Source organism: Longimicrobium sp. (genome assembly GCF_035474595.1).
Taxonomy (GTDB): Bacteria; Gemmatimonadota; Gemmatimonadetes; order Longimicrobiales; family Longimicrobiaceae; genus Longimicrobium.
Map to the genome: position 1 here is coordinate 115,017 of NZ_DATIND010000083.1, position 43,507 is coordinate 158,523.

Sequence of the window (43,507 nt, forward strand, 5' to 3'; positions counted from 1 at the left end):
AAATCAGGGTTTGGAGACCCCGCGCGAGGAACCGCGGCCGCCGGGCGGCCATCGCGTCAGGGTGGGCTGAAATGGGTCAGGAACGCGGAAGTTAGTGCGCGAAACGGTGTTGGTCAATGCGCATGTATCAGATTTCTTCCGAATCCATAGGCCACGGTTGCGCGAACCGCACCGGGATGCGCTCGGAAAGGCGCTTGAAATCGTGGAGATTGTCCGTCAGCAGCGTCACGCCGGCTTCCGCGCACGAGGCGGCAATCAGCGCATCATTTACGAGCGAGCGAGAGATCTTCCCAAGCTCCATGCGGTGCTTGACCGCCAAGGCGCTCAGCGCCTGCGCAGACCGATCCCATGCTGAGTGCGTCGGCGTGATGATGCGGTTTTTCTTCTCCGCCGGATCGACGATCGTGTCGTGAATATCACGTATTCTCTCAGGGGAGTTCGCGCCGATGAGCAACTCGTGGACTACAACGGAGCACAGGTGCATGCGAGGCGAATGACGGGCATAGAAATCCCTAAGACGGACCCCGAACTCCGCCTCCCGAATTGAACGGATGTAGAGATTGGTGTCGAACGCGAACTTTACCAATCGGGATGATCGTCGAAGTAGTTCTCGACGCCTCCCGTGCCGATGATCCGCTCGATTCCCTCTACTAATTCGTCACGGTAGAGCACGATGTCGAGGGCCTTGTCGATGGCCTCGGTTTCGGACTTCGAGCCAAGAATCTTGACGACCCGGTCAAGCTTTTCCTGGTCGATGTTCAGGTTCTTGCGTCGAACCGGGGGCCGCCGGGCGCCACCTTTCGCGAGCGCGCTGCGTTTGTGTGTGCTGGCCATAGGCATCTCCTTTCTGTATCGATCAATTTAATATCTGTATTCACTCCCTCGCAACGGTTCTCGACCAGAACGCATGGCCGGCTTCCGGCTCACCGCATAGAATTACCCCGGGAAGACCGGTGCACCCATCGTAACGAGCCGAATGACTGACGAGACGACACCCCCCGGCAAGACGCCGCGCGAGTCGTACACCGTGCTCTCGGAAAGCATGATGCCCGACCAGCTGAACCATCACGGCAACGTGTTCGGCGGCGTGATCCTGGCGCTGGTGGACAAGTGCGGCGGCGTGGTGGCGCGGCGGCACGCGCGGCTCCCGGTGGTCACCGTCTCCATCGACCGCGTGGAGTTCAACCAGCCGGTGTACGCCAACGACTACGTGGAGGCGCACGGCCGCATCGTGCGCGTGGGCCGCACCTCGATGGACGTGCTGGTGACGGTGACGGCCGAGCAGGTGGAGACCGGGGTGCGGCGGCAGACCAACCGCTGCATGGTCACCTACGTGGCGCTCGACCGGCTGAACGGCCGCCCCGCGCCCGTTCCCCCGCTGGTGCTGGAAACCGACGAGGACCGGCGGCTGCACGCCATCGCCGAGCGGCGGACGGAGCGGCGCAGGGCCGAGGCCCGCGACGACGTGGACGACTGGTGATGCCGATGGACCGGAAGACGGACCTCCACGCGGCCGCGCAGGGTTCAACAAACGCGGGAGATGGAGACGCGCTCGAGCGGCGCATCCGCTTCGCGCTGGAGGCCGACCGGCTGAAGAGCGTGATCCGGCGCACGCGGCTGGTCGACGGCTCGCGGCGGGAGAACAGCGCCGAGCACTCGTGGCACCTGGCGCTCCTCGCCGTGCTCCTGGCCGACACCGCGGGGCCCGGCGTCGATGCCGCGCGCGTCGTCCGCATGCTGCTGGTCCACGACGTGGTGGAGGTGGAGGCGGGCGACACCTTCGCCTACGACGTGGACGCCAACCTGGGCCGCGACGAGCGCGAGCGGCTGGCCGCCGAGCGCACCTTCGGCCTCCTTCCCGCGGAGCAGGGCGGCGAGCTGCGCGCGCTCTGGGAAGAGTTCGAGGCGGGGGAATCGGCGGACGCGCGCTTCGCCGTGGCGCTGGACCGCTTCCAGCCGCTGCTGCTGAACTTCTACGGCGGCGGGGGATCGTGGCTGGAGCACGGCATCGCCCGGGCGCAGGTGCTGCGGCGGATGGCGCCCATCGAGCACGGCGCCCCCGCGCTCTGGCCGTTCGTGGTGCGGACGATCGACCGCGCCTGCGCCGAGGGGTGGATCGCCCCGGACCCATAGCTTTGCCTTCCCGCGCGCCCCGGTTATCATTCGCGGTGACGGGCCGCCCGGCCGCCGGTGGTATCCCGCGGACCGCCGATCCCCACCGCGCAGCACCCCGCAGTGTCCATGCATCACGGCTTCCCAAGCCTCGAAGCCATGTCCAGCCGCATCCACCTCGCCCTGGAGCCCGGCGTGCTCGACCGCCTGGCGCGGCTCGCGTGCACCGTCACCGGCGCGCCCGCCGCGCTGGTGCTGCGCTTCGACGCGGGGCGCACGGTGGCGGTGGGGCGGCACGGATGGAACGGCGCCACCCCCATCCCCGAGCTGGGGATCGACCCCGCGCCCGCCCGGCGCCGCGGCGCGCCGGAGCTGCGGGTGGCCGCCTCGTGTCCGCTGACGGCGGGGGAAGATGCCGAGCCGCTGGGCACCCTCGTGGTCCTCGACGCCGCGCCGCGCGACTACGCCCCGGCGGACCTGCAGGCGCTGGACGACGTGGCCGCCGCGGCAGCGGCCGAGCTCGCGCGGATGCGCGCCGAGGCGGAGACGCCGCCCACGCCGTCCGTCGAGTTCGAGCGCGCCGCCCGCATGCAGGCCGAGGCGGGGGAGAAGCGCTACGCCTTCCTGGCCGAGGTCAGCTCGCTGCTCGACGCGTCGCTGGACTATCAGACCACCTTCCAGAAGCTGGCCCGCCTGGTCGTTCCCGCGCTCGCCGACTACTGCCTGATCGACGAGGCCGAGCCGGGCGGCGGGCTGCGGCGCATCGCCCGCGCGCACGTGGACCCCGAGAAGGAGAAGATCCTCTACACCAACACCTACCATCCCCCGGTGTCAGAAGAGGAAGATCTCTCGCGCCACCCGGTGCTGCGCGTGATCCGCACCGGGCTGCCGCTGCTGGTGGCCGACTTCACCACCGAGATGGTGGAGGTGATCGCGCACGACGACGACCACCGCGGGCGCCTGGCGCAGCTGGACCTGCGCTCGTACATCATCGCGCCGCTGGCGGCGCGGGGGCGGGTGCTGGGCGCCATTACCCTGGCCGCATCGGCGGAGAGCGGCCGCCGCTACCGCGCCACCGACGTCGCGCTGGCGGAAGAAGTGGCGCGGCGCGCAGCGCTGGCGATCGACAACGCGCGGATGTACACGCTGGCGCAGGAGGCCATCCGCGCCCGCGAGGCGGTGCTGGCGGTGGTGTCGCACGACCTGCGCAACCCGCTCGCCTCCATCCTGCTGAACGCCACCATGCTGCTGGACATGACGCCCGACGGCACGCTGGACCCCTGGATGGACGACAACCTGCGGCAGATCGTGGGCTCGGTGGAGCAGACCAACCGGCTGATCACCGACCTGCTGGACGTGGCGCGGATGGAGGAGAGCGGCGGCATTCCGCTGGACCGCAGCCCGGTGGACGCGCGCCCGCTGGTGGCCGCCGCGGTGCGGATGCTTAGGCCGGTGGCCGCCGCGCGCGGGGTGGAGCTGGCCGACGACACGCGCGGGCCGCTGCCGGTGATGGCCGACCCCGACCGCGTGGTGCAGGTGCTCTCCAACCTGCTGGGGAACGCGGTGAAGTTCACCGAGCCGGGCGGCCACGTGCGGGTGACGGCGGAGACGTACGGCGGCGAGCAGTGGTTCGCGGTGACCGACACGGGCGTCGGGATCCCGCCCGAGCACCAGCCCTACGTGTTCGACCGCTTCCGCCAGGTGGGGCGCGACCGCCGCGGCGTGGGGCTGGGCCTGCCGATCGCGCGCGGGATCGTGGAAGGCCACGGGGGCCGCATCTGGGTGGACAGCCGCCCCGGCACGGGCACCACCATCCACTTCACGCTGCCGGCGGCGACGGGGAGTGAGAGCGCGGCGTAGCGATCGTTCCGGCTCATCCTCGTATCCACCTCCCAATCCTCAGTCCCCGCCGCATCCGTCTGACCGCACGGCGGATCTATCGCGCGCGAACGGCACCCTGCCCGCCACGCTGACCCCCTCCCCCGGCCCCGCCCCCGGCCCCTCCGCCCGCTCCGCGAGGGAGGGGAGAACTCATCGCGGAGGAAGCTTCATCGCGGCGCCGCGAGGCTGGAGAGGGCCCCGCATCACACGTCAGCCGAGGAGTGCGCCGCCGTCCGCGCGCCGCGTTCCAAGTTACCCCCTCCCGTTATCGGGCCCCGTTATCGGGAGGGGGTACGCGGCCCCAGCCGCGGGGGGAGGGCCCCGCAGGAGGACTCCCACGCGCAGCATTGCTGGAGTCCCATATCAGGCGGCCCGGATTGGCGGCACCCGCTCCCCCATGCCGGGGTACGACACAGCGTCCGCGCGGGAGACATTCTGGTTTGACGGCAGGATTGTTGCGCACTAGCTTCCGCGGATACACGGAAGGGGAGTAGCTAACCGGGTGAGACAACCCGGCGGCCGGATCGTCAAGACTGCGGGCCCAAACCCGCACGGTCCGGCCGGGGCGGAGGCGCGAGCCTCGGTTCAGGGCGAGACCTTCGTTCAGGCAGGCGGATGCCCGGCTTTTCCGGGCGCCCGCGCGCCGGACGAGGGTTTCGCCCCTTTTCATGGCCGGACGCAACGGAAGGTACCGGTTTGACGGCACACATGCTGGCCTGGGCGGGCTTCGTGGGGGTGGTGCTGGTGCTCCTCGCGGTCGACCTGGGGATCTTCAACCGCAAGGCGCACGTCATCACCATGAAGGAGGCGGGGCGCTGGAGCGCCATCACCCTCGTTCTGGCGCTGGCGTTCGCGGGCCTCATCTACACGCACAACCTGCCCACCGACATCGTGGGCGGGCGCAAGCACGCGCTGGAGTTCCTCACCGGCTACCTGATCGAGCTGGCGCTCTCGGTCGACAACATCTTCGTCTTCGTCCTGATCTTCGGCTACTTCTGCGTTCCCCCGCAGCACCAGCACCGGGTGCTGTTCTGGGGCGTGCTGGGCGCGCTGGTCTTCCGCGGGGGGATGATCGGCGCCGGGGCGCTGCTCATCCGCCGCTTCGAGTGGATCGTCTACGTCTTCGGCGCGTTCCTGGTCTTCACCGGCGTCCGCATGGCCATGCAGGACGACGTGGAGATCGAGCCCGAAGCCAACCCGGTGCTGAAGCTGATCCGCCGCTTCCTGCCGGTGAGCGCCGACTACGACGGGCAGAAGTTCTTCACCCGCGAGCGGTGGGACGGGAAGATGCGGCTGGCCGCCACGCCGCTCTTCGTCGTCCTCGCGCTGGTGGAGACCACGGACCTGATCTTCGCGGTCGACTCCATCCCCGCCATCTTCGCGGTCACGCGCAACCCGTTCCTGGTGTTCACCTCGAACGTGTTCGCCATCCTCTGCCTGCGCTCGCTGTACTTCCTGCTGGCCGAGGTCATCGACAAGTTCCACTACCTGAAGGCCGGCCTCTCCATCGTGCTGATCTTCATCGGCGCCAAGATGCTGGCCACCATGTTCGGGCTGCACATCGACACCGCCATCTCGCTCTGCGTGGTCGCGCTGGTGCTGATCGGCTCGGTCGTCCTCTCGCTGCTGCGCCCGAAGCCGGCGGAGGCCGCGCCTGACGTCCCGCGCGAGCCGGATCCGGACGAGGCAGCGGCGGACGTGGCGCGGACGGGAACGGAGAAGAGGTGAGGGAGATGGCGGAACGGCGATTTCCCCTGCTGCCGGTGCTGGCGGTGCTGATCGTGGCGGCCGGCGCGTTCGCGGGGTGGATGGCGGTGCCGCGGCGGATCGCGTTCCACGGCACCACGTACGATCCGGTCGCGCCGGTGGACGACTTCCGGCTTACGGACCAGGACGGGCGCGCGGTGTCGCTGGCCAGCTTTCGCGGGCGGCCGCTGCTGGTGTTCTTCGGCTACACCCGGTGCGCGGACTTCTGCCCGCAGACGCTCGGCCGCCTCTCGCGCGCCGTCCACTCGCTCGGCGAGGATGCGGGCGACGCGCGCATCGTGCTGGTGACGGTCGACCCCGCGCACGACACGCCGGCGGTGCTGAAGCGCTACGTCGCCCGCTTCGGCCCGCAGGTCTCCGCGCTGACGGGCGATTCGGCGTCGCTGGCGGCGGTGTGGCACGCGTATGGCGCCTACGTCGCGCCCAAGCCGGCGGAGCCCGCGATGGCGATGCCGCACGAGCACCATCCCGCCCCGGCGCCGCCCGCCGTCCCCGCGCAGCTCATCCACAGCGGCGTGGTGTACGGCATCGACCGCCGCGGCAACCTGCAGGTCGTCATCTCCGACGGCGCCACCGAGGACGAAACGCGCGACGACATCCGCACGCTCGCCGGGCTGTAGCACCAGAGAAGTCTCACACGGAGAACGCAGAGGCCACGGAGAACTCATCGCGGTTCTCCGTGGCCTCTGTGTAAAGCTTCCGTTCAGGCGAACAGGTCCGGCGCGCCGGTGCGCTAGCCGACGACGCAGGGCTTGCAGGGGTTCCCCGTGTTGCACGAGTACTGCGGGTAGCAGGTGTCGGCGGTGCAGTTGCAGGTCCGAAGCGTGAGCAGGAACTCGTTCGCGACCACCGTTCCCTTCGCCGTGACCTCCGGCTCCACCTCGAAACGATCGACGCGCAGCGCGCTAAGGTCCAGGTCAAGCTTCTTCATGAGGCATCTCCTGTGAGAGGGATCCTTGGTGCGGCTCGCCTCGAGCAGCAGCCTCTTCGGTCCCGTCCTGAAGAGATTTCTATGCAGGACGGCCCGTCCGGAGCCGCATGCAGAACCTAGGCGGACCAACCGGGTGGCGCAACGATGCGGGCCGGGGAGCGTGGTCGTGCGAGGACTGCACGGCGCGCGAGCATGGCGCTTTGCGCTCGACGCCGGGAGGTGAGATGTTGAGCGGATGAACGACGATCTGATCGAGCAGCAGAAGGACTACTACCGCGCCCGGGCCGGCGAGTACGACGAGTGGTTCCTGCGCGAGGGGCGATACGACCGTGGCCCCGGGCACCGCGCGCGCTGGCTGGCCGAGGTGGACGAGCTCCGCGCGGCGCTGGAGCGCTTCCGCCCCGCCGGGCGGGTGCTGGAGCTGGCGTGCGGCACCGGCTGGTGGACCGAGCAGCTCGTCCGCTTCGCCGACCGGGTGACGGCGGTGGACGCGTCCGACGAGGTGCTGGAGCTGAACCGCCGGCGCGTGGGCGACGCGAAGGTGCGCCGCGAGCGTGCCGACATCTTCGCGTGGCGGCCGGACGCGGCGTACGACGCGGTGTTCTTCAGCTTCTGGCTCTCGCACGTGCCGCCGGAGCGCTTCGAAAGCTTCTGGGCAATGGTGCGGGGTGCGCTGGCGCCGGGCGGGCGCGTGTTCTTCATCGACTCGCTGCGCACCGAGCTCTCCACCGCCACCGACCACCAGCTGAGCGGCGAGGACGACGTGGTGCTGGAGCGCAAGCTGAACGACGGCCGCCGCTTCCACATCTATAAGGTCTTCTACGACCCCGCCGATCTGCAGGCGAAGCTCGAGGCCACCCGATAACACACGGAATATGAGCGCTATCCCGCCACCCCGCGTATCTATCCGCGTCACGCTCCCCAGCACACGACACATCGGATTGCATTCGTGTGATTTACCGGCGCTTGACCTTGGATGGCAGAGCATTATCTGGTTTGGAGCGGATTCGGTTATGCACGAGGCGGGATTGACCGGCCGTGGCATTCTCTCGCAACAGGAACAGCGCCAGCAGCCTTGCACGTTAGCCGGAATTCCGTCCACTGAACAACAAGTTAGGCCGCTGGACAAGCATCGCGGCAGCCGAACGTGGTCCTTCCAGCGCTGCTGGGTTTGCCGCGCACGCCTTCTCCCACAACCTATTCCTCCTTGACAGCATACCGGTCTTGCTGAGGGTTGGTGAGTCGAGGTGTAAGCAAGTCAAAAACTCGAATAAGGACTATTTGGCCATGGCTATCATTGTGTCGACAGGCAACCCTGGGGATCTCCTGAAGTCTATCTACAAGGGGATCGATGACGGCGATATCGAGACGTGGTCCTACGACAGTGACGGCGATTTCACGCACACGCCTGATCAGTGGCGTAACAAGGCATGGCTGGTTCCCAAGGTTGGCGTTGGTGAGCTTCGATTCGGCATTCTGAAGCAGAAGGATGTGAACCTCTCCAAGCTTATTTATGGGGTTTACCACGGACGATTTATCGAAATGCTCCTAAACCACTTCGACAACGCCTTTTCCGGGGCGCTTGCGACTGCACATAAGACCACGCCGGACATCTTTTGACATCCAGTTTGCGAGGGACCGGCGTTCGCGAACTACACCAAAGCGGTCCGGCGCGGCCTAACAATCGGCTGCAGGGGATGCGGGGCCGTCCATGCTTTCGCCGGATGAAAGTCTTGCGCGCCGGCCCCGCACCCCTGACCCTTGGGCGTTAGGCGCCTGATGATCCAACCATGGGAAAGGAAAGCCCCTTGAAGAAAACCCCTCTCCTCCTCAGCATCGTTTCGCTCTTGGGGGTGCTTGCTGCCTTGCCCGCAGCCGCTCAAGAGCTCTACACCCAGAAGCTTGAGCCAAATGTTCAGATCACCCTGCCGAAGGCACAACAGCTCCGCGCATTTCCGATGCCGATTCCTGGGGCGTCCAACTACAGGATCGAAACGGGAACCATGCGAATCGGACTTACCGGCATTCCGCGCAACCTGGGCGGCGGGGAGCCGCCTCCTGTGCCCCCTGATGAGGAGCTGAAGGAACTGGCGCTGGAAATCGCCGCACAGGCTCGCCTGGAAGCCGCCAACCCGGACGCACAGCCTGTTCAATACAAGGGGCCCGGCTGGACCGCAACTTACGTTACCTACTCGGCGAAGCCTGGCAGCGCTGGGTTCGTTGCCATGGGCAGAGCGTTCCAGTGTGTATCCAGTGGCCAGATCACGACCGTGCGCACCGTCTTTGTTGTCACCATTGGGTCATCCGATTGCTCGGGCGCCGAGCATCAAGGCTTTCTCAAGGCGCTCGAGACTCTCTCGGTTGATGGCTAACAATTCTTCCAAGCCGACGCCGCTTCGCGGCGCGGCTTAACTCCGGTGTTAGGCGCCTGATGATCCAACAATGGGAAAGGAAAGCCCCTTGAAAAGGAATCGCATGGCCGGTTGACCTCGGGGTCGGGGGTAATAGACTCGGCGGGCGAGGCGGGGAAGCTCTTCTCCCTCCCTCGCCCGCCGGTTTTCTTTGCTACAGTGTGCGCGCGACGCGCGAAAGTGGGATGGATTGTGGGATAGGTGTGGCGGTAAACTCGGGCATTTCGGCCCGCAAAGTCCGGTAGGCTCTTCCGAAGCATCAAGGATTTTCAAGGGTTCCGGCATCTGTGCCGTTTCTTTCGCTGACTCCGTGTGATCCATCTTTTGCGATCTCCGCCGCCCGGTGAGATGTTGAGGGGACGAAAGGAGGTGGGGATGGACCTGATCGAGCAGCAGAAGGACTACTACCGCGCCCGCGCCGGCGAGTACGACGAGTGGTTCCTGCGCGAGGGGCGATACGACCGCGGCCCCGGGCACCGCGCGCGCTGGCTGGCCGAGGTGGACGAGCTCCGCGCCGCGCTGGAGCGCTTCCGCCCCGCCGGCCGCGTGCTGGAGTTGGCGTGCGGCACCGGCTGGTGGACCGAGCAGCTCGTCCGCTTCGCCGACCGGGTCACGGCGGTGGACGCGTCGGACGAGGTGCTGGAGCTGAACCGCCGGCGCGTGGGCGACGCGAAGGTGCGCCGCGAGCGTGCCGACATCTTCGCCTGGCGGCCGGACGCGGCGTACGACGCGGTGTTCTTCAGCTTCTGGCTCTCGCACGTGCCGCCGGAGCGCTTCGAAAGCTTCTGGGCGATGGTGCGGGGTGCGCTGGCGCCGGGCGGCCGCGTGTTCTTCATCGACTCACTGCGCACCGAGCTCTCCACCGCCACCGACCACCAGCTGAGCGGCGAGGACGACGTGGTGCTGGAGCGCAAGCTGAACGACGGCCGCCGCTTCCACATCTACAAGGTCTTCTATGACCCCGCCGATCTGCAGGCGAAGCTGGAGGCCATCGGCTGGCGCGCCGGCGTCCGCGCGACGGAAAGCTTCTTCCTGTACGGCGAGGCATCCCCCGCCGGCACTTCCTGATTGGAGATGGAGATGCCCGAGCCGCTGACGCTGGACGCCGCGACCACCGCGCTCGTGCTGATCGACCTGCAGCAGGGGATCGTCGCGCGCGACACGATGCCGCACGCGGCGGCAAACGTGGTCGCGAACGCGGTGCGGCTGGCGGACGCCTTCCGCGCGGCGGGGGCGCTGGTGGTGCTGGTGCGCGTCAGCTACTCCGATGACGGCCGCGACATGCTGCGGCCGCCGGTCGACAACCCGCCCCCACCCATGCCGCGCCCGCCGGGGTGGGACCGGGTCGTCCCCGAGGTGGGGCCGCGCGACGGCGACATCGTCGTCACCAAGCGCAACTGGGGCGCCTTCCACGGCACCGACCTGGAGCTGCAGCTGCGCCGCCGCGGCATCCGGACCATCGTGCTGGGCGGCATCGCCACCAACTTCGGCGTGGAATCCACTGCCCGCGGCGCCTTCGAGCGTGCTTACGCGCAGGTGATCGTCGAGGACGCCACCTCGGCCCTGAGCGCCGGCGCGCACGAGTTCGCGCTCACCACCATCTTCCCCCGCTTCGCCCGCATCCGCTCGACGGACGAGGTCCTCGCCGCGCTGCGATGAGGGGGATCGGGTGACGCATCCGCCTCCGATTTCGTCTCAGCACCACAACGCCTCAACCGCCGCGCCGGTTCTTCGCCGCGGCCCCGAACGTGCGGCGGTGGGAGGCGAACCCCGAGCCGAGGAGGAGCGATGAAGCTGAAGCTGGACGACATCCGCGTGGATTCGTTCGCCCCGCTGGAGGCGGCGCCGGAGGAGCGCGGGACGGTGCACGGCCAGGCCGCGAGCCAGCTGATCGTGATCACCTGCCGCGCCACGTGCCCCGGCAACGAAACGTGTCCGGAATGCCCGGTGATCTGAGATCCAACCCCAACCCGGAGGCGACCGTGAAGGTGAAGCTCGAGGAGATCCGCGTAGACTCGTTCGTCACGAGCGCGGAGCCGGTGGACGGGCGCGGCACGGTGCGGGCGTTCGAGGCCAGCCTGCTGCTGACGTGCCATCTGTCGTGCCCGCCGAAGTACACCTGCCCGGAGTGCGCCCCGCCGGTCATGCCGGAGCGCGAGCGGGAAGACTGATCCACCGCCGCCCACCCCGGCGCTCCACCCCACCCAACCCCCCGGAGGCAACGATGAAGGTGAAGCTCGAGGAGATCCGCGTGGATTCGTTCGCGACGGCCGCGGAGCCGTCTGCGCAGCGGGGCACGGTGAACGCCCACATGCAGACGTCGTACACGTGCAAGTGGTCGTGCTATCCGAAGTACACCTGCCCGGAATGCGCGATGCCCTGACGCCGGCGCGACGCGGAAGGCCGACATCGGATACGTCGCACGCAGAGACGCGGAGAACTTTGGTGAGTTCTCCGCGTCTCTGCGTCTCTGCGTCTCTGCGTGAGATCTGCCGTCAGGCGAACAGGTCCAGCTCGCCATCCGCCGGCGGCTCCGGCTCCTCGGCCGCGGCGGGTGGTGAAGCGCCATCGGAGGAGGGCGGAGGCGATGGGGCGTCCTCGATCTCCATCCCCTCGTCTTCCACGGCCGGGGCGAGGGCGATGGGCTCGTCGTCCTCGGGAGATTCGGGGAGCTCGCGCTCGGCCACGTGCGTGACGGCGGCGATGCGCTCGCTGCCGGTGATGCCGACCGACTTCTCGGCGGCGCCCGCGCGGCCGGACTGCGGCGCGGCCTCGGGCTTCACGCGCACCGCGCGGCCGCCGCTGGTGGTGGCCATCAGGTCCTCGCCCGGGTGCACCTCGCGCGCGGCGGCCACCTCGCCCGTCTCCCTGCTCGTTGCCAGCAGCGGCGTCCCCAGTCCCCCTCGCCCCTGCGGCACCAGCTCGTCCAGCGGCACGCGCTTGGCCCACCCGCGCTCCGTCACCAGGCACAGCTCGCCGCCCTCGCGCCGCGCAACCACGAAGCCGACGACGCTCTCGCCCTCCTTCAGCTTCATCCCCCTCACGCCCTGCGCGGCGCGCCCCATCATCGGCACCTCGCTCTCGGCGAAGCGGATGGCCCGTCCGCCGCGGCCCACGAGGATCACCTCGCCCTCGCCGTCGGTCACCCGCACATCGGCGAGCTGGTCCTTCCCGGTCAGCTTGATGGCCTCGATGCCGCCGACGCGCGCGTTGGCGTACTGGTCCAGCGCGGTCCGCTTCACCGTGCCGTCCGCCGTGGCGAAGAGGACCGAGCGGTCGGCGCGGAACTCCGAGACCACGTGCACCGCGGCCACGCCCGCCTTCTTCCCCAGCTCGAAGATCTGCCCCAGCGCCTTGCCGCGCGCGGTGATCCCCGCCTCGGGGATGTCGCGCACGGTGATGCCGAACGCCCGGCCGTCGGTCGAGAAGACGAGGAGCGTATCGTCGGTGCTGGCCACGAAGGCGCGCTCCACGTAGTCGTCCTCGTAGCGGTCCAGCGCGATCCGCTTTCCCGCGGTCATGCTGCGCTGGTACACGGCCATGGGGATCTGGCGGACGTACCCCTCGCGGCTCACCGTGACCACCACGTGCTCGGCGGCCAGCATGTCCTCCAGCTTCACTGACTTCTCGTTCTCGTAGATCTTCGTCCGCCGCGGGTCGGCGTACTTCTCGGCCAGGTCGCGCAGCTCGCCGCGGATCAGGTCGGTCTGCCGCTCGGAGCTGGCGAGGATGGCCTCCAGCTCCACGATCCGCCGCTCCAGCTCGTCCAGACGGTCGCGCAGCTCGCGGCTCTCCAGCTGGGTCAGGCGCGAGAGGCGCATCTCCAGGATGGCCTTGCTCTGGCGCTCGTCCAGCTTCAGCTCCTTCTCCAGCTTGGCCGCGGCGGTCTCGCGGGTGCGGCTGGAGCGGATGATCCGCACCACGTCGTCGATGCGCGACAGCGCCACCATCAGCCCGCGCAGCACATGCGCCTCGTCGCGCGAGCGCTCCAGCTCCCAGCGGCTGCGGCGGACCACCACCTGCACGCGGTGGTCGCGCCAGCGCTCCAGGATGGGCTTCAGCCCCAGCTCGCGCGGCACGCCGTGGTCCAGCGCCAGCGCGATCACCCCGAAGGTGCTCTGCAGCGCCGTCCACTTGTAGATCTGGTTCAGCACCTTCACCGCGTCGGCACCGCGCTTCAGCTCCAGCACCATGCGAATGCCGTCGCGGTCGCTCTCGTCGCGCAGGTCGCTGACGTCGCTCATCCGCCCGGCGCGCGTGAGCTCGGCGATCTGCTCGATGATGCGGCTCTTGTTGGTGCCGTACGGGATCTCGGTGACCACCAGCTGCTCGCGGCCGTTGCGGCGGCTTTCCTTGTACACGCGCGCCCGCATCACCACGCGGCCGCGCCCCTTCGTGTACGCGTCGCGGATCCCCGCCGTCCCCACGATGATGCCACCGGTGGGGAAGTCCGGCCCCGGCAGGTGCGCCATCAGGTCGTCCACCTCGCAGTCGGGGTGGTCCAGGAGATGGAGCGCCGCGGCCACCACCTCGCCCAGGTTGTGGGGAGGGATGTTGGTGCTCATCCCCACCGCGATCCCGCTCGATCCGTTTACCAGCAGGTTGGGGACGCGCGCCGGGAGGACGCGCGGCTCCTGCAGCCGGTCGTCGAAGTTGGGGGCGAAGTCGACGGTGTCGCGGTCGATGTCGGCCAGCAGCTCCATCGCCACCGCCGACAGCTTCGCCTCGGTGTAGCGGTAGGCGGCGGCGTTGTCGCCGTCGATGGAGCCGAAGTTCCCCTGCCCGTCCACCAGCGGGTAGCGCAGCGCGAACTCCTGCGCCATGCGCACCAGCGAGTCGTACACCGCCGTGTCGCCGTGCGGGTGGTACTTGCCCAGCACATCGCCGACGACCGTCGCGCTCTTCTTGTACGGCCGCGCGGGGGTGAGCCCCGCCTCGTACATGGCGAACAGGATGCGGCGGTGCACCGGCTTCAGCCCGTCGCGCACGTCCGGCAGCGCCCGCTGCACGATCACGCTCATCGAGTAGTCGATGAACGACTCGCGCATCTCGTCTTCGATCAGGCGGGGAAGTACGCGCTCGCGCTGCGTGGTGGCGATCATCGAGTGGGTCTGCGTGTGGGGCCCGCGTGTCGGCACTGCTCAGGACTGCCGGTGGATGCAACAGAATGCGCCCCGCGCGGGGCTGCGGAAAGGTGCGCCGGGGATACACCGGGCGCAAGGAGATGTTCGGGGAGTTTTCGGGAGGTGGGACGCTCAGGCTGCTTTCTGGCGGAGACTCTCGTAGAGGTTGGCATGGTTCAGGAGCACGTCCTGCAGACCGCGCCGGACCGATTCGGATTCCAGCGCCTGCGTGCTCATTGCGCCGTGGGCGTCCAGCGCGTCGATGATGGCCTTCAGCAGCTCGGACTTCAGGTCTGGAGAGTTGGCGAATTGCTCCTTGGTGTTGCTGGCGGCCTGCTGGATCAACGTCTCGGATTCGAGCAGCTTGCCCTTCAGCACCTGGCCGACGTACACCAGCTTGTCTTCCTCCGTAAGGTCACCCTGGAACAGTTCGTTCACCCGTGCGATCATCTCACGCAGGTACACGCGCTCCTGCTCGCGCAGCACGCGCGTCCCTGCCCCGGTCATCGGCTGGATCGGGACCGCTTCCGGCTGGAGCTGCATCGGCGCGCCGCCCCGGCGCTTCAGCGTGTGGTGGGTGAGCAGGACTTTCGAGAGATCCACCCCCTCGCGCTCACGGCCGAACTCCAGGAGCGGAAGGAGCCGGCGGAAGAAGATCGCGCGCTTTTCCACCCCGGTGCTGCCGTAGTCGAAGATCTGCGAGAGAAAGGTGTAGAGGCGGACGTATGTGCCGATGTCCGCCCGGAACTGCTCCAGCGCGTCGCGCTCGCCGCGCGCGGCCTCGGCGGCGGCGGAGTCGTGGCGGGCCTCTGCGTCGCGCTGGGCCTGCTGGGCGGCCGTGTAGCGCCTCAGCAGCCGGTCGGCCACGGGCGCAATCGCCGCCACCAGTTCGCGCTGCTGCGCGCCTGGGCGCAGTTCGGCCTCGACCACGCGGTCCACTTCACCTTCGTCGTAGTGGCCGGCGGCGTCCAGCTTGGCGCGCAGATCGAAGACCAGGTTGGGGTCGGTGACGCTGGTCAGGGTGGCGGTGGTATAGTACGCCTGGAAGGCGGAGAGGATGTCGTCGGCCTCGTTCACGAAGTCCAGGACGTAGGTGGTGTCCTTCCCCGGGTGCGCGCGGTTCAGCCTCGACAGCGTCTGCACGGCCTGGATTCCCGCCAAGCGCCGGTCCACGTACATCCCGCACAGCAGCGGCTCGTCGAAGCCCGTCTGGAACTTGTTCGCCACCAGCAGCAGCTGGAATTCGTCGGTGTGAAAGGCGTCGCGTATCTCGCGACCCAGGAGGTTGGGGTTCAGCCCCGTGCTGCGCTCGGTGAACGGATCGGGGCCGGAGTCCGGGTCCTTCACCTCGCCCGAGAAGGCGACCAGCGTACGCAGGGGATAGCCGCGGTCCGCGATGTAGCGCTGCATGGCAAGCTGCCAGCGGACGGCTTCCACCCGGCTTCCCACCACCACCATCGCCTTTGCCCGCCCGTCCAAGAGCGGGGCCACGGCTTCGCGGTAATGCTCCACCACTACCTGCACCTTCTGGGCGATGTTGTAGGGGTGAAGGCGCACCCACGCCATGATTCCCTTCATCGCCGTGCCGCGCTCCACCTCGCGGTCGTCCATCTCGCGCCCCTCGTGCGCCAAGCGGAAGGCGGTGCGGTAGGTGACGTAATTCCGCAGCACGTCCAGGATGAACCGCTCTTCGATTGCCTGCCGCATCGAATACACGTGGAACGGCTGCGGCACGTTGTCCGGGGCCGGCTTCCGCGACGGGTCGGGGCGGGTACCGAAGCGTTCGATGGTGGTGGACTTCGGCGTGGCGGTGAAGGCCACGTAGGTGATGCCGTCCGACTCGTCCGCTCGGGTTGCCATCGTCGCCAGGAGCAGGTCCTCGGTGCTCACCTCGCCCCCGTCGGCGAGGGCCTGGACCTCGGCGTCGGTGAGAACGGCGCGGAGTTGCTTGGAGGTCTCTCCCGTCTGCGAGCTGTGCGCCTCGTCGGCCAGGACGGCGAAGCGCTTCCCTTTCGTGGCGGCGAGATCGCGCACCGTTTTCAACGCGAAGGGAAAGGTCTGGATGGTGCTCACCACGATCTTCTTCCCGGCAGCCAGTGCCTCGGCCAATTCGGCGCTCTTACTCGCGCCCTCTCCGGTGATGGTGGCGACCACTCCGGGGGTGCGCTCGAATTCGTAGATCGCCGCTTGGAGCTGGGTGTCGATCACGTTCCGGTCCGACACCACCAGCACGGTATCGAACACCTTATGGTCGTGCTCGTCGTGCAGATCGGCCAGAAAATGCGCAGTCCAGGCGATGGAGTTGGTCTTTCCCGAGCCGGCGGAATGCTGGACCAGGTAGCTCCCGCCCGCGCCCGCCGCCCTCACCGCCGCGACCAGCTTGCGGGTGGCGTCGAGCTGGTGGTAACGCGGGAATAGAATGGCCTGCACCTGCTTGCGCGCGTCGCGCTGGGCCACCATGTAGCGGCCCAGGATCTCCAGCCAGCCGTCGCGCTCCCACACGTCTTCCCAGAGGTAGGCGGTGGGATGGCCGTTTGGATTGGGTGGGTTGCCGGCGCCGCCCCGGTTGCCCTGATTGAAGGGGAGAAAGCGCGTGGCGGCGCCCTCCAGCCGCGTGGCCATGTGCACCTCGAGGTTGCTCACCGCGAAGTGCACCAGCGCGCCGCCGGGAAAGCTCAGCAGCGGCTCGGGATCCCTTCCCTGGGGGCGTGGATTGCGATCGGCACGATACTGGGCGATCGCGTCTTCCACGTTCTGGGTGAAGTCAGTCTTCAGTTCGGCGGTGGCGATCGGGATGCCGTTCACGAAGAGGACGAGGTCGATGCTGTCGTTGGTCTCCGCCCGTGAGTAGCGCACCTGCCGGACGACACGCAGGCGGTTGGCCTGGTAGCGCGCCATGATTCCGGAATTGGCGCCCAGCGCGGGGCGGAATTGCGCCAGGTGCAGCCGAGTGCGCACGCCGAGCATCTCAATCCCCTGCCGCAGCACCTCCAGCGTGCCGCGCTGCTCCAACTGGTCGCGCACGCGGCGGAGGAGCGCCTGCGTGGCGCCGGCGCCATAGCTCTTTTCCAGCGCTTCCCACTCGTCAGGCTGCGTCTGCCGCACCCACGCGATCACGTCGTCCGGATAGAGGGCCAGCGTGCGGTCGTAGCGCGCGGCGTCGCCCTCGGCATACAGCCAGCCATGCGCGCCCAGGTGCTCGCAGATCTCGCGCTCGAAGCTGATCTCCTTATGGATGCTCATGCCGCCTCCGCCAGCCCGCGCACATCGATCTTTCCCGTCACCGCCGCGGAGATCAGGGCCGTGCGCCGCTCCTGCAGGAGTGCAATGGCGCGCTCGGCTTCCTTGATAAGAGAATCCATTTGACCAGTTCGATGAATCAAATGTTCAATGATGGATTCCTGCTCCTTCAAAGGTGGAACGGGGAATCGAAAATCCATCAGTGATGCTTTGGGAAGGTTGTTCGCTAACCCATCAGCGCCACTGATTGCGCGCTCAACCTGTGTACGCATAGCATGACCGTTAAAAGCGGCGACAAAATACCGAGGATCGACACTCTTCTCCACATGTATGCGGAAAATTTTGTCTGACAACATCAAGCGCGGCCGTACTACCGCAACGAAGGCGGTTGAGCCAACCAGTGCAGGTGATCCGCTCGCTCGCGACATCAGTACATCGCCCGGGCGTATTTCATAATCCACAATCGGCGAAAGGTTTTCCGGAAGCGCCTTGTTCTCGCTGTCGATAAACACTCCACGATTCACGCATCCCGCCTTGACGACTCCCCACTCATCCGGATCTGCTTGCCTATTGTCGCAATCTGGACTCCACCCCTGCTCGATGCGTTGGATTACGCGTCGCAGTGTCGGAAGCGTCCAATGCGCTGGCACATCGCCCAGCCATTCGATCCCGGATGTCTTCATCCGCACGTGTGGATCCAAACCCTTGGTTACAGCGTGGGATATGACAGCATGCCGCTTCTCCGTCAACCGGTCAATCAGGCGCCGCTGCACTTTCATCAACGTGTCGATCTTTGCCGTCTCGCGATCCAAGAAGCCCGCGATTAGTTCCTGCTCGGCAGAAGTTGCAATTGGAAGCTCCACGTTGACCAACGCATAATGTGATAACCCTACGCGTGTGAGGCCGTTCGCCAGCACGGCAAATTTCGACTTCACGTAATTCGAATCGAACAGCCACTTTAAATATCGGCCTGAGACGCCTGGCAGGGACCGAACGAGCGCGAGATGATACCCACAAACCACTCCCGGAAGATCGTCCGGCACATAGGCAGAGATTGCGATATCATCAGCTGTTTCGGAGTCCTTTGTGATGATTGTATCTCCACGGCGCAATTCAAACTTTGCGATTTGGGCGGTCGAGGCGGTTGCGGGCATGTAATCCAGATCTCTCGTAATCACATCATTATAATAAACGTCCGTGTAGTTGCAGAGCTTGACCGGCACTTCACCTTCGTATGTCTTTTTATCTACATTGCTCAGGAATATATTACTAACGTGCTTCAGCCGCCTGATCTCCCAACACGCCGGCACGTGACCAAGCGACTCGATGCCACTGTCCTTGTATTCAGGGTAACGGGGCAAGCTCATTGCGATAGCTCCCCGATCATTGCCACGATTCGCGCGCTGACCTCCGTCAGGTCGGCATCGATTTGTTCCAACGGGCGGGGCAGCTTGAACACGTAGAAGTAGCGGTTGAACGGAATCTCGTAGCCGACCTTGGTCTTTTCCTCGTCAATCCACGCGTCGGGCACGTGCGGGAGCACCTCGCGGTGGAAGTAGTCTTCCGGCCACTCGGTCAGCGGCACGTTCTCGGTGTCCCGCAGAGTCGTGTCGGGCACCGGCTTTCCCTTCGCCTTGCCCTTCGTCCCACGCACGATCTGACCGTTCTCGTCACGCAGCGGCCGCTCCACGGTGATGGTGCGGTAGCCGAACTCGTCATTGCGGAAGATGCGCGAGATGGGCACGCCGTCACGCTCCGCCTCCACGAAATCCCGGAAGAGTGTGGTAATCGCCTCGATGTGCTCGGGCGCCAACTCCTTCCGCTTGCTTCCCAGGCTCTTCCGCATTTTCCGCGACATCGCGCTGCCGTCGATGAGCTGCACGCGCCCGCGCCGGTGCTGGGGCTTGTTGTTGCTCACGATCCACACGTAGGTGCTGATCCCCGTGTTGTAGAACATGTCGGTGGGAAGTGCGATGATGGCCTCGAGCAGGTCGTTCTCCAGCACGTGGCGGCGGATCTCGCTCTCCCCCGAGCCCGCGCCACCGGTGAAGAGCGGCGAACCGTTCAGCACGATCCCGAAGCGGCTCCCGCCCTGCGCCGCGGGGCGCATCTTGGAGAGCAGGTGCAGGAGGAAGAGAAGCGAGCCGTCGCTCACCCGTGGCAGCCCCGGTCCGAAGCGCCCGTTGTAGCCGTCGCGCTTGTGCTCCTCACGCACCGTCTTTTCGATCTTCTTCCACTCGACCCCGAACGGAGGATTGGAGAGCATGTAGTCGAAGTGCATGCCCCGCGCGCCGTCGTCCGCCAGCGTATTGCCCAGCACGATGTTGCTGACGTCCTGACCCTTGATCAGCATGTCGGCCTTGCAGATGGCGTATGACTCGGCATTCAGCTCCTGCCCGTGCATCACCAGCCGCGCGGTGGGATTGTGCTCGACGAGGTACTCATCGGCCACGGAGAGCATCCCTCCCGTCCCCGCGGTCGGATCGTACAGCGTGCGCACCACACCGTGCTTGTTCAGCGCCTCGTCGTCCTCCGCGAACAGCAGGTTGACCATGAGCCGGATCACTTCACGGGGCGTAAAGTGCTCCCCCGCCGTCTCGTTCGAGAGCTCCGCGAACCGGCGGATCAGCTCCTCGAACACTGCGCCCATCTGTGCGTTCGTTACCGTGGTGGGGTGCAGGTCCACGTGGGCGAACTTCTCGGCCACCAGGTAGAGAAGCTTCGCCTTGTCCAGCCGCTCCACCTGCGCGTGGAAGTCGAAGCAGTCGAAGATGTCGCGCACGGCGGGCGAGAACGCGCGCACGTACTCCAGCAGGTTCTCGCGCACGTGGTCGGCGTCGCCCAGTATCCGCTTCAGATCCAGCGCCGAGGTGTTGACGAAGTGCTGCTCGGACTTCTGGAGCATGAACGGCTCGGGGTTCAGCCCGGCGCGCTCTCGCTTCGCCTTCTCGGCCAGCACGGCCGCCTTGGTGGGCTCCAGCACGCAGTCCAGCCGCCGGAGCACGGTGAACGGTAGAATGACGCGCCCGTATTCGGATTGCTTGTAGTCACCACGGAGGAGGTCCGCCACGGACCAGAGGAACGCGGAAAGCCTGGAGTCGCTCATCGGATGGGGTTGCCTGGACCGAGCGCCTGCTCTTCACCGGCTCCAATACGTAGGCGCGGTGGTGCGGCGGGATTGGTGTGAAGGACGACTGACGGGGAACATCTTATCATCCACGTGGCACGAAAGGAACTGAGCGCAGCAACTTCCATGGGCGAGGCGCGCATCTGCTTCGGCCTCGCCCGTCACCCCCGCCCGCGCCCTCGCGTGGAGGTGCGGCGCGGGGTGCCGCGGCCGCGGCGCACCGGGCGCTTCTTGCGCGCGTTGGCCCGGGCGCGGGCACGCGCGGCGGCGCGCTCGGCGGCGGCGCGGGCCTCGGCGGCGGCGGTGCCGGGGCGCGGGGTGATGGGGATGTCGGTGATCGCCCGCGCCGCCACGTCGGACACGGCCGAGCGGATCGCCAGGATCTGCCCCTCCGTCCCCCCGTCGTACACGCGGTTCGTAAGCAGGACCACGAACAGGTCGCGCTCGGGGTCGATCCAGATCGACGTGCCCGTGTAGCCGGTGTGGCCGAAGGCGCGCGCGGAGAAGAAATCGCCCGCCGAGCTCCGCTTGGCCGGCGTGTCCCACCCCAGCGCGCGCGTCTCCACCTTCAATTGCCGCGTGGTGAAGCGCTGCACCGTGCGCGGCGACCAGATCCGCCGGTCGCCGTACGCGCCCAGGTTCAGCAGCGTCTGCGCGTAGATGGCGAGATCCCCCGCCGTCGAGAAGAGCCCCGCGTGCCCGGCCACGCCGCCCAGCCGGAACGAGTTGCCGTCGTGCACCACGTCGCGCAGCACGTACGGGCGCTCGGAGCGGATCGCGCTGGGCACCGTGCGCCCCCACCACACCAGCGGCGGCCGGTACATGGTGTTCTCCATCCCCAGCGGCACGAACACGCGGCGCGCGGCGAAGCGGTCCACCGGCTCGCCCGCGCGGCGGCGCACGACCTCGGCCATCAGGATCATCCCGAAGTCGCTGTACACCATCTTCGTCCCCGGCTCGTACACCAGGTCGGTGCGGTAGACCATCTGCAGCGCGGCGTCGGCGTCCGCCGCGCCGTTGTACAGGTCGTCGCCCGCGGGCAGGCCGCCGGTGTGGGTCATCAGGTTCCACACCGTCACGTCGCCGCGCCCGCCGCCGCGGAACTGGGGGAGATAGCGGTAGACGGGCTCGTCCAGCCGGATCTTCCCGTCGTCCACCAGCGCCATCACCGCCGCCGTCGTCCCGATCACCTTGGTCAGCGACGCGAGGTCGAAGAGCGTGTTCGCGGGATCGACCGGCCCGCCCGCGACGGTGCCGTAGCCGCGCAGCTTCACCAGCTTTCCGTGCCGCCCGACGGCGACGGCGGCCGAGGTGAAGACGCCGGCATCCAGCGCGCGCTGCATCACCGCGTCGATCTTCGCCAGCGAGTCGGCGCTCATCCCCGCGTCCTTCGCGTCGCCGCGGGCCAGGCGCCGGGCGGGCGGCCACGCTCCGCGGGGATGGGGAAGCTGGTCCGCGGGGCGATGGATCTCGCCGAAGAGCGCGCGCACCGCCGCCCGCTGCGCCCGCGCCCCGGCGCCGAAGACGAGCACCGCCGTGCGCACCGCCGGCAGCGGCCGCGCGGGGTCCGCGTCCAGCGCCACGTAGACGATGCGCCGCGTCACCGTGTCGCGCGCGAAGGCCAGGCTGTCCGCGCGGAACTTCGCCGTGTCGCGCCGCGCGGCCTTCGAGGTGTCGCGCCTTGCCACGGCGCCGATGCGGTCCACGAAGCGCAGCCGCGCGGCACCGACTTCCGCGACGACCGCGCAGTCAGCGCCCGCCGACGCGAAGCTTGGGACGCGCGTCAGCAGGCCGTGACGGGCGACGACGCCGGTCCGCAGGTGCCGGAGATTGGGGACGCGCGCGGCCAGCTCGCCGGAAAGGGTGGAGACGTCCGCATCGGGCGCGGTGATGAGAATGGTCGCGCGGCACCCGGCGAGCGCGGGCACGGTCCCCAGCGCCACCGCCGTCCGCTCGAACGCGCCCCCCGCCATCTCCACCGCCTCGCGGCTGGGGAGGGGGAGACGGGTCGTGTCCGCGGGAGGAATGCCGAGCCCCGCGCGGCGCTTGGCAGCGAAGACGCGGCGCACCGCCTGGTCCACCATGTCGCGGGGGATGCGGCCCGCCTCGACCGCGGCGGCGAGCGAATCCGCCAGCGCGGCGGGATCGGAGACGCCGGCGAGCAGGTCCGCGCCCTCGCGGATCGCGGCGACAGCGCCGGGGACGATGCCGCCCATCCGCCGCGCCAGCGGGCCGTCCGCGGCCACGTCGGCGATCACCATCCCCCCGAACCCCATGTCGCGCCGCAGGATGCCGAAGGCGGTGATGCCGGAGAGCGGGAGCGGCGTGGTGTCGCCCGTGAGCGCGGGGACGGCCACGAAGCCGGGCTGCACCGCCGCCGCGCCCGCCTTCACCGCCGCGCCCAGCCAGTCCAGGTGCGACACCTCCAGCGCCGAGCGGTCCCACCGCACGGCGCGAACGCCCGCACCGGCCTCGGAAGACGAGGGGCGGAAGATGGAGATGGCGGGAAGGCGCCCGCCCTCGGCCAGCGCGCGGACGAAGGCGGCGTACGCGGCCGTCCCCGCGTCGTTCGCCGACGGCGGGGCGAGCGCGGACGAATCGCCGGGGAGCGCGGGGCCGGCCACGAAGGCCAGGTCGATCCCCATCGCCTTCGCCTCGGCCGCCGCCGCGGTGCCGGCCGCCGTGGCGAGCTCCGCATCCCCCAGCACCATCAGCCCCTCCGCGGAGGGGAGCTCCGTCGCGCCGGGGAAGACGCGTCCCGCGCCGCCGTCCAGCCGCGCGGCCACCAGCGGCGCCAGCGGCAGCTTCCGCAGCGTGTCCGCCAGCGCGGCCACGGTGCGCGCCGGGCCGCCCGTCATCTCCACCCCGCCCACCCCGTCCGTGGCCCAGCGCAGCAGCCGCGCCCGCGACGAGTCGCCCGGGGGAACGGAGGGCGTGAGCGGCGCCGCGCGCACCATCAGCAGCTGCGCCACCTTCTGCCGCGTGGTCATGCGCGCCAGCCGCGCCTCGCTCCACGGCGACGCCGGCTCCTGGCGCCCGCACGCGGCGGCGAGCGCGAACAGGCCGAGCGCCAGCGCGCGGAGGATGGCGGCGCGCGGGCGCGGCGGCGCGGGCGCGGCCGGTGCGCGGTCGGTTCGGTTCTGCGGACGGGTCAAATCATGCACCGGTTGCGGGACTTGCCCGTTGCCGGTGGCAGGAAACGGACCGGAGGGTGGGACAAGGCTGCGTCAGAACTGTGACAAGTTTGCCGCACCGGAAACAGATGTCTCATCCGTAAATCCTGTAATCGGGGGGTTCTGCAGAGGCACGGGGCTGGCTTGGGTTTTGCCACGGCGAAGGCCAAGTCGTGCGAGGTACCAGCCATACGAGCAGGCGCGTCCGCCCCCCGAGGCGAGCGCGCGCTACGCCCCACCTTGCGCTGCATCCCCCGACAATCCACGCGCGCCCGGTCCGCCGGGCCCCAGAATGAGAGCCGGACCGCGGCCCTTTACGGCCGAGGCTGCACAGGCGAACGAGATGAGCGAAGCCCCTGCCACCGTGTTCGTGGCCGATGACAACCCGTCGATCCTGCTGGGCCTGGACCGCGCCCTGAAGGCGCGCGGCTACGACGTGCGCACCGCCGCCACCGGCGGGGCCGTGCTGCGGCTGCTGAACGAGCACCCGAAGACGCCGGACCTGGTGCTGCTGGACGTGATGATGCCGGAGCTTTCCGGGATCGACGTGCTGCGCGCGCTGCGCCGCGACGACCGCTGGGCCGACGTTCCCGTGGTCCTCATCACCGCCACCAACGACGGCGCGCTGCCGGTTTCCGCGCTGCGCGACGGGGCGGTGGACTTCCTGACCAAGCCCTTCCGGCTGGACGAGCTGCTGGCCCGCGTGGACGCGCACGTCACCCGCAACCGCGAGCTGCGCCGCGCGCGGGAGCAGGCGCGGATGCGGCTGGAGGCCATCGACCTGATCCGCGAATTGAACCGCGTGGTCAGCGCCGACGAGATGTTCCACCTGGTCACCGCGCGCACCGCGCAGGTGCTGGGCGTGGCCCGCTGCTCGGTGCTGGTGGTGGAGCGCGGCCAGCAGACGGCGCGCGTGGCGGCGAGCAGCGAGGCGCAGCTGGCCGACGGGATGCTGCTGGAGCTGGACCACTACCCAGAGGTGCGCGAGGCGCTGGAAACGGGAAAGCCGGTGGCCATCGCCGACGTGTCGGCCAGCCCGCTCTTCGACGGCGTGCGGGACGGCGCCGCCACCCCGCTGCGCTCCGCCATCGTGGTCCCCTTCCCGCTCACCGAGACCGTCACCGGCCTGTTCGTGGAGCATGCCACGGTCGACGAGCCGGAGCTGGGCCCCGAGGCGGCCGAGCTGGCCGAGCGGGTGGTGGACGCCATCGTGCAGGCGTGCGGGCGGGTGCAGATCTTCGAGCGGCTGATGCAGCAGCGGCAGCACCTGCACGACCTGGCCAACACCGACCAGCTCACCGGCGTGGCCACGCGCCGCGCGCTGGAAGAGTACCTGCGCACCGAGCTGCAGGTTGCGCGCGAGCGGGGCGAGCCGCTGTCGGTGGTGCTGCTGGACCTGGACAACTTCAAGGAGATCAACGACACCTTCGGCCACCTGGCCGGCGACGCGGTGCTGCGGTCGCTGGGCAACTGGCTGCAGTCGGAAAGCAGCCTGCGCACGCACGACCGCCCCGCGCGCTACGGCGGCGACGAGTTCGTGGTGGTGCTCCCCGGCACCGGCGCGGCGGGCGCGCTGCGCTTCGCCGAGCGGGCGCGCAACGAGTTCGGGCAGATCCCCTTCGTGTTCGGCGGGCGCGCGGTGCGGGCGTCGCTCTCCGCGGGCGTGGCCTCGTGGCCCGACTTCCCCGCCGAAACGGTGGACGAGCTGATCGCCGAGGCCGACGCGGCGCTGTACCAGGCCAAGCAGCAGGGCCGGGACCGGGTCTGCATCGCCGCCGCGGTCGGATAAACGAAGTACGAAAGTACGAGGAGTACGGAAGTACGAAACAGAACGTGCGTGAGTGCGGAAGTGCGGGAGTGCGCTGGGCTCGAGCGAGTCCGGCGCACTTTTCGTTTCCGCACCTCACGCACTTCCGCACTCACGCACTCACGCACTCTTTCATCGTACTCCCGTACTTTCGTACTTTCGTACTTCCCCTGCGGCAAGGAACCTGCGGGTCGCGCGGAACATGGATGAGGAGAAACCGGTGCGTCCGCTGATCGTCGTCACCACCACGCTGGCGCCCTCGGGGTCGCACAACCTGCCGGCGGTGCGGCTGAACGTGCAGTACGTGACCGCGGTCGAGGAGCCGGGGGGCACGGCCGTGCTCCTGACCCCCGGCCACGACCGCGAGTCGGTGTGCCGGCTGGTGGAGCTGGCGCACGGGCTGGTGCTGACGGGCGGCGAGGACGTGGCCCCCGAGCTGTACGGCCAGGAGCCGCACCCCGAGCTGGGGAGCGTGAACCCGCTGCGCGACCAGATCGAGATGGCCGCGCTGGAGGTGGCGCTCCGCCGCGGCATCCCCATCCTGGCCATCTGCCGGGGGATGCAGATGCTGAACGTGGCGCTGGGCGGCACCCTCTACCAGGACATCCCCTCGCAGCTCGGCGGCGACGTGCTGCACGAGCAGGACGCCCCCGTCACCCAGCGCTGGCACCGCGCCGACGTGAAGCCCGGCTCGGGGCTCGAGGCCATCTTCGGCAACCGCGAGCTGTTCATCAACTCCTTCCACCACCAGGCGGTCCGCGACGTCGCGCCCTCGCTCGAGGCCACGGTGTGGGCGGAGGACGGGATCGTGGAGGGCGTGGAGGGGAAGGAGCACGGGTGGATGTACGGCGTGCAGTGGCACCCCGAGCGCGGCGAGGCCGAATCCCCCGCCGACGAGCGCGACCCCGACCGCCGCCTGTTCTGGGCCTTCATCCAGGCCGCCCGCGAGTTCGCGCAGACCACCAGCGACGCCCGGGCAGACGCGACGACGGACCTCGTCTCCGCCGCCGACTGAGGCGCGCACTCGCAACGCCCCCTCAGCGGCGGCTGAAGCCGCAGGAACAATGACGGGAAGCCTCGCAAACTGCGCGAGGCTGTTCGGCTCGCCGGCAACTACCGCTCGTCAGTTCCGCACTCTCGCACTTCCGCACTTCCGCACTTACCTGACGATGTCGAACCAGTCGATCTCGTCCAGCGGCACCTCCAGCGGGTCGCCGGTGCCCGGGTGGCGCGCGGCCAGGATCTCCTCGCCGAAGTCCGTGCGCAGGCGCTCGGGCAGGATCACCAGCTCGCTCCCGCGGCGGACCAGCTGGATGCGGCGCCGGTCCGTGATCGCCCGCTCCAGCCGGTCGTAGTCGCGCGGGGTCCAGTTCACGGACGGACCGTGTCGCGGCCCGTGGGCTCCGGCGGCGGCGCCTCGGTGATGGCGGGCGGCGGCGCGGGCGCGGCGGGCGCCGGGGCGGGCGCGGCCGGCGGCGGGGTCGTCACTGGCGGCGGAGCGACGACGGGCGCGGGGCCGCCGCCGCGCAGGATTCCCTCCGGGCGCACGGAAACGTAGTAGTCCTTCACGAACAGCGAGTCGATGCGCATGAAGCTGCTGTCCGGAAGGTCGCCGAACTTCACGCCCGGCTTGGCGCGCGGAACCACGAAGCGCAGCGTGTCCATCCACACGTTGAACTCGGCGCGGGAGATCTTCTGCAGGTAGCCGTTCACATTCACCCCGCAACCAACACACATCCCCCGCAGCTGCGCGGGCGTGGGCGCCGGCTCGAAGCGCAGCAGGATGCGGCGGCCACGCGGGGTGCGCACGTAGATGGCGTTGCGGCGCACCCCCGTCTCCGCCGTGCCCACCAGGTGCACCACGCGGCCCAGCTCGCGGTCGGTGAGCTTGTCCACGTTCTCGAAGGGCTCGATCACCACCGGCAGCACCGGCGCGCGGTCCGAGCCGAAGTTGGCCGCCGCGCCCACGCCGCCGTAGCGCCCGTGCGCCGTGGGGTCGCCGAAGATGGCGGCGGCCGTGATGGCGATGAGCCCCACGCCCACCAGGACGATGGTCCAGAACCAGACGCGCTGGTTGCGACCGCGTACGAGCCGGATATCCATTTGAACCGCTGGGAAACAGGGAACGGGTTACAGGGGACAGGGACGGCGGGACCGATTGCATCCGTCATGGGTACTTGGCCCCGGGCCGGCGGAGATGCCTGTGTGGGCGATCCGCCGTTCCCTGTAACCTGTTCCCTGTTCCCTGTCCCCTGCTGTTCGCAAGCGCCGTTCCCCGTTCGCTTTCCGGCGGGGAACGGCTTGCTCCGCCGGGACGGGGGCGGTTATCATGTTCCGCCGCGCCACACGGCGCAAATCACCCAACCCGTCCAGACCGGAGAACTTCCGTGCCCCGACCCGCGCCGAAGCCGCGGCGGTCGCTTACGCCTTTCTACGTGCTGCTGGGCCTGGTGCTCCTGGCCGGGATCGGCGTGGTCGCCACCCAGATGGGCTCCAAGGGCGGCAAGGCCGCCAACCAGGGCGTTCCGGTGACCATGACCCCGGACCAGCTCCAGCGCGTCCGCGGCATCACCCAGGGCCGCGAGGACGCCCCCATCACCATCTACGAGTTCGCGGACTTCCAGTGCCCGCACTGCGCCGAGTTCGCGTGGAAGGTGGAGCCGCTGATCCGCGACTCGCTGGTGAACACGGGGAAGGCGCGGTACGTGTTCTACGAGTTCCCGCTCGCCTTCAAGTGGAGCTGGCTCTCGGCGCGCTCCGGCCGCTGCGCCAACGAGCAGGGGAAGTTCTGGCCGTACCACGACCTGGTCTTCGCGCGCCAGACCGACTGGGGCTTCGAGAAGGACCCGGTGGACAAGCTGGCCGGCTACGCGCAGCAGGCGGGGCTGGACGCCGGCAAGTTCGAGGAGTGCGTGCGCTCCGACAAGTACGTGCGCGAGGTCTCGGAGAGCGCGCAGCTGGCGCAGTCGCTGGGCGTGCAGGGCACCCCCACGCTCTTCGTGAACGGGCGCAACATCGGCACGCCGGAGACCTACAAGGCGCTGGCCGACAAGGTGCGCGAGATCGCCCCGGCCGCGTTCGGCGGCGCCGCTCCGGCGGCGGCCACCGCCCCGGCGGCGGCGACGCCCGCCGACTCGGCGAAGACGCCCGCGGCGGGCGCCACCACCACCTCGTGAGCACCGCCGTGGCGACCGAAGGGCCCGTCTTCACGGACGACGCCGGCGACTACGCCGACCCGCCGATGACGCGGATGGCGATCGCGGTGCTGGCGCTGATCGGGATCCTGGTCGCCTCGTACCTGTCGCTGTACAAGCTCGGCTTCATCGGCGGGCTGACGTGCACCGTGGGCAGCTGCGAGCAGGTGCAGGCGTCGCCCTGGGCGGTGTTCCTCGGCCTTCCCGTCTCCATCTGGGGGCTGGGGGCGTACGTGACCATGCTGGCGGTGGCGATCATCGGCCTGCAGCCGCGCTTCGTGAACGCGCGCTGGGTGGCGGTGGCGCTCACCGCCCTGAGCGCGGTGGGGGTGGCGTTCTCGGCGTACCTCACGTACATCGAGGCGTTCGTGATCGAGATGTGGTGCCAGTACTGCGTGATCTCGGCGATCATCGTCACGGTGATCTTCTTCCTGTCGCTTCCCGGGCTCAGGCGGGCGCGGTGAGCGGCGGGGTTCCGGACGGAGGGACGATGCAGGAGCAGAGCGAGGCGGCGGCCACGGTGCCGGTGCGGCTGGTGTTCGCGGACCAGGGCACCTTCCACGACGAGACGGTGCACGTGCCCGCGGCCATGCTGGGCGAGTACGACCGCCTGATCGACCTTCTCCGCGAGGAGGAGTCGGTCACGCGCCAGGTGTACGTCGACCTGGGCCGCCTGGTCAGCGCCTACGTGGTGAACGACGGCGAGTAGCTCGCCCCCGATCGCCACCGGACAACGAAGCCCCTCTTCCGCGCGGATGCGGAGGCGGGGCTTCGGCTGTCTGAGGGTATCATACGAAATTCGGGAGAAGGATCGGTGCGTCCGGCCAACTCACGTGCTGCCGCACCCACAGATCCTTCGGCCTGCAAAGTGTCGTGCTGATGCGAGTTGTGGCGTGGGCGGCCTCAGGATGACGTCGGGTGGATGCGGTGCGGGATGCAGAAACTGCTCATCACGCAGTTCCCTCCGTTACCTCGGCTTCCTCGGTCATCCCGCTCCGCTATGACAGAAGCGAGCAGATTAGTCTCGTTGCATGGCGTGATGGGGACTGGTATCATCGTCGGGTGCCGGGCGAATTTCCTCGCGACCGGATGCACATCTCCCCGAATGGAGGCTCGATGAACAAGCTGAAGCTCGACGTCGACACGCTGCGGGTCGATCAGTTCAAGGTGGAGGGGGCCGCCGCCGTCGCGCAGGGGACGGTGCTCGCGAACTCCGACACTCTCACGTACACGACGTACCCGATCCGCTACTGCCCGAACATGCCGGCCAGCAGCCGCTGCTGATCCGCCGGGGGAGACAAGGAGAAAACGGGGCCGCCCCACGTTGGAGGGCGGCCCCGCTTTTTTTTCGCCTGCCGATGAGGCTACGGCTGTGGCGGGGTTCCCGCGGGCGGCGTTCCGCCGTTCTGCGCGGCGGCCAGGGCGGCATCCACCTCGCGCGCCAGGTCGGCGTAGGGGATGGCGCCGGGAAGCACCTTCTCGCGGTTGATGATGAAGGTGGGCGTGGAGTTCACCCCCGAGCTGGCCGCCTGCGTCAGGTCGTTGGTGATGAGCGGCGCCACGCGGTCGTTGTCGAAGCAGTCGCGGTACTCCGCGGCGTTCACGCCCAGCTCGCCGGCGTAGCGGGTGAAGCGCTGCGACGCGTCGGCCTGCCCGGCCCAGTCGCGCTGGCGGCTGAACAGGATGTCGTGCATCTGCCAGAACCTGCCCTGCGCCCCGGCGCACATGGCCGCCTTGGACGCCGCGAACGCCTGGCTGTGCATGGGGAGCGGATAGTTGACGAACACCAGACGCACCTTTCCCGTGCGCACGTAGGTGCTGTCGAAGCGCCGGTAGGTGCTGTCGAAGAACATCCGGCAGTACGGGCATTGGAAGTCGGAGATCTCGATCACCGTCACTTTGGCGCTGTCCGAGCCGTGCTGGCGGCCGCGGCCGGCGCGGGCCAGCACCGAATCCAGCGGTGGCACGCCGCGCGCGGCGCCCGCGGAGGTGCTGGAAGTATTGTTCCCGCCCCCGCCCTGCTGCGCGCAGGCGCTCACGGCCGACAGCATCGCCAGCGTGGCGATTCCCAGCAGTCCGGCAAGGCGCGCGCGGCGCGCAGCTCCGTGCTTCATCCCCATCATCCGCGGTCAGTGGCCGGAGACGCGCCGCGGGAGACCGCCTCCCGCGCCCGCTCCAGCGTCCATTCGTGCACCTCGGGCCCCGGCCAGCGCCCCGCCCGGGCCGCCTGGAGCAGCGCGGCGGCCTCGTCGCGCGCGCGGCTGGCGAGCTCCGGCGTCACCCAGCGCTCGGCCTCGGCCGCGCGCAGCTCGTCCTCGTCCAGCACCACCAGCGTGCCGTCGGCGCCGGACCAGAGGTCCAGGCACAGGTCGGTCGTCGTCCACCGGCCGCCGTCCATCTCCACCGGCGTGAGCACGTTGGCGTACACGCCGGTGAAGGTGCCGTCGGCCAGGTGGAAGCGGCCGACGTCGTGCCACCGGTTGCGGTAGGTGATCCAGACCACGGGCGCCCCCGGCTCCAGCACCGTGCGCCCGCCGGCCATCACCGGCTTGGGCAGACCGGCGGCCGGGAGCCAGGTGACAACGTAATCCCCCGCATCTTCCAGCACCACCTGACGGAACACCTGCTCCCGGTCCGGCAGCCGGCGGTAGTGGATGTGGACGAGCGGCAGCTCACCGCGAGGGGAGCCCCCGGCGCGCACCTCCGGGGCCCTCACCGCGTGGGCACCCTGCGCATCCCGCGCGCGGCAGTCTGCAGCTCCTGCGAATTCTTCCTCAACCGATTGGGATTCATCCGATCTCTCCGGTATGAAGTTGCAGTTCCCCCCTCTCCTGCTGTCGGGAGAGGGGGCCGGGGGGTGAGGGCTCCGTCGGACGCGCGCCGTCGTTTCTTCTGGCTGGGTGCTCGTAGTATCTGTGTGAGACTCCCCTACCGCGCCCGGTACCGCGGCCCGCCGTGCTCCTGCGCATCCACCACGGCGACCGCGGTGAGGTTGGCGATCTCGGCGGCTTCGCTGGCGCGCTGCAGGACGTGCACGGGGTGGCCCATCCCCAGCAGGATGGGGCCGAAGGCCTCGGCTCCGCCCAGGCGCATCATCAGCTTGTAGGCGATGTTGGCGGCGTTCAGGTCGGGGAAGATCAGCACGTTGGGGCGGTTGCGCAGCGTGCTGAACGGGTACAGCTCCCTGCGCATGTCGTCCATCATCGCGATGTCGGCCTGCATCTCGCCGTCGATCTCGAGCGTGGGGTCGGTGGAGCGGACCAGCTCGGTGGCGCGGCGCACCTTGTCGCTTTGCGGGTGGCGGGTGGAGCCGAAGTTGGAGAACGACAGCATGGCCACGCGCGGCACCAGCCCCAGCCGCCGCACGAAGCCGGCGGAGAGCGTCGCGATCTCGGCCAGCGTCTCGGCGTCGGGGTCGATGTTCACCGTGGTGTCGGCGAAGAACACGATCTCCTGCTCCAGCACCACCATGTACAGCCCCGCCACGTGCCGCACCCCCGGCGCGGTGCCGATGGCCTGCAGGGCGGGGCGGATCGTCTCCGGATAGTGCAGGTCCTCGCCGGCAACCAGCCCGTCGGCCTCGCCCTCGCGCACCATCATCATCCCGAAGGTGATGGCGCGGCGCACCTCGCCCTGCGCGTCGGCCAGCGTCATCCCCTTGCGCTGGCGGCGGGCGTACAGCGTCCGCGCGTACCGCTCCAGCCGCTCCTCGTCGGCCAGGCGGTCCACGATGCGGATCCCCTCCAGCGAGACCCCCAGCGCCGCCGCGGTGTCGCGGATGCGCTCGGGGCGGCCCACCAGAATGGGCTCGGCGATCCCCTCTCCGACGACGAGCGCGGCGGCGCGGATGATCCGCTCGTGCTCGCCCTCGGGGTACACGATGGCGCGCGGGTCGCTGCGCGCCTGGCGCATCATGTCGCGCATCACCTCGCGGCCGCGGCCCAGGCGCGCCTCCAGCTCGCCGCGGTAGGCGGTGAGCTCGATCTCGCGCCGCGCGACGCCCGTCTCCATGGCCGCCTGCGCGACCGCCGGGGCCACCCAGAGCATGATGCGCGAGTCGAACGGCTTGGGGATCAGGTAGTCGGGCCCGAAGCGCAGCCGCTCGGCGCCGTACGCGCGCTCGACGGACTCGGGGACGTCGAGCCGCGCCAGCTCGGCCAGCGCGCGCGTGGCCGCCATCTTCATCTCGTCGTTGATGGCGCGCGCGCGCACGTCCAGCGCCCCGCGGAAGATGAAGGGGAAGCCCAGGACGTTGTTCACCTGGTTGGGATAGTCGGTGCGCCCGGTGGCGATGATCGCGTCGGGGCGCGCCTCCATCACCTCCTCGGGCATGATCTCGGGGTCGGGGTTGGCCAGGGCGAAGACGATGGGCCGCTCCGCCATCGACGCCACCATCTCCCTGGTCACCGCCCCCGCGACGGAGAGGCCCACGAAGACGTCGGCGCCTGGCATCACCTCGGCCAGGGTGCGCGGCGGCACCGGCTGGGCGAAGCGGTGCTTGTACGGGTCGGTCTGGTCGGGGGCGCGATCCGTCGTCACCAGCCCCGCGCGGTCGCACATCCAGATGTTCTCGCGGCGCACGCCCAGCGACACGTAGTGCAGCGCCGTGGCGATCGCGGCCGCGCCGGCGCCGGAGAAGACCACGCGCACGGTGTCGATCGGCTTCCCGACGAGATCCAGCGCGTTCAGCAGCGCGGCGCCCGAGATCACCGCCGTGCCGTGCTGGTCGTCGTGGAAGACGGGGATGTCCATCCGCGCCTTCAGCGTTTCCTCGATGTAGAAGCACTCCGGCGCGGCGATGTCTTCCAGGTTGATGCCGCCCACCGTGGGCTCCAGCAGCTCGCAGAAGCGGATCACGTCTTCCGGGTCCTGCGAGCCGACCTCCAGGTCGAACACGTCGATGTCGGCGAAGCGCTTGAACAGCACGCCCTTGCCCTCCATCACCGGCTTGGCCGCCAGCGGGCCGATGTTCCCCAGCCCCAGCACCGCCGTGCCGTTGGAGACCACGGCCACCAGGTTGCCGCGCGCGGTGTACCTGAACACCTCCTCGGGGTCGCGGGCGATCTCGCGGCAGGGCTCGGCCACGCCGGGCGAGTACGCCAGCGACAGGTCCCGCTGCGTGCTGGCGGGCTTGGTGGGCACCACGGCGATCTTGCCGCGGCGCCCCTGGCTGTGGTAGTCGAGCGCGTCCTGCCGTCGGTCTGCCATCGCGTCCGGATCCGAAGAAAGTGCCGAGTGCCGGGTGCCGGGTGCCGAGTGCCAAGTCCCAAGTCCCAAGTCCCGAGTCCCAAGTGCGGATGCGGGATGGGACGAGCCGGGTAGCGTACCCCCGGCGCCGGGGGGTGTCAAGCGAGCATCGGCGCGGGGGATCAGCGTCTTCACTTGAGGGATTCGGCTTCCGGTGGGGTTCCTCCGCATCGCTGGATCTCACGCGGAGACGCGGAGGCGCGGAGGTGCATGCCGCGGCATCTGCGCGCGGGTCCAGAGGATGGCGATAAGGATCGATGATGGAGATGCGGTGGGAATGGCGATGGCCTTTTCGGTGCTCGCCCGCGGTGACATCCATCGTTCGATGAGGGAGCGGGTCGGGACGGGGATGTCTCAACGGGGCGTGCGTTCCTCGATCTGATACGCAATTCCCGCCGCGCGGTGCTCGCAATCGTTGCCCAGACGGCTGCGGCGCGCGCAGTTGGGGAGATGGCGGTGGATGGCCCGCGGCGTGCTGCCGGAGGGGCGGCTCTCTCCGCGCCGGCACCCGGCCGGCCGCTCTGCCTCACCCCACCGGAGGCGCTCGATGAAACGTTCCCTCTCCCTTACCCTTCTGCTCGCGCTTGCCGCCTGCTCGGCGGACGGGTCGCCGCTCGCCGCGCCCGCCGGATCGCCCGCCGCCGCGCGCACGGCCGACGCGGCCGCGTACATCGTGGTGCTGCGCGACGGCACGGATCCCCACGCGGTCGCCAGGGCGGCGGGCGTGGCGCCGCGGCGGACGTACATGGCGGCGCTGCGCGGCTTCGCGGCCACGCTGAACGCGGAGCAGGTGGCCGCGCTGCGCCACAATCCCCAAGTCGCCTACGTGGAGCCGGACGCGCCGGTGAGCCTGTTCACCACCCAGCTCTTTCCGGTGTGGGGGCTGGACCGCATCGACCAGCACGCGCTGCCGCTGAACAGCCGGTTCATCTACAGCTCCAGCGGCACCGGCGTCACCATCTACGTGCTGGACACGGGGGTGCGGAAGACGCACGCGCAGTTCGGCGGGCGCGCCGACTACATCGCCAACGGCGCCGGCGGAGACTTCGTGGGCGACGGCCACGGGAACGCCGAGGACTGCCACGGCCACGGCACCCACGTTTCCGCCATCGCCGCGGGCTCCGGCTACGGCGTGGCCAAGAACGCCACCCTCCGCGCCGGCCGCGTGGTGGACTGCACCGGACAGGGCACGGCGTCGATGGTGCTCTCGGGGATGGAGTGGATCATCTCCTACGGCAGGAAGCCCGGCGTGGTGAACATGAGCCTGGGGTATGGCGACGTGGCGTCCGTGCGCGACATGGCCACGCGGCTGTACTACGCCGGGTTCGTGGTGACGGCCGCCGCCGGCAACGGCGACTTCGCGGGCACGCCGCAGGACGCCTGCAAGCAGTCGCCCGCCGGCGCGCGCGACATCCTCACGGTGGGCTCCACGCGCAGTGACGACCACGAGTCCAGCTGGTCCAACTACGGGCTGTGCGTGGACCTGCTGGCCCCCGGCTCCAGCATCCGCTCCGCGTGGGTGGGAAGCGACACCGCCAGCTACGTGGACAGCGGCACGTCGATGGCGTCGCCGCACGTGGCCGGCGTGGCGGCGCAGTACCTGTCGCTGAACCCTACGGCCAACCCGCAGGTGGTGTCGATGACCATCAAGTCCATCGCGACTTCGAACGCCATCACCTTCAACGGCACCAGCCTGTACGGCGGCACGCCCAACAAGCTGCTCTACACCTCGTATTAACCGTCCTCACGTCTCACCGAGAGACGCGGAGCCGCGGAGGGGGCTCGCGATGCACCTCCGCGACTCCGCGTCTCCGCGTGAGATCCAGCGATGCCGAAGAAACGCGAAGAAGCCGGGCCCGCGCGAGTGGTCGCGCGGGCCCGGCTTTCCTTCATCTGTCGGTCCTGCGGGTGGAGCCTAGAGGGCGATCGCGCAGCTGCCCGAGCCCACGTTCAGCCAGTTGCGCTGGATCAGGAAGTTCTTGGTGCCCAGCGTCACGTTCGCCACGCCGCCGTTGGAGGTGGTGAAGGTGGTGCCCCACGTCCACGCGCACTTGTCGGCGTTCTCGTAGCCCTGCGCGTCGTACCAGGCGGTGCCCAGCGGGTCGGTGGTGGTCTCCTCGATCTCGTGGATCAGGGTGCTCACCTCGGCATCGGCGTGCGGGTCGCCATTCGGCGCGGCGAGGCCCGACGAGCAGGCGCTGGGCTTGGCGTAGTCGTCCGGCATCGCGGCGTACAGCACGGTCTTCGACACGCCGTTGATGGTCACGGTGCCGTGGTAGTGGTACGCGCAGTACTGCGTGCCGAAGCCGCCGCCCAGGTTCACCGTGCCCTGCGTGAAGATGGCGTACAGCGTGTTCGGGTCGTACGTCAGCTTGCCGTTGTTGAACGCGTACTGCAGCATGGCCACCATGTTCGCGTCGGTCACGCGCGTCTTGGTGCCCGGCACGTTGTACACGTTGTTGGCCCAGTACTGCGTGTAGTTCACCTGGTTCACGATCGGTGTGCCGGCCGCGTTGGTGTAGCTGGTGTTGATGTTGAAGTACGGCGAGCCGCCCACGTGGCTCAGGAAGTAGCCCACGTTGGAGCCGTCGGCGCTGCCGGAGCCGTTGCTGCCCGGGGTGGGGCCGCCGTTGTAGATGGTGGTGGCCGACCAGTACACCGCCGCCACGTTGGTGTTGGTCTGCAGCACGGGGCCGCCGTGGTAGTTGATGCCGGCCTGGGTCAGCGCGGTGCCGGTGCCGGCGTTGCCGTGGTTCAGCTCGTTGCCGTTGTTGAAGCGGGGCGTGCCGGGCACGCCGCGGACCGGGACCACGCCCAGGTGCTGCACGGTGGCGTCGGCCTCGGGCGTGGCGACGGACTTCTGCTGGACGGGGTTGTTGTCCGAGCACGCGGCCAGGGCGACGATGCCGGCGGTGGCCAGGGCGAAGGACGAGAAGCGGGCCATGCGACCTCCCCAAAGAGGGATGGAGATGTGGGGGCCGCGCATCACAGGCGCGGCACCAGGACGACCGGCTCCCGTTCAGCGGGGCCGGCAGCAGCGAGTCGCGTCCTGGTTGGGAGGTCGCTATCGAAGGTGGGTTCGTACTCGCGTACGCCGCCTTTCAAGTCAAGTTGCGGACCGTCCCGGTACATCGGGCGGCGCGGCGCAACTGGACAGCACCCCGGCCACGGGGAAAGCCGCACGCGCGCCTCGTCTCCCGTCCTTTCATCCGAATGAATAAAATTACAGAAAGATGGATTCGCCCTCCGCATTGTGCCGCACCAGTTTACGGCGCGCCGCACCGATCTGGTGCGCCTGTTCGGGCGGATGAAGATGAATAGATCTGCGGGTGAACGGCAGCGGATGGGTGGTGGGCGAGAGCGTGAAATGGATGTGAGGCGATGTGACTCCCGATCCACTCCTCTTCCGCGATGTTTGCGCCCTGGCGCGCCGCGCTGCAACTTGAGGCCGCGCATTCTCGTACATCCCCCCGAAGGTCATTTCCGCGACCCCCCGCACAGGAGCAAGACGATGGAATATCCCGCTGGAGGCATTCCGCGCACCCGCACGCTGGTCGAGCGCATGATCGGCGCGGCCATGCTGGACCCGAGCGTCTACGAAGAGGTCGAGGCGGACCGCAACGCGACCGGGCAGGCCGCCGCGGTGGTGGCCATCGTGGCGGTCTGCGGCGCCATCGGGAGCATCGGGCACGGCGGCAGCGGCATCGTGGGCTCGCTGGTCGGCGCGTTCATCGGGTGGCTGCTGTGGGCGGGGCTCACGTACATCATCGGCACCAAGGTCTTCGGCGGCACGGCCGACATGGGCGAGATGCTGCGCACGCTGGGGTTCGCGCAGTCGCCGGGCGTGCTGGGGATCCTGGGGATCATCCCGTTCGTGGGCGGGCTGGTGCGCTTCGCGCTCTTCTTCTGGACGCTGGTGGCCGCGGTGATCGCGATCCGGCAGGCGCTGGACTTCGACACCGGCAAGGCGGTGCTGACCGCGCTCCTGGCCGGCGCGGTGGTGTTCGTGGTGGTCCTGGGGATCATGGCGTTCTTCGCGATGATGTTCGGCGCCGCCGTGGCCGTGGGGTCGATGGCCGGGTGACGAGGTTCCGGGCAGGATGCCCGATCCGAAGCAAAACGAAGCCGCCCGGCGATCTGGTCGCCGGGCGGCTTCGTCTGCCATCCATGCTCCTCAGCGATCCAGGAGCATGGGAGCGTACCGCCGGTGGAACGCGGGTGCCAGGCGGGTGCAGAACTCCTCCTGCGTGCCGCCGCGCGCCATGTATCGCCGCATCAGCGCGCACTGCAGCGCCGTGTACGCCGCGAACCCCGTGGGGTACTCCTCCATGAACCGACGAGCCAGTTCCATCGCGCTGCCTCCTTTCCGGGCGCCCATTCCGGCTGCGCCCACGTCCCTACTACGGCATCGGCCGTGCCGGAGTTGCACTATGGTGAAACGCGCGTGGTTGCTGGATTCTTACGCCCCGGCCGTCCTCTGCCGGTGCGCCACCCTGTACCATCGGGGCGACACGTCCCGTTGCACCGTGGCGTCCGCGTCCCATCCGATTCGATGGACCCGCGCGCGAGTTTTCGGGGGTAATGCGATCGGGGAGAATCGGGAGATGAAAAATCGAAGGAGGAAGATGCGAATCCCTCTCGCTCTTCCTCCATCGCACTTCCGCACTTCTTCTATTTGAACTGCCGCGCCAGGTAGATCAGCCGCCCGTCGTCCAGCGTGGACCAGCTGACGTCGGCGAGCACGACGGAGCCGTCGGGGCGCAGCAGCCGGCGCAGGCCGCCGCCGTGCGTGTTCACCCCCTCGCCGCGGCGGAGCGCCACGACGCGCTCGTCCAGCGGGAGCAGGTCCCACACGCGGCGGCCGGCCAGCTCCTCGCGGCTGCGGCCCAGCAGCGCCCAGGCGGCCTGGTTGGTCTCCAGCAGCCGCCCCTCGGGCGAGGCCACGAGCACCGCCTGCGCCACGTCGTTCACCACGGCGCGGTGCCAGCGCTCGGCCTCGCGGGCGGCGTCCAGCTCGCCGCGCAGCCGCGCCGCGTCGGAGCGCAGCGTGGCCACGTAGCGCCACGCCACCGTTCCCGCGCAGGCCACGGTGGCGGCGACCACGAACACGGCCGCGCTGGCCGCCGCCGCGGGCGACGCCAGCCAGGGCACCAGCTGCACCGCCACGCACCCGGCGATCACGGCGGCGGCGGAATAGCCGACGACGTCGGTCCACATCCGCGCGCGCCGCGCCGCGGGCTGCGCCGGCAGAGTGGCCGGGGCCAGCGCCAATGCCGCTGCCGGCCGGGACGGCGCGGGCACGGCCGCGGGTGCCGCGGCGGCGTGCGAAAGGGGCAGATAATGCAGCGGCTCGGGCACGCGCCGGAGCGGCGACCTGAACTTGGTGAGTTCCAGAGTTGCGGCAGGCATGGGATGACGCGGAGCGGACAGGGAGAAGTTGAACCCGGGCGTGCCGGCGTACGGCGCAGCCCGCGGTGCATCCCCATGACAAGCTCCGTGCCTGAACGGCCCAAACGCGAAAAGCGAGCAGGGACGCGGCTGTCCGCCTCCCCACCCGCCCTCCCGCGCCCCGATCCGCCGTCCGATTTTCGATCGATGTCGATCTTTCGGACGCCTTGGAAAATCGCATTTCGTCCCACCCGCTTCTGCCACACCGCGCGGATGCCGGACGGCAGTCGCGCAGCGACTTCGTGCTGTTGCTGCCGCGAATTCATTCGCCTTCCGCGCCCCGCACTCGAGTTCCCCGGCGGGGCGATCACATCGCCGGGAACAGCGACATCCAGGTGCGGCCCTTCGGCTCGGGGTTGTAGCCGCGCTCGCCCCAGGGCTGCAGCCGGTCCAGCCACATCCTCTCCAGCACGGCCAGCTCCTCCGCCGCGTCCCTGCCCGCGTCGCGCTCCAGCTCGTCCAGCACCTCGAAGGCGAAGCCGTCCTCGCCCAGCGCGTTCCAGTCTGCCTGCAGCGCGCGGTTGCGGTGGCCGCCCATGCGCAGCTGAAAGCGCTGCGAGTTCAGCGCGCCGGGCAGGTTCTGCGCGGCGCCGACGAGCATCTTCCCGGTCGACAGGTTGCGGACGGCGAAGATGCCCATCGGCCGCCCCTCCTCCTTGAATCTCCGCTTCAGCTCCGCGCGGCTCTGCGTCATCATTCCGTCTCCTCCGTGCGCCAGTAGTCGCCGCCGCCGCCCTCGCGCTGCATCATCCCGAACATCACCAGCGAGCGCCGCAGCCGCGCGGTGTCGGGGTTGAAGCGCAGCAGGATCTCGTTCATCTCCTTCTCGCCGTACCGCCGCCCGGGCTCGAAGGCCTGCAGCACGTGGCGCATGAGGACGAGGAACTTCTTCTCCTGCACCGGAAAGCTGCGGATGCTGCCGTCGGCCTCGGTGAAGGTGGCCAGCACCTTCCGGTCGAACGAGTCCAGGTCCACATCGCGCGCCAGCGTGGTCAGCTCGTCGCGGCTCAGCATCCGCCGGGCGATGGCCTGCAGCGCGTCCAGCTGCAGCGAGTACATGTTGTTGTACCCCTCGGCCCGCGCCGACGTGAGCCCCGCGCGCGACAGCCGCGACAGGTGATGCGAAACCGTCGACGCGCCGAGCCCCAGGTTCGCCGCCAGCTCCTCGACCGAATACGGCTTTTGCGCGAGCAGGCCCACGATCTTCAGGCGGTTGGGATCGGCCAACGCTTTGAACACTTCCAGGAACTCGCCCGGAATCGCCTGCGTATCCATTTTCATCCATTCCTGTCGAACTGATTCGATATACGTCAAATCAATTTGATGATGATCGGGAGAGATGTCAACCCGCCTTGATGTCCTCCGCCGGATGGCGGGCGCGAAAACGAACCGCCGCCGGAATGCAGGCGACGGCGATCGAGATGGATTCCGAGCGTCGATCGCGACGAGTGGCCGCGGATGATGCGCATCCTTGCGCCGAATCACGGCCGGCTGAGTCGTCCCCCCGCTGCGCGTGCAGTGAAGATGAAAGTCGTGGGCGCCGATGCACGTATCGAGCAGATCACCCTCGCGCGGTTTGCGAGGCTTCCCGTCGTTGTTGCTGCAGCTTCAGGCGCCGGTGAGGAGCGCTGGCGCCGCGGATCGCAGCGTGGGTGAGGCGCGCCCGTTTCGTGGCCGTTTCGTACGTATGTTCTGCGTGTGAAGGTGTTGGGCGGTGCACACTTTTTACACGCTGGAGCGGTCCGAGCGAACTCATCACGCCACCGGTGGCACACGTTTCGGGAGAGTACCGGGGTGTATACGACGTAAATCTGTGCATCGGCGTTGCAGATGTGTCTTGCGTCCTACAATACCGGCCGCTAATCTGTAAGCGCATTCCGTTCCAAGTACACATAGTAACACGAGCGCGCTGCCGCTCCACGTTCCCTTTAGACCCAAGGAGGAGGATGCCAGTGGCTGAGCGCGCTCCCGATCCGTCCATCGATCGCATCCGCGAGCATGCACGACGGTCGGTAGCCAAGACTTCGCTGCGGAAGGTGGCCAAGGCCGCCGGTGTGAAGGTGGGCGCCACGAAGAAGTTCGTCGACGGCTCGGTTCCGTACGAGCGCAACGCGCGGCTGTGGAAGAAGTGGTACGTCCGCGAGCTGCGCGAGGGAATCGCCGACGCGCCCGACACGGCGCTGCCCACCGCCGACGCCCAGGCGATCGTGGACCTGCTGCTCTGGTCGATTCCGCTGGAGCAGCGCGAGGAGGCCCGGCGTGACGTGGTGCAGATGTTCCTGCGCGCCCACGCCGACCGCCAGCTCACGCCGCCCGCGTGGGCGCTGGAGCTGACCGGCGGGCAGTCGTCGTAAGCACCGCAGCACGCTGCACCAGCGCCGCCGCATCGCCCCCGGGTGATGCGGCGGCGCTGTTTCGTCCCGCGGATCCGCGCGCGCAACAGCGGGAGGATGGATCGAGGTACGGGTTCCCCCGCTTGCCCGCACGCGGAGTCAGCATAGCTTTCGATCCATGAAGATGCGCGTTTCCGCCGCCGCCCGCCTGCTGGCCGCCGTCGCCCTGCTCGTCTCGTGGACGACGGCGGGGTGGGCAGCCGCGTGCGCGCGCCCCTCCGCGCCGGGTGCGGGAATGCACGCGATGGGGATGCACCACGCGATGCATCACCAGCCTGCGCCGCCGGGGCCGGAGCGGCATCGCGCGCCGCGTGGCGGGGAGACGCCGGAGTGCCCGCTGCTGGCGATGAACGGCGGCAGCTGCCTGGGCGCCGCGCATCTCCCCGCCATCGTCTCCGCCCCCGCGTCGGCGCTCGCGCCAGATGCCGGCTATCCCCCCGCGGACGGCGTGCGCGACCGGCTGATCGCCATCTCCGTCTTCCACCCCCCGCGAACCTGACGAAGCCCTGAGCCACCCGCGGGCACCTTCGCCCGCGGGCTTCGTCGAAACGACTTTCGGGAGATGGAACGATGAGAACGATCCTCGGCGCATGCGCGCTGATCGTGGCCCTCGCTGCGCCCGCCGCCGCGCAGGACCACGGGGCGATGGCGATGGAGATGCACCCCGGCGCGCACGCCGCGCTGATGCACAGGCAGGAGCTCGGCCTGTCCGCCGAGCAGGTGGCGCGCCTGACGGCGATCGATTCCGGGCTCGCGGCCACCATGCGCGCGCACTGCCAGCGGGTGCGCGCCGCGGGCGGGCCCAACGCGCAGACGCACGCCGCCATGCACGGCGAGATGATGGCGGCGATGAACGCGTCGCAGCAGCAATCGGACGCCGTGCTGACGGCGCGGCAGCGTGCCAGCCTGGACAGCCTCCACGCCGCCCACCACGGCGCCATGGCCGGCCACGACATGGCCGCGATGCACCACGGCTCCGCTGCGGCGGCGGGCCACGACATGGCGGCGATGCACCACGACTCCGCCGGGATGGCCGCCATGCACGCGCAGATGCACGGCGGCACCGCGCCCGCCTGCTCCGCGAACGGCGCCTGCACCGCCGCGGAGTGCGCGGACTGCTGCGAGCACATGGGCTGCTGCACCCCCGCCGCCGCGCCGAAGCCCAACGGCTGACGCACGACGCGGTAGGTGAACGAAGGCCCGCCCTCCGACGTCTGGAGGGCGGGCCTTCGCTCGTCTGTGCAGAACCGAATCCGCCGGAGAGTTTGCGTTCACGCCGATCCCCCGTGACGTCATCCTGAGGCCGGCCACGCCGCAACCCGTTTCCGCGCAAAACGCTGCAGGCCGAAGGATCTGTGGCCAGTCCAGCACGTCAGCCGGGAAACGCGTCGAGAGTCTTCCTCCAGATTCGGGATGATGCACCACGCGAAGGCGCCCGGGAGTGTGTCCTCCGGCGGACGTGCAGGACGGGCTATGGATCCTTCGGCCTGCAGGGGTTCGTGCGAACACGAGTTCGGTGTGGCCGGCCTGAATAGAAAGTTCGCGGCCTGGCCCCCCACCGGCGACTGAAGTCGCAGCAACAACTACGGGAAGCCTCGCAAACTGCGCGAGGCTGATCCGCTCATTCTGTGGCATCAGCGCTCACGACCAATC

Annotated in this window: 42 protein-coding genes; 24 read left to right on the plus strand and 18 right to left on the minus strand. The window is 69.1% G+C overall.

Annotated features, from left to right (window positions below; genetic code table 11):
• Positions 1–127: 127 nt before the first annotated feature.
• Complete coding sequence (locus VLK66_RS14815; RefSeq protein WP_325310215.1) at positions 128–586, minus strand: type II toxin-antitoxin system VapC family toxin; 459 nt, start codon at positions 584–586, stop codon at positions 128–130.
• On the minus strand, positions 580–834 hold the full coding sequence (locus tag VLK66_RS14820; RefSeq protein ID WP_325310216.1) for a hypothetical protein: 255 nt from the start codon (positions 832–834) through the stop codon (positions 580–582). Before VLK66_RS14820 ends, VLK66_RS14815 begins: the two co-directional genes overlap by 7 nt.
• Positions 835–976: 142 nt before the next feature.
• Between VLK66_RS14820 and VLK66_RS14825 the strand changes: the two genes are divergently transcribed.
• The 5 genes from VLK66_RS14825 (at position 977) to VLK66_RS14845 (ending at position 6,380) form a co-directional block, all read left to right on the plus strand.
• Positions 977–1,480 carry an acyl-CoA thioesterase gene (locus VLK66_RS14825; RefSeq protein WP_325310217.1) on the plus strand — a complete coding sequence of 168 codons (504 nt, stop codon included), beginning with the start codon at positions 977–979 and terminating at the stop codon, positions 1,478–1,480.
• A 5-nt stretch (positions 1,481–1,485) separates the two neighbouring features.
• Positions 1,486–2,133: an HD domain-containing protein gene (locus VLK66_RS14830; protein WP_325310218.1), complete on the plus strand. Its 648-nt coding sequence runs from the start codon at positions 1,486–1,488 to the stop codon at positions 2,131–2,133.
• Between the two features lie 138 nt (positions 2,134–2,271).
• Positions 2,272–3,972: a GAF domain-containing sensor histidine kinase gene (locus VLK66_RS14835; protein WP_325310219.1), complete on the plus strand. Its 1,701-nt coding sequence runs from the start codon at positions 2,272–2,274 to the stop codon at positions 3,970–3,972.
• A gap of 729 nt (positions 3,973–4,701) precedes the next feature.
• Positions 4,702–5,721, plus strand: a complete 1,020-nt coding sequence (locus VLK66_RS14840) for a TerC family protein (RefSeq protein ID WP_349260508.1) — start codon at positions 4,702–4,704, stop codon at positions 5,719–5,721.
• Between the two features lie 5 nt (positions 5,722–5,726).
• On the plus strand, positions 5,727–6,380 hold the full coding sequence (locus VLK66_RS14845) for an SCO family protein (RefSeq protein ID WP_325310221.1): 654 nt from the start codon (positions 5,727–5,729) through the stop codon (positions 6,378–6,380).
• Between the two features lie 113 nt (positions 6,381–6,493).
• Here the strand turns inward: VLK66_RS14845 and VLK66_RS14850 are convergent, their stop codons facing one another.
• Positions 6,494–6,691, minus strand: a complete 198-nt coding sequence (locus VLK66_RS14850) for a hypothetical protein (protein ID WP_325310222.1) — start codon at positions 6,689–6,691, stop codon at positions 6,494–6,496.
• A gap of 235 nt (positions 6,692–6,926) precedes the next feature.
• Here VLK66_RS14850 and VLK66_RS14855 point away from each other — a divergent pair, with 235 nt between their 5' ends.
• The 8 genes from VLK66_RS14855 to VLK66_RS14890 all read left to right on the plus strand — a co-directional run bounded on the left by VLK66_RS14855 (position 6,927) and on the right by VLK66_RS14890 (position 11,485).
• Complete coding sequence (locus tag VLK66_RS14855; protein WP_325310223.1) at positions 6,927–7,556, plus strand: class I SAM-dependent methyltransferase; 630 nt, start codon at positions 6,927–6,929, stop codon at positions 7,554–7,556.
• Between the two features lie 422 nt (positions 7,557–7,978).
• Positions 7,979–8,311, plus strand: coding sequence for a hypothetical protein (locus tag VLK66_RS14860; RefSeq protein ID WP_325310224.1), 333 nt, complete (start codon positions 7,979–7,981; stop codon positions 8,309–8,311).
• 188 nt (positions 8,312–8,499) lie between these two features.
• Positions 8,500–9,063 carry a hypothetical protein gene (locus VLK66_RS14865; RefSeq protein ID WP_325310225.1) on the plus strand — a complete coding sequence of 188 codons (564 nt, stop codon included), beginning with the start codon at positions 8,500–8,502 and terminating at the stop codon, positions 9,061–9,063.
• Positions 9,064–9,477: 414 nt separating this feature from the next.
• Positions 9,478–10,170 (plus strand): class I SAM-dependent methyltransferase, encoded by a 693-nt coding sequence (locus tag VLK66_RS14870; protein WP_325310226.1) that lies wholly within the window; start codon positions 9,478–9,480, stop codon positions 10,168–10,170.
• 12 nt (positions 10,171–10,182) lie between these two features.
• On the plus strand, positions 10,183–10,761 hold the full coding sequence (locus tag VLK66_RS14875) for a hydrolase (protein WP_325310227.1): 579 nt from the start codon (positions 10,183–10,185) through the stop codon (positions 10,759–10,761).
• A 129-nt stretch (positions 10,762–10,890) separates the two neighbouring features.
• Positions 10,891–11,058: a hypothetical protein gene (locus tag VLK66_RS14880; RefSeq protein ID WP_325310228.1), complete on the plus strand. Its 168-nt coding sequence runs from the start codon at positions 10,891–10,893 to the stop codon at positions 11,056–11,058.
• 26 nt (positions 11,059–11,084) lie between these two features.
• Positions 11,085–11,273, plus strand: a complete 189-nt coding sequence (locus tag VLK66_RS14885) for a pinensin family lanthipeptide (RefSeq protein WP_325310229.1) — start codon at positions 11,085–11,087, stop codon at positions 11,271–11,273.
• A 53-nt stretch (positions 11,274–11,326) separates the two neighbouring features.
• Entirely contained in the window at positions 11,327–11,485 is a 159-nt protein-coding gene (locus VLK66_RS14890) for a hypothetical protein (RefSeq protein ID WP_325310230.1), read from the plus strand.
• A 112-nt stretch (positions 11,486–11,597) separates the two neighbouring features.
• Here the strand turns inward: VLK66_RS14890 and gyrA are convergent, their stop codons facing one another.
• The 5 genes from gyrA to VLK66_RS14915 all read right to left on the minus strand — a co-directional run bounded on the left by gyrA (position 11,598) and on the right by VLK66_RS14915 (position 23,747).
• Positions 11,598–14,204: a DNA gyrase subunit A gene (gene gyrA / locus VLK66_RS14895; protein ID WP_325310231.1), complete on the minus strand. Its 2,607-nt coding sequence runs from the start codon at positions 14,202–14,204 to the stop codon at positions 11,598–11,600.
• A 153-nt stretch (positions 14,205–14,357) separates the two neighbouring features.
• Entirely contained in the window at positions 14,358–17,468 is a 3,111-nt protein-coding gene (locus VLK66_RS14900; protein ID WP_325310232.1) for a type I restriction endonuclease subunit R, read from the minus strand.
• Complete coding sequence (locus VLK66_RS14905; RefSeq protein WP_325310233.1) at positions 17,465–18,832, minus strand: hypothetical protein; 1,368 nt, start codon at positions 18,830–18,832, stop codon at positions 17,465–17,467. Before VLK66_RS14905 ends, VLK66_RS14900 begins: the two co-directional genes overlap by 4 nt.
• Positions 18,829–20,571, minus strand: a complete 1,743-nt coding sequence (locus VLK66_RS14910; RefSeq protein ID WP_325310234.1) for a class I SAM-dependent DNA methyltransferase — start codon at positions 20,569–20,571, stop codon at positions 18,829–18,831. The genes VLK66_RS14905 and VLK66_RS14910 overlap by 4 nt, the downstream gene beginning before the upstream one ends.
• Positions 20,572–20,753: 182 nt before the next feature.
• Positions 20,754–23,747: a serine hydrolase gene (locus VLK66_RS14915; RefSeq protein ID WP_325310235.1), complete on the minus strand. Its 2,994-nt coding sequence runs from the start codon at positions 23,745–23,747 to the stop codon at positions 20,754–20,756.
• Positions 23,748–24,108: 361 nt separating this feature from the next.
• Here VLK66_RS14915 and VLK66_RS14920 point away from each other — a divergent pair, with 361 nt between their 5' ends.
• Together VLK66_RS14920 and VLK66_RS14925 are read left to right on the plus strand one after the other, a co-directional pair.
• Entirely contained in the window at positions 24,109–25,554 is a 1,446-nt protein-coding gene (locus tag VLK66_RS14920) for a diguanylate cyclase (protein WP_325310236.1), read from the plus strand.
• 238 nt (positions 25,555–25,792) lie between these two features.
• A complete protein-coding gene (locus VLK66_RS14925) occupies positions 25,793–26,587 on the plus strand; it encodes a gamma-glutamyl-gamma-aminobutyrate hydrolase family protein (RefSeq protein ID WP_325310237.1) in 795 nt (264 codons plus the stop codon).
• 144 nt (positions 26,588–26,731) lie between these two features.
• On the opposite strand, the gene VLK66_RS14930 is transcribed toward VLK66_RS14925, so the two are convergent.
• Complete coding sequence (locus tag VLK66_RS14930) at positions 26,732–26,947, minus strand: hypothetical protein (protein ID WP_325310238.1); 216 nt, start codon at positions 26,945–26,947, stop codon at positions 26,732–26,734.
• On the minus strand, positions 26,944–27,675 hold the full coding sequence (locus VLK66_RS14935; protein ID WP_325310239.1) for a hypothetical protein: 732 nt from the start codon (positions 27,673–27,675) through the stop codon (positions 26,944–26,946). The genes VLK66_RS14930 and VLK66_RS14935 overlap by 4 nt, the downstream gene beginning before the upstream one ends.
• A 284-nt stretch (positions 27,676–27,959) precedes the next feature.
• On the opposite strand from VLK66_RS14935, the gene VLK66_RS14940 reads away from it, so the two are divergent.
• The 4 genes from VLK66_RS14940 to VLK66_RS14955 all read left to right on the plus strand — a co-directional run bounded on the left by VLK66_RS14940 (position 27,960) and on the right by VLK66_RS14955 (position 30,050).
• The gene (locus VLK66_RS14940; RefSeq protein ID WP_325310240.1) at positions 27,960–28,748 is read left to right on the plus strand and encodes a DsbA family protein; all 789 of its coding nucleotides are present in this window, start codon (positions 27,960–27,962) and stop codon (positions 28,746–28,748) included.
• An 8-nt stretch (positions 28,749–28,756) separates the two neighbouring features.
• Positions 28,757–29,230, plus strand: a complete 474-nt coding sequence (locus VLK66_RS14945) for a vitamin K epoxide reductase family protein (protein ID WP_325310241.1) — start codon at positions 28,757–28,759, stop codon at positions 29,228–29,230.
• A 26-nt stretch (positions 29,231–29,256) separates the two neighbouring features.
• Positions 29,257–29,475 (plus strand): hypothetical protein, encoded by a 219-nt coding sequence (locus tag VLK66_RS14950; RefSeq protein WP_325310242.1) that lies wholly within the window; start codon positions 29,257–29,259, stop codon positions 29,473–29,475.
• A gap of 407 nt (positions 29,476–29,882) precedes the next feature.
• The gene (locus VLK66_RS14955) at positions 29,883–30,050 is read left to right on the plus strand and encodes a hypothetical protein (RefSeq protein WP_325310243.1); all 168 of its coding nucleotides are present in this window, start codon (positions 29,883–29,885) and stop codon (positions 30,048–30,050) included.
• 80 nt (positions 30,051–30,130) lie between these two features.
• Here the strand turns inward: VLK66_RS14955 and VLK66_RS14960 are convergent, their stop codons facing one another.
• The 3 genes from VLK66_RS14960 to VLK66_RS14970 form a co-directional block, all read right to left on the minus strand.
• Positions 30,131–30,880, minus strand: a complete 750-nt coding sequence (locus VLK66_RS14960) for a DsbA family protein (RefSeq protein ID WP_325310244.1) — start codon at positions 30,878–30,880, stop codon at positions 30,131–30,133.
• A 5-nt stretch (positions 30,881–30,885) separates the two neighbouring features.
• Complete coding sequence (locus VLK66_RS14965; RefSeq protein ID WP_325310245.1) at positions 30,886–31,482, minus strand: DUF402 domain-containing protein; 597 nt, start codon at positions 31,480–31,482, stop codon at positions 30,886–30,888.
• Positions 31,483–31,694: 212 nt separating this feature from the next.
• Entirely contained in the window at positions 31,695–33,974 is a 2,280-nt protein-coding gene (locus VLK66_RS14970) for an NADP-dependent malic enzyme (RefSeq protein WP_325310246.1), read from the minus strand.
• Positions 33,975–34,560: 586 nt separating this feature from the next.
• Here VLK66_RS14970 and VLK66_RS14975 point away from each other — a divergent pair.
• Positions 34,561–35,751, plus strand: a complete 1,191-nt coding sequence (locus VLK66_RS14975) for a S8 family peptidase (protein WP_325310247.1) — start codon at positions 34,561–34,563, stop codon at positions 35,749–35,751.
• A gap of 177 nt (positions 35,752–35,928) precedes the next feature.
• On the opposite strand, the gene VLK66_RS14980 is transcribed toward VLK66_RS14975, so the two are convergent.
• Positions 35,929–36,957, minus strand: coding sequence for a hypothetical protein (locus tag VLK66_RS14980; RefSeq protein ID WP_325310248.1), 1,029 nt, complete (start codon positions 36,955–36,957; stop codon positions 35,929–35,931).
• A gap of 567 nt (positions 36,958–37,524) precedes the next feature.
• On the opposite strand from VLK66_RS14980, the gene VLK66_RS14985 reads away from it, so the two are divergent.
• Positions 37,525–38,097: a YIP1 family protein gene (locus VLK66_RS14985; protein ID WP_325310249.1), complete on the plus strand. Its 573-nt coding sequence runs from the start codon at positions 37,525–37,527 to the stop codon at positions 38,095–38,097.
• Between the two features lie 90 nt (positions 38,098–38,187).
• On the opposite strand, the gene VLK66_RS14990 is transcribed toward VLK66_RS14985, so the two are convergent.
• The 4 genes from VLK66_RS14990 to VLK66_RS15005 all read right to left on the minus strand — a co-directional run bounded on the left by VLK66_RS14990 (position 38,188) and on the right by VLK66_RS15005 (position 40,742).
• A complete protein-coding gene (locus tag VLK66_RS14990; RefSeq protein WP_325310250.1) occupies positions 38,188–38,364 on the minus strand; it encodes a hypothetical protein in 177 nt (58 codons plus the stop codon).
• A 320-nt stretch (positions 38,365–38,684) separates the two neighbouring features.
• Positions 38,685–39,284, minus strand: a complete 600-nt coding sequence (locus VLK66_RS14995; protein WP_325310251.1) for a PAS domain S-box protein — start codon at positions 39,282–39,284, stop codon at positions 38,685–38,687.
• Between the two features lie 484 nt (positions 39,285–39,768).
• Positions 39,769–40,158, minus strand: a complete 390-nt coding sequence (locus VLK66_RS15000) for a GIY-YIG nuclease family protein (RefSeq protein WP_325310252.1) — start codon at positions 40,156–40,158, stop codon at positions 39,769–39,771.
• A complete protein-coding gene (locus VLK66_RS15005; RefSeq protein WP_325310253.1) occupies positions 40,155–40,742 on the minus strand; it encodes a metalloregulator ArsR/SmtB family transcription factor in 588 nt (195 codons plus the stop codon). The genes VLK66_RS15000 and VLK66_RS15005 overlap by 4 nt, the downstream gene beginning before the upstream one ends.
• A gap of 671 nt (positions 40,743–41,413) precedes the next feature.
• Between VLK66_RS15005 and VLK66_RS15010 the strand changes: the two genes are divergently transcribed.
• The 3 genes from VLK66_RS15010 to VLK66_RS15020 all read left to right on the plus strand — a co-directional run bounded on the left by VLK66_RS15010 (position 41,414) and on the right by VLK66_RS15020 (position 43,027).
• Positions 41,414–41,815, plus strand: a complete 402-nt coding sequence (locus VLK66_RS15010; protein ID WP_325310254.1) for a hypothetical protein — start codon at positions 41,414–41,416, stop codon at positions 41,813–41,815.
• Between the two features lie 157 nt (positions 41,816–41,972).
• A complete protein-coding gene (locus tag VLK66_RS15015) occupies positions 41,973–42,353 on the plus strand; it encodes a hypothetical protein (protein ID WP_325310255.1) in 381 nt (126 codons plus the stop codon).
• A 71-nt stretch (positions 42,354–42,424) separates the two neighbouring features.
• Positions 42,425–43,027 (plus strand): hypothetical protein, encoded by a 603-nt coding sequence (locus VLK66_RS15020; protein ID WP_325310256.1) that lies wholly within the window; start codon positions 42,425–42,427, stop codon positions 43,025–43,027.
• Positions 43,028–43,507: the final 480 nt, after the last annotated feature.

What these genes read in the sequence shown, in the direction of transcription:
- VLK66_RS14830 (WP_325310218.1), top strand. Translation starts at nt 1,486, where the DNA reads ATGGACCGGAAGACGGACCTCCACGCGGCCGCGCAGGGTTCAACAAAC.
- VLK66_RS14820 (WP_325310216.1), bottom strand. Translation starts at nt 834, where the DNA reads ATGGCCAGCACACACAAACGCAGCGCGCTCGCGAAAGGTGGCGCCCGG.
- gyrA (WP_325310231.1), bottom strand. Translation starts at nt 14,204, where the DNA reads ATGATCGCCACCACGCAGCGCGAGCGCGTACTTCCCCGCCTGATCGAA.
- VLK66_RS14900 (WP_325310232.1), bottom strand. Translation starts at nt 17,468, where the DNA reads ATGAGCATCCATAAGGAGATCAGCTTCGAGCGCGAGATCTGCGAGCAC.
- VLK66_RS14825 (WP_325310217.1), top strand. Translation starts at nt 977, where the DNA reads ATGACTGACGAGACGACACCCCCCGGCAAGACGCCGCGCGAGTCGTAC.
- VLK66_RS14910 (WP_325310234.1), bottom strand. Translation starts at nt 20,571, where the DNA reads ATGAGCGACTCCAGGCTTTCCGCGTTCCTCTGGTCCGTGGCGGACCTC.
- VLK66_RS14950 (WP_325310242.1), top strand. Translation starts at nt 29,257, where the DNA reads ATGCAGGAGCAGAGCGAGGCGGCGGCCACGGTGCCGGTGCGGCTGGTG.
- VLK66_RS14875 (WP_325310227.1), top strand. Translation starts at nt 10,183, where the DNA reads ATGCCCGAGCCGCTGACGCTGGACGCCGCGACCACCGCGCTCGTGCTG.
- VLK66_RS14850 (WP_325310222.1), bottom strand. Translation starts at nt 6,691, where the DNA reads ATGAAGAAGCTTGACCTGGACCTTAGCGCGCTGCGCGTCGATCGTTTC.
- VLK66_RS14990 (WP_325310250.1), bottom strand. Translation starts at nt 38,364, where the DNA reads ATGGAACTGGCTCGTCGGTTCATGGAGGAGTACCCCACGGGGTTCGCG.
- VLK66_RS14845 (WP_325310221.1), top strand. Translation starts at nt 5,727, where the DNA reads ATGGCGGAACGGCGATTTCCCCTGCTGCCGGTGCTGGCGGTGCTGATC.
- VLK66_RS14985 (WP_325310249.1), top strand. Translation starts at nt 37,525, where the DNA reads ATGGAATATCCCGCTGGAGGCATTCCGCGCACCCGCACGCTGGTCGAG.
- VLK66_RS15005 (WP_325310253.1), bottom strand. Translation starts at nt 40,742, where the DNA reads ATGAAAATGGATACGCAGGCGATTCCGGGCGAGTTCCTGGAAGTGTTC.
- VLK66_RS15020 (WP_325310256.1), top strand. Translation starts at nt 42,425, where the DNA reads ATGAGAACGATCCTCGGCGCATGCGCGCTGATCGTGGCCCTCGCTGCG.
- VLK66_RS14835 (WP_325310219.1), top strand. Translation starts at nt 2,272, where the DNA reads ATGTCCAGCCGCATCCACCTCGCCCTGGAGCCCGGCGTGCTCGACCGC.
- VLK66_RS14880 (WP_325310228.1), top strand. Translation starts at nt 10,891, where the DNA reads ATGAAGCTGAAGCTGGACGACATCCGCGTGGATTCGTTCGCCCCGCTG.
- VLK66_RS14960 (WP_325310244.1), bottom strand. Translation starts at nt 30,880, where the DNA reads ATGAAGCACGGAGCTGCGCGCCGCGCGCGCCTTGCCGGACTGCTGGGA.
- VLK66_RS14905 (WP_325310233.1), bottom strand. Translation starts at nt 18,832, where the DNA reads ATGAGCTTGCCCCGTTACCCTGAATACAAGGACAGTGGCATCGAGTCG.
- VLK66_RS14935 (WP_325310239.1), bottom strand. Translation starts at nt 27,675, where the DNA reads ATGGATATCCGGCTCGTACGCGGTCGCAACCAGCGCGTCTGGTTCTGG.
- VLK66_RS14860 (WP_325310224.1), top strand. Translation starts at nt 7,979, where the DNA reads ATGGCTATCATTGTGTCGACAGGCAACCCTGGGGATCTCCTGAAGTCT.
- VLK66_RS14975 (WP_325310247.1), top strand. Translation starts at nt 34,561, where the DNA reads ATGAAACGTTCCCTCTCCCTTACCCTTCTGCTCGCGCTTGCCGCCTGC.
- VLK66_RS14840 (WP_349260508.1), top strand. Translation starts at nt 4,702, where the DNA reads ATGCTGGCCTGGGCGGGCTTCGTGGGGGTGGTGCTGGTGCTCCTCGCG.
- VLK66_RS14855 (WP_325310223.1), top strand. Translation starts at nt 6,927, where the DNA reads ATGAACGACGATCTGATCGAGCAGCAGAAGGACTACTACCGCGCCCGG.
- VLK66_RS14890 (WP_325310230.1), top strand. Translation starts at nt 11,327, where the DNA reads ATGAAGGTGAAGCTCGAGGAGATCCGCGTGGATTCGTTCGCGACGGCC.
- VLK66_RS15000 (WP_325310252.1), bottom strand. Translation starts at nt 40,158, where the DNA reads ATGATGACGCAGAGCCGCGCGGAGCTGAAGCGGAGATTCAAGGAGGAG.
- VLK66_RS14955 (WP_325310243.1), top strand. Translation starts at nt 29,883, where the DNA reads ATGAACAAGCTGAAGCTCGACGTCGACACGCTGCGGGTCGATCAGTTC.
- VLK66_RS15015 (WP_325310255.1), top strand. Translation starts at nt 41,973, where the DNA reads ATGAAGATGCGCGTTTCCGCCGCCGCCCGCCTGCTGGCCGCCGTCGCC.
- VLK66_RS14920 (WP_325310236.1), top strand. Translation starts at nt 24,109, where the DNA reads ATGAGCGAAGCCCCTGCCACCGTGTTCGTGGCCGATGACAACCCGTCG.
- VLK66_RS14980 (WP_325310248.1), bottom strand. Translation starts at nt 36,957, where the DNA reads ATGGCCCGCTTCTCGTCCTTCGCCCTGGCCACCGCCGGCATCGTCGCC.
- VLK66_RS14870 (WP_325310226.1), top strand. Translation starts at nt 9,478, where the DNA reads ATGGACCTGATCGAGCAGCAGAAGGACTACTACCGCGCCCGCGCCGGC.
- VLK66_RS14970 (WP_325310246.1), bottom strand. Translation starts at nt 33,974, where the DNA reads ATGGCAGACCGACGGCAGGACGCGCTCGACTACCACAGCCAGGGGCGC.